Source organism: Kitasatospora sp. NEAU-69 (assembly GCF_057158765.1).
On record NZ_JBWXUE010000021.1, the window covers coordinates 1 to 57,109 of the forward strand.

Consider the following 57,109-nt stretch of genomic DNA (forward strand, 5'->3'; position numbering starts at 1 on the left):
CGGTGCGGCGGGTCTCACTTCGAGACGACGACCACCGAGCTGACGATCTTGTCAGCGAAGGTCTGGCGCTTCTTGTCCCAGATCGGCCAGAGGTAGCCGAGCATGCAGCAGATGGCGTCGACGACGTGCAGGAACTTGCGCAGCACGCCCATCGGGGCGCCGAGCAGCGAGCCGTCCGATATCTTCGCCAGGCGCAGGCCGACGACCTTCTTGCCGGGGGTCTGGCCGGTCGCGCCCTCCATGCCGCCGAAGCCGAGGCCGATCACGGCGCCGACGATGTCACCGGTGACGCTGCCGACGGCCAGCGAGACGATCACGCCGACCACCAGGCCGATCAGGTAGTCGATCACGTAAGCGCCGAGGCGCTGGCCCCAGTTGGCCAGCACCGGAGCCTGCGGCTGCGGCGTGAAGGCGTAGTTGGGGTCCAGGTTGGGCTGGTAGCCGCCCTGCTGGAAGCCGGCCTGCGGGTAGCCCGGCTGCGGCTGCTGCTGGCCCGGCTGCTGCTCGTACGGGTTGTAAGGGTTGCTCATGGTGTTTCCCCCTATGGGCGGTTGGGTCGGCCCGGCCGGTGTCGGTGAGGTGACCGGGTCGGTCTGTCGAGTGGTCGAAGTCTTGGCTACCCGGCGACGACTGCCGTACGCGGCCGGTGGCCACCGGGTGGTTGTGGGGTGGCTACTGGGCGCGGATCACCAGGGTGTTGCAGACCTTGTCGGCGAAGGTCTGGCCCTTGTCGTCCCAGAGCGGCCACAGGTAGCCGATGCTGCAGAACAGGCTGTCCAGGATGTGGGCGATGCGGCGGCCCAGGGCCAGGCCGAAGCCGACCGGCCGGCCGTCGGCCTCGCGGACGAGCCTGATGCCGACGGCCTTCTTGCCGACGGTCTGGCCGGTGCTGCCCTCCCGGACCAACTGCCAGATCAGCAGGATCAGGCCGAGCAGGAAGCCGAGGCCGATCAGCACGAGGCCGCCGGTAGCGGCTCCTCCGGAGGTGGTGGCGTGCGTGCAGGTGATCTCGCCGGTGTCCGGGTCGGTCAGGCAGTTGGCGGGCTTGATCTGGCTGGCCATCAGCACGGAGCCGATCAGGGTGAGGGCTCCGGGGATCAGGCCGAGCAGCGCGTCGATGATGGTGGCACCGACCCGGGCGCCCCAGCTCGCGATCACCGGTGCGACCGGCATCGGGTAGCCGGGCGGGTAGCCGGGGACGCCGTAGCCGGCCTGCTGCGGGTAGCCGTAGCCAGGGGCCGGCGCCTGCTGCTGGGGGTATCCGTACCCGGCCTGGCCGTACGGGTTCTGCTGCTGCGGCGCGCCGTAGGGCACCTGCTGCGGCTGACCGTACGGATTGTTGGGGTCGGTCGGGTAGGACACGCGGGGCCTCCGGGGCGGGTACTGCTCTGGGGACGGGCTGGGGACAGGTCTGACAGCTTGGGGTGACCAGGGCACGTGTGACAACCGAGATAGCTGTGACAAGTGCGATGGGTGTGGCAGACCGGGAAGACTAGTGGAGCGTCACGACAGTGCGACACCCAGTCGGTTGAGCTGCCAGACCCAGGCGACGGCCAGGGCGGCCCCGATCACGCCGTTGCGCTGACGGTCCGACAGCGCCCACCAGCGGGCGCCGCCGCCCAGAGGTGCGGTGAGCAGCGCGAGCGCCGCGACGACCGTGACCGGATTGGCCGTCAGGGCGGCCAGCCAGTGTCCATGGCCTGCTTCGATGAAGACCGTGGTGCTGCCGCAGAGCGGGCAGGGGACGCCGGTGAGGCGCCGCAGCGGGCACAGCACCCCTGGGTCGTGCACGTCGTGCAGGAAGGCCACTGCGAGGGCGGCCCCGGCGGCGAGTGCGCAGCGCAGTGCGGTGCGGGCCAGACGGGTGGTGAGCGGGCCGGGCGGCTGCCGGTCGGCCCGGACGGGCGTGATCACGGCCGGACGGCGACCTGGCGGTCGGCCCGGTGACGGTGTCTCGGCTGATGGTCCCTCGGACGGCAACGGCTCGGGACCCGCGATGCCGGCTGCCGGCCGGCGCTCGATCGGTGTGGCGTGCTCACGACGTTCTTCCCCCGGTTTCTGGTGCTCGCCGCCTATGGTCGGGCCAGCGCGGCACACTGTCCAGCCACCGCGTGCCAGGTGGACGAAAACGTGGCGCAACTGCAATCGGATCCACACGTTCCGTTAGCTTGCCGGTCCTGGCACCGGCCGCCGGCCGGACCTGTTCCGGGGCTGCCGGCTCGACTCGTTCGGGGTTCGTCGGCGGGCCCCGGGGAGCGGCGTGGAGAGCAGTGCCGCCGATCCGGGAGGATAGGGGGTATGACTGCCCAGATTCTCGATGGCAAGGCCACCGCGGCCGCGATCAAGTCCGAACTCGCCGTCCGCGTGGCGGCTCTCAAGGAGCAGGGCATCACGCCCGGCCTCGGCACCGTGCTGGTCGGCGACGACCCCGGGAGCCACAGCTACGTGCGCGGCAAGCACCGCGACTGCGCACAGGTCGGCATCGCCTCGATCCAGCGCGAGCTGCCCGCCACCGCCACCCAGGCCGACGTCGAGGCCGTGGTCCGCGAGCTGAACGAGGACCCGGCCTGCACCGGCTACATCGTCCAGCTGCCGCTGCCCAAGGGCCTGGACGCCAACCCGGTGCTGGAGCTGATGGACCCGGACAAGGACGCCGACGGCCTGCACCCCACCTCGCTCGGCCGGCTCGCGCTCGGCATCGACGGCCCGCTGCCGTGCACGCCGTACGGCATCGTCGAGCTGCTGCGCCGCCACGACGTGGAGATCAACGGCGCGAACGTCGTGGTGGTCGGCCGCGGCGTCACCGTCGGCCGCTCGATCGGCCTGCTGCTCACCCGCAAGAGCGAGAACGCGACCGTGACGCTCTGCCACACCGGCACCCGCAACCTCTCCGAGCACCTGCGCCGGGCCGACATCATCGTCGCGGCCGCCGGCGTGCCGTACCTGGTCAAGGCGGAGGACGTCCGTCCGGGCGCGACCGTGCTGGACGTCGGCGTCAGCCGCACCGAGGCCGGCCTGGTCGGCGACGTGCACCCGGCGGTCGCCGAGGTGGCCGGCTGGCTCTCGCCGAACCCGGGTGGTGTCGGCCCGATGACCCGCGCCATGCTGCTCAACAACATCGTCGAAGCGGCCGAGCGCCAGGCTGCCGCCCGCTAGCTCCGGCCCCAGGGAAACAGGAAGGTCGCATGAACGTGGCACGTACGGGCCGGGCCTCGCGGCGCAGGCCGGCCAGGACCACCGGCACGCTGCCCCCGGAGGGCTCCGGAGCGGCCATGGACCGCGGCCATGCGCTGCCGATACGGCAGTGGCCGATAACGCTGGTGCTGGCCGTGGTGGCGATCGGGCTCTGCGTCACCTGGTCCACCGACTTCCGGTACGGGCTGCTGACGATCAGCGGCGCGCTGCTGCTCGGTGCGCTGCTGCGGCTGGTGGTGCCGGAGGTCGGCCTGCTCGCGGTGCGCAGCCGGTTCACCGACGTGCTGGTGCTGCTCTTCCTCGGCGGCGTGATCGCGATGCTCGCGCTGCTCGCCCAGCCCGACCCCTGGCTGCACCTGCACGTGCTGGAGGACGTCGGCAAGCTGATCGGCCGCCGGCACTGAGCCAGGCCCCAGCGACTGCGGCGCCCGTCCCTGCCGTCCCGGGGGCGGGCGCCGCGGCTGTGACGCACCAGCCATGCCCGCAACCGCGCCGTCGGCGCGGCCTTGCGATAACCTGACGCCGGTTCTCTCGATGTCGAGAGAAAACATCCTCGGCTCCAGTGCGCCGATGTGCCCTGGAGCACGCTGGCGATCGCTGGAGAAGGAAACATGACTCGCACCCCCGTCAACGTCACCGTCACCGGAGCGGCCGGCCAGATCGGCTACGCGCTGCTCTTCCGCATCGCCTCGGGCCACCTGCTCGGCGCTGACGTGCCGGTGAACCTGCGTCTGCTGGAGATCCCGCAGGGCCTCAAGGCCGCCGAGGGCGTCGCGATGGAGCTCGACGACTGCGCCTTCCCGCTGCTGCGCGACATCACCATCACCGACCAGCTGAACACCGCGTTCGACGGCACCAACGTCGCGCTGCTGGTCGGCGCCCGTCCGCGCACCGCGGGCATGGAGCGCGGCGACCTGCTGCAGGCCAACGGTGGCATCTTCGGCCCGCAGGGCAAGGCCATCAACGACAACGCCGCGGACGACATCAAGGTCCTGGTGGTCGGCAACCCGGCCAACACCAACGCCCTGATCGCCCAGCGCAACGCCCCCGACGTGCCGGCCGAGCGGTTCACCGCGATGACCCGCCTGGACCACAACCGCGCGGTCGCCCAGCTCGCCAAGAAGGCCGGCGTCACCGTCGAGGACGTCAAGAAGGTCACCATCTGGGGCAACCACTCCGCCACCCAGTACCCGGACCTGTTCCACGCCGAGATCTCCGGCAAGAGCGCGTTCGAGGCCGTCGGCGGCGACCAGGCCTGGGTCGAGGACTTCTTCATCCCGAAGGTGGCCAAGCGCGGCGCCGAGATCATCGAGGTCCGTGGCGCCTCCTCGGCCGCCTCGGCCGCCAACGCCGCCATCGACCACGTCCACACCTGGGTCAACGGCACCCCGGCCGGCGACTGGACCTCGATGGGCATCGTCTCCGACGGCTCGTACGGCGTGCCGGCCGGCCTGATCTCGTCCTTCCCGGTCACCACCAAGGACGGCAAGTTCGAGATCGTCCAGGGCCTGGAGATCTCCGCCTTCGACCGCGCCCGGATCGACGCCTCCGTCGGCGAGCTGGCCGAGGAGCGCGACGCGGTCACGGAGCTCGGCCTGATCGGCTGACCCTCGCGACGAGCACCCCGACGGCCGGTCGCCTCCTGCGGGAGGCGGCCGGCCGTCGCCGTGTGCCAAGGGTCGTGCGCCAGGGGTCGTGCGCCCGAGGCCGTCGATTCCTCGCCGTAGACTCAGCCAACGTGAACGAAACCCTCGGGGACGCCGCTCTCGTCCTGCTCTTCATCGTCCTCGGTGGGCTCTTCAACATCGCCGAGATCTCGCTGATCTCGCTCCGCGAGGGGCAGATCCGTACGCTCGCCGAGCGCGGCACCAAGCGCGCCTCCCGGGCCGCGCACCTGGCCGCCGACCCGAACCGGTTCCTGGCGGCCGTGCAGGTCGGCGTGACCTGCATGGGCTTCCTCTCCGCGGCCTTCGGCGCCGACACGCTGGCGGGCAAGCTCTCGCCGGTCTTCGTCCGGCTCGGCCTCTCCGAGGGCGTCTCGGACGCGGTCGCGCTGGTCGGGCTGACGCTGCTGATCTCGTACATCTCGCTGGTGCTCGGCGAGCTGACCCCCAAGCGGATCGGCCTGCAGCGGGCCGAGTCGATCGCGCTGCTCGCGGCGCCGGTGGTCGATGTGATGTCGGTGGCGCTGCGCCCGGTCATCTGGCTGCTCGGCCGCTCCACCAATCTGATGGTCCGGCTGCTCGGCGGCGACCCGAAGGCCGGGCGCGGCAGCATGAGCTCGGAGGAGCTGCGCGGGCTGGTCGCGGCCAACACCGAGCTCGGCAGCGACGAGCGGGCGCTGATCGCGGACGTCTTCGCGGCCGGTGAGCGGCAGCTGCGCGAGGTGATGGTGCCGCGCACCGAGGTCACCTTCCTGGACGCCGACCAGCCGCTCGGCGAGGTGCGCGAGGAGACCAGCACCTCGCCGCACTCGCGCTACCCGGTGGTCGAGGGCTCGTACGACGCGGTGGTCGGCTTCGTGCACGTGCGCGACCTGTACCGCGCGCACGGCGAGCGGGCGCTGCGGGTGCGCGAGATCGCCCGGCCGGTGAAGCTGCTGCCGGCCACCAAGAAGGTGCTGGAGGCGATGAGCGAGATGCGCCGCGAGGGCCACCACCTGGCGATGGTGGTGGACGAGTACGGCGGCACCGCCGGCATCGTCACGCTGGAGGACCTGGTCGAGGAGGTGATCGGCGAGATCCGGGACGAGTACGACGGGCAGGAGACCACCGCGACCCGGCGCCTGGCCGGCGGCGGGGTGGAGGTGAACGGGCTGCTCAACCTGCCGGACTTCGTCGAGGAGACCGGCGTCGTGCTGCCCGAGGGCCCGTACGAGACGGTGGCGGGGTACGTGGTCGCCGAGCTGGGCGAACTGCCGGCGGTCGGCGACCAGGTGGTGACCGAGGACGGCGTGCTGCTGACCGTCGCGGTGCTGGACGGGCGGCGGATCGACCGGATCCGGGTGAGCGCCGAGCGGCTGTCCGCCCCGCCGTTGGCAGAACCTCCAACCGAAGCCGGGTCCTGACAGTCGGCGGGAGCTGGAAGAATGGCGGGCATGGTCAACGCAGTGGTCAACTCTTCGGCGAACGATCGCCCCCGGGTGCTCTCCGGGATCCAGCCCACGTCGGGCTCGTTCCACCTCGGCAACTACCTGGGCGCGGTGCGCCAGTGGGTGGATCTGCAGGAGTCCTACGACGCCTTCTACATGGTGGTCGACCTGCACGCGATCACCGTGCCGCAGGACCCCGCGGTGCTGCGTGAGAACACCAGGGTCTCGGTCGCGCAGCTGCTCGGCGCCGGTCTCGACCCGGAGCACTGCACGCTCTTCGTACAGTCACACGTGCCGGAGCACGCGCAGCTCGGCTGGGTGATGAACTGCCTCACCGGCTTCGGCGAGGCCGCGCGGATGACCCAGTTCAAGGACAAGTCCGCCAAGCAGGGCAGCGACAGCACCACGGTGGGCCTGTTCACCTACCCCGTCCTGATGGTCGCCGACGTCCTGCTCTACCAGGCCGACATGGTGCCGGTCGGCGAGGACCAGCGCCAGCACCTGGAGCTGACCCGCGACCTCGCGGAGCGCTTCAACAGCCGCTATCAGCCGACCTTCACGCTGCCCAAGCCGTACATCCCCAAGGCGACGGCGAAGATCATGGACCTGCAGGACCCGACGGCCAAGATGAGCAAGTCGGCCGCCACCCCCAAGGGCCTGATCAACCTGCTGGACGAGGCGAAGGTCAGCGCGAAGAAGTTCAAGAGCGCGGTGACCGACACCGACACGGTGGTCACCTACGACGAGGAGCACAAGCCCGGCGTCTCGAACCTGCTGCGGATCCACTCGGCGCTCAGCGGCCAGAGCGTCGAGCAGCTGGTCGCGCACTTCGAGGGCAAGATGTACGGCGCGCTCAAGACCGAGCTGGCCGAGCTCTTCAGCGAGTGGGTGACGCCGTTCCAGGAGCGGACCAGGACGTACCTGGACGACCCGGCGGAGCTCGACCGGGTGCTCGCGGTCGGCGCCGAGAAGGCCCGCGCGGTGGCCGGCGAGACGCTCGCGACGGTCTTCGACCGCATTGGCTTCATTCCGGCCGCGAAGCACTGAAGCCCGGGATGCCGGAGCACCCGCCGACCGCCGGTGGCACCCTCCCGGAGGGTGCCACCGGCAGTGCGTCGCTGACCATCGGGGTGGCCGTCACCGTGCCGGATCCGTTCGGCGCGGCGATCCAGGACGCCCGGGCCGCGCTCGGGGATCCGGCGGCCCGCGCGATACCCACCCACGTCACGCTGTTGCCGCCGACCGAGGTGCCGGTCGAACGGCTGCCCGCGGTGCGTGCGCACCTGGCGGCGGTGGCGGCCGGGCACCGGGCCTTCCGGATGCTGCTGCACGGCAGCGGGTCGTTCCGTCCGGTCTCCCCGGTGGTGTTCGTCCGGGTCGAGGAGGGCGCCCAGGAGTGCCGGGTGCTGGAGGCGGCGATCCGCTCCGGGCCGTTGGCGCGTGAGCTGGCCTTTCCCTATCATCCGCATGTGACGGTGGCTCACGGACTCGACGAGCGGGTGCTCGACCGGGCTTTCACCGAAGCGCGGGCCTTTCACGCGGCCTTCGTGGTGCCGGGCTTCACCCTCTCCCGGTTCGATGCCGACGCCGTATGGCGCCCGTGGCAGGCCTATGCATTTGGTGACGGGAATTCCGCACAATATTCACTTAAGCAAATGGGCAAGTAATCTCTTATTACTTTCTCATTCATCTCTAGGTGTGCTTACCGCTACACTGGGCTGGTAATGGCTGCGGGGGGCCCGTTACGGTCAGAGTGCTCACCGTCTGGAGAGATGATGCGCTGTCCCCGCTGGGCCCGGCGAGTGATCCGAGGTGTGGTCCGCCGAGTCGGCGGTACCGGTACGGCAGTCCAAGCTCAGCACCCGGCGAGTGATCCGAACGCGTTCGGTGAACACGGGCCCGGCGACGCGCCGGACTCCCCGGACTTCCCCGAGCACGCCGGATCGGCGCAGCTCGCGGAGGCGGAGACCGCCGAGGATCCCACCGAAGCTGCCGAACCCGCCGAGCCCGCCGAACCGCCCGCGCCCAGTGAGGCCGAGATCCGCGCGGAGGTCGAGCAGCGACTGCTCGACTCCTCGGCCGGGCTGCGCCGGCACGACGGCCTGGTCGCACGGGTGCGTGACGACCTGCTCTCCGGTGACGCGTTCCTGGGCAACTTCACCGAGATCGCCGCCGTCCTGCAGAAGGCCGGCCTCGAGTTCGCCCCGATGCCGCCGCAGGACTCCCGCCAGTGCCTCGCGATCGTGCCCGGCCAGCGGGCCGAGGTGCTCGCCGCATGCGCCGAGGCGTTCGCGGGGGAGCCGGTCTACGCCGATCTGCTGGGCCACGACGTCACCCATGCCACTGTGCTCGCCGAGCGACTGCCGCAGGCGGTCGAGGAGTTGGAGAGCACCGCCAGGGAGGACGGCAGCGAGCCGCCGCGGGTCAAGGGCCTGCGCTTCTACCGCCCGGTGGTGACCAGCGGCGGGACCCTCTCCTACGGCCCCGAGCACGGTTGCGACCTGGACTTCTGGGACTCCGCCGCCCCCTCGGCGGGCGCCATCGCGGCGATCCACGAGCCGCCGTTCGGCTGGTGGGTGCCCTCGCTGGAGCAGGACGCCGTGGTGCGGATCGGCGACCGTGACTACCCGGCGCCGTCGGCCTTCGCGCAGCCGCTGCTGGAGGACGTCGTCTTCCCGATCGACGCGGTGATCACCTGGGTCGACGACACCGACCCCGGCTGGCAGCAGCGGCGCGACCAGGTGCTGGCCGAGCTCGACGAGCCGCCCGCCACCGGCGCCGAGCCGGAGCGGTTCCGCAACCGTGACGAGCTGCGCTACTGCCTGCGCTCGATCGCCATGTACGCCCCGTGGATCCGGCACGTCTACCTGGTCACCGACGGCCAGCGGCCGTCCTGGCTGCGGGCGGACCACCCCGGAATCACGCTGGTGAGCCACCGGGAGTTCTTTGCCGACCCCTCGGTGCTGCCGGTCTTCAACTCGCACGCCATCGAGACGTACCTGCACCGGATTCCGGGTATCGCCGAGCATTTCCTGTATTTCAATGATGATATGTTTCTCGGCCGCCCGGTTCGCCCGGAACAGTTCTTCCAGGGAAACGGGTCGCCGCTCATCAACCTCGATTCCCGGGTCATCCCGCCGGGGCCGGTCAGCGACGGTGACGACGAGTACGTCGCGGGGCAGAAGAACACCCGGGCACTGGTCCAGCGCGAGTACGGCCGGCACACCAGCAACACGCTCAGCCACGCGCCCTACCCGCTGACCCGGACCCTGCTGGCCGAGACCGCCGAGGCCTTCCCCGCCGAGTTCGCCGCGACCGCCGCCTCGGTCTTCCGTTCGCGCGGCGACATCGCACCGATCACGCTCGCGGTCAGCCGGGGCTATCTCACCAGTCGGGTCGCCTGGGGCCGGATCGGCCACCGCTACGTGGACGTGGACCGGCACGCCGCGCTGGAGCAGCTGCCGGGTCTGCTCCGGGAGCGCTGGGCGGACACCTTCTGCCTCAACGACGGCGATCTGGAGCAGGTGCCGCGGGCCGAGCAGGACCGCGCGGTGACGGCCTTCCTGCAGGACTACTTCCCGGTCGCCGGCCCCTTCGAGCAGACCGCACCCGTGCCGGTGCAGCGCCTGGCCGCCGAGTCGGACTCCGAGTCCGTGGAGTCGCAGCCCGTCGAGTCGCAGTCCGTCGAGTCCGAGCCCGCCGAGCCGGCCGAGGAGTCCGCGCAGGAGAGCGACGAGCGCGTCCCGGTCGGCCACGGCGCCGAGCAGTAGGAGAAGGCACCACCGGAGAACCCCGAAGGGCCCCCGCGCGATTCGCGCGGGGGCCCTTCGTTCGGTCTCGCTCTCGGCCGGCCGGTCAGCCCAGCAGGCTGTCGGCGACCCGGGCGGCGGCGTGGCCGTCGTCCAGGTCGCAGTACGTCGCCCGGAACGCGGCGTACGCCTCGCGGTGGTCGGCCGCGACCTCGTCCAGCTCACCCAGCGCGGCGACCAGCTCCGGGGAGGTGCGCAGCAGCGGGCCGGGCGCGTCCTTCTCGAAGTCGAAGGTGAAGCCGCACAGGTTGTCGCGGTAGTGCTCCAGGTCGTACGTGAAGAACAGCATCGGCCGACCGGTCGCCGCGAAGTCGAACATCGAGGCCGAGTAGTCGGTGATCAGCACATCGGCGACCAGCAGCAGCTCGGTCATGTCCGGGTAGTTCGCGACGTCCCAGACGTAGCCGTTGCCCGCGCCCGGGATCCGGCCGTGGCAGTTGATGTGCGGGCGGACCAGCATGACCTGGTCCTCGCCGAGTGCCTCCCGAGCGGCCTCCAGGTCGATCCGCAGGTCGATCTGGTAGCCGCCGTGCGGGCGCTTGCGGTCCTCGCGGTAGGTGGGTGCGTAGAGCACCACCTTCTTGTCCTCGGGCAGGCCCAGCTTGCGGCGCACCTCGGCGGCCCGCTTCTCCCGGTCGGGGGAGAAGAAGACGTCGTTGTGCGGGTAGCCCGTCTCCAGCATCTCGTTCGGGAACTGGAACGCCCGGCGCAGCACCGGGGTGGCGAAGCTGCTGCCCGAGACCAGCTTGGACCAGGTCGGCACCTCGCGGTCCAGGCTCTTCAGGTAGTTGCTGTCGATGAACCAGATCTTCTCGAAGTCGTGCGCGATCCGCTTGAGCGGGGTGCCCAGCCAGAACTGCACGATCTGCTGGCCGTGGCGCGGGGTCACGAAGTCCGGCAGCGAGGTGTTGGTGACGACGTACTTCGCGGTGGCCAGCGCCTCGAACCACTCCGGGCTCCACTGGCGCAGCGCGCGGGCGCTCTCCGGCAGCTCGGCCTGCTGGTCGTCGACCGTCCACAGGTGCTCCAGCGGCAGGCCGCGGCGCACCAGCTCCTCGTGCAGGGCACGCGGCGAGCCGGCGTACTGGCCGCCGTTGGAGACGTTGTAGAGCACCGCGTCGCGCAGCGGCTTGTGCTGGGCGGCCGGGAAGGCCTCCTTGCGCAGCTGGCGCTGGCGGTAGCCGCTGCGCTCGTGCGGGCCGAGGTCGGAGTGCGACTCCAGCGACAGCGTGTCGAAGTAGCGGCGCTCCAGCACCACCTGCTTGCCGCGCGAACGGATCTCGGACGGCAGCGAGTGGTGCGCCTCCAGCGCGACCTGGACCTTGGGCCAGGTCCGCTCGGGGTCGCCGCCGACCGGGCGGAAGAAGACGTCCCAGGTGCCCTTGTGCAGCGGCACCCGGCCGGTGTACGAGTCGATCGGCACGGCCGGCAGTCGCACCTCGAAGCGGCCGTCGCGGACCACCACCGGGTGGTGGTAGTCCTCCTCGCGCCAGGAGTGCTGGATGACCAGGTCGTACTGGTGCTCGCCGGGCAGCGGGAACCGGCCGGAGAGCGTGAAGCCCTCCTCGTCGGCACCGGTGATCCGGTCGACCACCGGCTGGGCCAGCTGGTCGGCGAACTGCAGGTGGCCGGTGTCGGTCGGCTTGGACGTGAGGGTGCGCGCGACACCGACCGGCGACTGCGGGTCGAGCGGCAGGTCCAGGTGGGTCAGCGGCACCCGGTCGTCGACGATTATCTGCAGCGTGGTCTTGTCGGCCAGCAGCAGCTTCGCGTACCAGTGGTCGGAGGTGCGGTGCTCCGCGCCCGGGTCGAGCGCGTTCCACCTGTCCCGCACCGCGATCATCTCGTCGATCGGGATCCGCGCGGTGAACGGCACCGGCCGGCCGGCCGGGGTGCCGAACTCGATCGGGAAGTCGAGCTTGTTGCCGGACTCGGAGTGGTGCATCTGCAGCCGCATGCCGGTCAGGTCGCTGCCGGTGGCCCGCACGGTGCCGCTGAGCTCGACGAAGCCGTCCACGGCCTTGAGCTCGGTGAGCCCGGCGCGCAGCTTCTCGACCGTCAGGTGCAGGAAGCTGTCGCGCAGTATCGGCACGATCCGGGTGGTCGCGTCCACCCACTGGATCGGGTAGCTCTGCGCGGTGTCGGCCCAGCCGCCGGACATCCGGCCCTTGTAGACGCCGGACTTGCCGACGCCCGCGACCAGCACGCGCCAGGTGCCGTCCACCCACTCGCCGCGGCGCTTCAGCTTGGCCGGGTCGATCAGCGTGCTGAAGCCGGCCCAGTCGCAGCTGTAGATGTCGTGCGGGGAGCTGGCGGTCGCCTCGGGCGCGTACTCGGTCTTCATCGGGAAGGTGATGACCTTCTTGCTGCGGCCCTGGCGCAGCACGAGCTTGCGGACCAGGTCGTGCCTGTTCTCCACGCCCACGTGCTCGGGGAAGGCGTGCCCGGTCAGCTTGAGCTTGCCGTCCTCCCAGGCCGACTCGTAGACCCGGGTGCGCATGACCAGCGCGTTGTCCAGGCGCAGTACGTCGGCGGGCACGCTCTTGCGGCCGCCGACCAGGAACGGGTAGTCGGCGTACGGGCGCACCAGGCCCTTGGCGGGGGCGGCGCCGTTGTGCTCGGCCTCGAAGCGCATCTGCTCGACGAGCTCGTCGATCCGGCCCTGCAGGGTCAGGTGGTACTTCAGGCGCAGCGGCGCGCGCAGCTTGCGGACCTGCTCGGGGCCGATCGCGCGCAGCAGCCGGCCGACGCACTCCTGGTAGGCGTCGCGGTAGTCCCGCTCACCGTCGACCACCGACCAGAAGAACATCGGGATCTCCTCGACGAGGTTGTTCTCGTCGTAGGACTTCAGGTACTCGCGGTACTTCGGGTCGACCTGCTTGATCAGCCAGGAGCGGACCAGTTCCATCGAGGTGACCCGGTCGATCAGGCCCTTGGGGTTGGTGCGCATCTGGGTGATCGACATCTCGCCGACCTCGCGCTCACGCCAGTGGTAGATCGGCTCGGAGAGCACGTCCACGCTCTTGGCCATGTAGTGGTGCGGCACGCTGACCGGGGCGTCCTCGTACAGGATGCCCTCGGGGTACAGGATGCCGGCGGAGTCCCAGAAGGTGCGGCGGTAGACCTTGTTCCAGGCGGTGCGGTCGGTGACCAGCGCCGGGATCTCGGTGATGTGGGTCTTCAGCCGGGTGTGCCGGAACGGCTTGGAGTGGCCACCGGACTGGTAGACGCCGATCGCGCGCAGGCGCAGCACGTTGCCGGTCGCGAAGTCCGAGCCGGTCTTGTCGAGCGTGCTGATCATCAGCTCGTACGCGCTCGGCGGCAGGGTGTCGTCGCTGTCCACGAACGCGATGAACTCGGTGCCGTCGGTCAGGTGCTCGAGACCGGTGTTGCGCGCGGCACCGAGGCCGGCGTTCTTCTTCTGGACCAGGCGGAACCGGGAATCCTTGGCGGCGAACGCCTTGGCAATCGCCGCGCTCCCGTCCTTCGAGCCGTCATCGACCATGATGCATTCGAGGTCGCTCATGGTCTGGGCGGCGATGGATTCCAGGCACTCCTCCAGGTACCGCTCGACGTTGTAGATCGGAACGACGACGGAGAGACGGGGGGCCATCAGCTGCGCGGGCCTTTCATACGGGACGGGAGACCGCCTGGAATGAAGACCCGCGACTCTTGGGGTCTCGGCACAGGCAGTACGCCCGCGATCCTACCTGCCATGGCAACCCGCCCAGCTGCTGTCCGTTTTCGCCCCGGTTCGTCCGGGCGGCGGTCGAACACCCGTCTGCCGGTCGCAGGCGGAGCCGGACACGCCCGGTGAACGGCACCATGGGCCGGGCCGCCGCGGGAGCCATCCGGGGCAACCGTGGTTGACAGGAGGTCAGCCGGACGGGTCGCCGACGAGCGCGACGCGGGCTGACGCGGGCTGACGCGGGTTGGCGCGCACAGCCGCACTTGGGCTTTCCGGGGCGAGTCGGATCATGAAGGACTTTTCACTGGGCCACCCGGGTAGGCGTCGGCCATGGGATTCCTCACCAGGCTGCCGGTCATCGGCCCGCTCGTCACCGCGCTGCTGCGCACCCGCGCGTACCGCACCTACGAGCACTTCACCGAGGCCAAGGGCAACCGGCTGGCCGGCGCGGTCACCTTCTTCGGCTTCCTGGCGCTCTTCCCGCTGCTCACCGTCGCGCTGGCGATCGCGGTGGCCTTCCTCACCCCGACCCGGGTGACCGAGATCGAGAACAAGCTCGCCGACCAGGTCCCGGGCCTGGCCCACTCGCTCGGCCTCGACTCGCTGGTCGCCAACGCGGGCACCGTCGGGCTGATCAGCGGGGTGCTGCTGCTGGTCTCCGGGCTCGGCTGGGTGGACACCATGCGCGGTTCGATCCGCGACATCTGGCAGCTGCCCGCCCCGGACGGCAACGTGCTGCTGCGCAAGGGCTGGGACTGCGTGGTGCTGCTCGGGCTCGGCCTGGTCTCGGTGATCTCGCTCGGCGCCTCGACGATCACCACCCAGCTCGCCGGGAAGGCGGCCACCGGCCTGGGCTTGGCCGACCGCGGCCCCGGGCACTACCTGCTCGCGGCCGCCGGTTTCGTCATCGCGGTCGGCGCGGACCTGCTGCTCTTCCTCTACCTGCTGGCGCCGTTCCCGGGGATCGTCGGCCAGCAGCGCCGGGACCTGCTCGGCGCGGCGCTGCTCGGCGCGGTCGGCTTCGAGGTGCTCAAGCTCGCCCTCGCCTCGTACCTCGCCCACGTGGCCGGCCGCAGCCTGTACGGCGCGTTCGGCACCCCGGTGGCCCTGCTGCTCTGGATGAACTTCGTCACCCGGCTGCTGATGTACTGCGTCTCCTGGACGGCGCTGGCGGACCCCGAGGCCGCCCGGGCACGCGCCCGGACGGCTGCCGAGGCCGCCTACCGCGCGGCCGGCGAGCTCGGGGCGCCGGCGGTGCGGTAGGCGGCCGGTGCGGTAGGCGGCCGGTCCGGTCGCGGGTGTCAGTGATCCGCCGTCGAGCGGCCGATCGCGGTCGCACCGCCGGATCCGGCCCCACCCGACTCACCCGCGTCCCCGGGGGCCGGCCCCGGCTCGGCCGCCATGACCGGCGCCATGCTCACCGCGGTGGCACCGCCGGGGGCCGGCGCGCCGATCGGAGCCCCCGCCGGCCTCGGCACCCGCCGTCGCCGCCGGGTCAGCAGCCAGGCGGCCGCCGCGCCGAGAAGGGCGAGCGAGCCGACGGTCGTCCAGCCGGCCCTGGTCCACCCGGCCGCGCTCAGCAGCCGGGTGTCGTGCTGCACCGCGCCGGCCGGTGGCGCCTGCTTCGCGCCGTTGCCGGCCGCCGGTGCCCGGGGCGGCTTCGCCGGCGTCTTCGCGGGTGCCTGTGCGGGTGCCTTGGCCGCCGGCGGGGTGGCCGGCTTCGGCGTGACCAGCGTGCCGACCGGTGCGACCTTGCCGGCCGCCGCGAAGCCCCAGTCGAGCAGCTCGGCGGTCTCGTCGTACACCTTCATATAGGTGTCCGGGTGCATCACGGCCACCAGCAGCGTGCGCCCGTCCCGCTCGGCGGCGCCGACGAAGGTGCTGCCCGCGTTCGTGGTGTAGCCGTTCTTCACGCCGATCAGCCCCGGGTACTTGCCGAGCAGCCGGTCGGTGTTCTGGATCCCGAACGTGCCGCGCTGGCCCGTGTGGCTGTCCACCGCACCGGGGAACTGGGCGTCCTTGGTGGCGCAGTAGGACCGGAAGTCCGGGTTGCGCAGCCCCTCGCGGGCGAACAGCGTCAGGTCGTAGGCCGAGGTGAGCTGCCCGTCCTCGTCGTAGCCGTCCGGCGAGACCACGTGCGTGTCGGCGGCGCCCAACTCGGCCGCCTTGTCCTGCATCTGCCGGACCGTCTGGTCGACGCCGCCGTTCATGTGCGCGAGCACGTGCACGGCGTCGTTGCCCGAACTCAGGAAGACCCCGCGCCACAGGTCCTCGACCTTGTAGTCCAGGTCCTCCTTGATCCCGACCAGGCTGCTGCCGGCGCCGAGCCCGGCCAGCTCGTCGGCCGCCACCTTGTGCACGGCGGACCGGTCGAACTTGGGCATCACCGTGTCCGCGAACAACATCTTCAGCGTGCTGGCCGGCGGCAGCCGCAGATGCGGGTTGAACGCCGCCAGCACCTCGCCCGAGTCGGCGTCGGCCACCAGCCAGGACTGGCCGGTCAGCCCGTCCGGCAGCTTCGGCGCCCCGGGCGGGAGCGAGGCCTGCACGCCGGGCAGCCCGAGCCGCTCGCCGCCGACCACCGCCGTGGGCGGCGGCTCGGCATCGGTGCGCACCGCGGCGGCGGCGCTCGGGGCGGCGGCCAGCACGAGCGCGACCGCGGCGTTCAGCGCGGCGGCTCGCAGGCCGGTACGACACGTCAGATCAGCGTCCAAATGCACCTGGACTCCGTACCCGCAACGACCTCCACCGCTCCCGGCCCGCCCACCGCTCTCCCCCGAAGGGGGGACCGCCCCCTGCGCCGATCGGCCCCGCGCCCATACTGGGAGACCAGCCGCTCCGCCCGTTCCGCCGGTTCCGCCCGTCCCGTTAAGGACCACCCGCCATGAAGCTCAGCCGTCGCACCTCCTGGTTCCTCGCCGCGTTCGGCGTCTGGTCGGTCATCATCTGGACGACCTTCGTGAAGAACCTCTGGCAGGACTCCGCCCACCAGGCCTTCACCAACGGCGACCACGCGCACCCGACGGCGTTCTTCTGGATCCACCTGGCGCTGGCCATCACCTCCTTCGTGCTGGGGGTTCTGGTGGGCCTGGTCGGGGTCAGAGGGCTGCGCGGCGGGGCTGCGGCGAGCGCTGCCGCAAAGTCGTTGACCTGACAGGTCAGCGGCTGCCAGAGTCTCCCTGCTTCGCACGCCGTGCGAACGAATATTCGAGGGGGGACCTCTCTTCGTGCTGCCCACGACCCGACTCCTGGCCGCCGGCGGTGTGCTCACGCTGGCCGTCGGCCTGGCCACCGCCCCGAGCGCCTCGGCGGCCACCGGTCTGAGCTACAGCAACCCGCGGGCGACTCCGACGCCGTCGAACTACCTCGGCGTCCAGACCGACGCCTGTGACAGCACCACCACGCCGCAGTGGATCCGCAACACCGGCGAGACCCCGACGCTCAGCGTGAACGTCAACGTCCCGGCCGGCGTCACCACCGTGCCGACCATCTCGGTGACCGACGAGACCACCGCGCCGTTCAGCAGCGCGTTCCAGGCCGCCGCACCCGTGGTCAACGGCATCGCGAGCGTCCAGGTGCCGAACCTGAAGGACGGCCACTCGTATTCCTGGCGCGCCTGGTCGGTGACCGGCGGGATGCCGTCGGCGTCGGCGAAGTGCCACTTCCGGGTGGACACCACGCTGCCGACGGTCAGCGTCAGCTCCACCGACTTCCCGGCCGAGGGCTCGGGGCTTACCGCCACGAAGTACGCGGGCCAGCCGGGGACGTTCGTCCTCAAGGGCGGCGACGCGGCCTCGGGGATCGCGTGCTACTACGTCAGCCTGCAGGCCACGCCCGGCTTCGGCGGCGGCTGCTCGGGGCCCGACGCCGTGAAGCCGGGGCCGGACGGGACCGCGACGATCCAGCTGACGCCTAAGGACTGGGGGAGCGACACCCTCCAGGTCGAGGCGGACGACGTGGCGGGGAACGCCACGCGGTACCAGTACAACTTCTACGCACCGTGGAACCCGCACCCGCCGCAGGCGCTGGGCGATGTGGACAACGACGGCAAGCCGGACATCCTGCTGCCGGACGCGGCGGGCAACCTGCAGGTGATCGACGGGACCGCGGGGAACACCACCCCGACGGCGGTCGTCCCCGCTGCCTATGCCCCCACTGGTGCAGGGTGGACCCACTTCGAGCTCAGCCACCGTGGTTGGGACGGCGGCGGCGCACCGGCCGACACCGTGTTTGCTCGTGATCTCAGCTCCACCGCCGAGCGCGCCAATCTGTACGTCTATGGGAACCAGGGCAGCCCGGCGCTGGAGGCCAACCAGTCGCCGATGCTGGCGAACAAGCCGAGCACCTGCGTGGACGCCACGGGTGCGGCTCTCACCTGCCCGGCCGATGTCAGCTGGGCCGGCGCGGATCAGTTGGTCGCACTGGGTCCGGTCGACCCGAAGGTGGCGAACGCCCCCTCGCTGCTCGCCGTCGAGCACGGTGATCTCTGGCTGTTCGCGTACGGGCAGATCGGCTTCGGCTCCGAATCCGCCACCAAGCTCACCACCACCGCCAACTGGACCAACTACGACCTGATCGCCCCCGGTCCCGATGCCAACGGCAACCTGGCGCTCTGGGCCCGTGACCGCGCCACTGGGGAGCTGCACGCGTATCCGCTGCCCAAGAAGGCGGACGGGACGATCGACTTCTCCGCGCTCGCCGATCCGACCGCGCACGTGGTGGCGGGCGGGTTCACCACTGCCGCGTACCCGACGCTCGGGAGCTCGGGGGATCTCAACGGGGACGGGGTGCCGGACCTGTACGGGGTCACGGCGGACCGGCACTTGGTGACGTTCAGCGGGTGGAGCAACCCGAAGGACCTCGGTGCGCTGAAGTAGCTGAAGCAACCGAGGTGTGGAACGGCTGAGGGCCCGTCCGGTCGAAACCGGACGGGCCCTCAGCACGCAGGCGCGGGGTGGATCAGAAGCGGCGGGTCACCAGGGCCCGCTTGACTTCCTGGATCGCCTTGGTGACCTCGATGCCACGCGGGCAGGCCTCGGAGCAGTTGAAGGTGGTGCGGCAGCGCCACACGCCCTCGCGGTCGTTGAGGATCTCCAGGCGCTGCTCGGCACCCTCGTCACGCGAGTCGAAGATGAAGCGGTGCGCGTTGACGATGGCGGCCGGGCCGAAGTACTGGCCGTCGTTCCAGAAGACCGGGCAGGACGAGGTGCACGCGGCGCACAGGATGCACTTCGTGGTGTCGTCGAAGCGCTCGCGGTCCTCGGCGGACTGCAGGCGCTCGCGGGTCGGCTCGTTCCCCTTGGTGATGAGGAACGGCATGACGTCCTTGTACGCCTGGAAGAACGGGTCCATGTCGACCACCAGGTCCTTGAGGACCGCGAGGCCCTTGATGGCCTCGATGGTGATCGGCTTCTCCGGGTTGACGTCCTTGAGGAGCGTCTTGCAGGCGAGCCGGTTGCGGCCGTTGATCCGCATGGCGTCGGAGCCGCAGATGCCGTGCGCGCAGGAACGGCGGTACGTCAGGGTGCCGTCCTGCTCCCACTTGACCTTGTTGAGGGCGTCCAGGACGCGCTCCTTCGGGTCCATGGTGAGCTGGTAGTCCACCCACACCGGCTCCGGGTGCTCCTCCGGGTTGAACCGGCGGATCCGCAGGGTGAAGGTGATCATCTGCACGCCGCCGGCCTCGGCCGCGTCCAGCGCCGCGGAGTGCGGTGCGTCGATCGTGGGGGCGCTCATCAGTACTTACGCTCCATCGGCTGGTAGCGGGTCGTCACGACCGGCTTGTAGTCGAGGCGGATCGAGGTGGTGCCGTCCTCGGACACCTCCTGGTACGCCATGGTGTGCTGCATGAACTTCACGTCGTCACGGGTCGGGAAGTCCTCGCGGAAGTGACCGCCGCGCGACTCCTCGCGGGCCAGCGCGGAGACGACCAGCACCTCGGCCAGGTCGAGCAGGTTGCCCAGCTCCACGGCCTCCAGCAGGTCGGTGTTGTAGCGGAAGCCCTTGTCCTGGATCGCCACGTTCTTGTAGCGCTCGCGCAGCGCGGCGATGTCCTCGCTGGCCTGCTTCAGGGTGGCGCCGGTGCGGTAGACCATGGCGTTGACGTCCATGGTCTCCTGCAGCTCCTTGCGGATCTGCGCGACGGACTCGGTGCCGGTGGACTCACGCAGGCCGTCGACCAGGGCCTGGACCTTCTCGGCCGGGTTCGCGGGCAGCGCGACGTAGTCGTTCTTGCTCGCGTAGTCGGCGGCGGCGATGCCGGCCCGCTTGCCGAAGACGTTGATGTCCAGCAGCGAGTTGGTGCCCAGGCGGTTGGCGCCGTGCACCGAGACGCACGCGACCTCGCCGGCCGCGTACAGGCCCGGGACGACGTCGGTGTTGTTGCGCAGCACCTCACCCTCGACGTTGGTCGGGATGCCACCCATCGCGTAGTGCGCGGTGGGCTGGATCGGGATCGGGTCCGTGTAGGGCTCGATGCCGAGGTAGGTGCGGGCGAACTCGGTGATGTCCGGGAGCTTGGCGTCCAGCTGCTCCGGCGGCAGGTGGGTCAGGTCCAGGTACACGTGGTCGCCCTCGGGACCGCAGCCGCGGCCCTCACGGATCTCGGTGTAGATCGCGCGCGAGCAGACGTCACGGGACGCGAGGTCCTTCATGACGGGGGCGTAGCGCTCCATGAAGCGCTCGCCGTCCTTGTTGCGCAGGATGCCGCCCTCGCCGCGGGCGCCCTCGGTGAGCAGGATGCCCATGCGCCAGATGCCCGTCGGGTGGAACTGGAAGAACTCCATGTCCTCCAGCGGCAGGCCGCGGCGGTAGACCAGGGCCTGGCCGTCACCGGTGAGGGTGTGGGCGTTCGAGGTGACCTTGTAGAACTTGCCGGTGCCGCCGGAGGCGAAGACCACGGCCTTCGCCTGGAAGACGTGGATCTCGCCGGTGGCCAGCTCGTAGGCCACGACGCCGGACGTCTTGCCGTCGTTGATCAGCAGGTCCAGGACGTAGAACTCGTTGAAGAACTCGACGCCGTGCTTGACGCAGTTCTGGAACAGCGTCTGGAGGATCATGTGACCGGTGCGGTCCGCGGCGTAGCAGGAGCGGCGGACCGCCGCCTCGCCGTGGTTGCGGGTGTGACCGCCGAAGCGGCGCTGGTCGATCCGGCCGGCCTCGGTACGGGAGAAGGGCAGGCCCATCTTCTCCAGGTCGAGGACCGCGTCGATGGCCTCCTTGCACATGATCTCGGCGGCGTCCTGGTCGACCAGGTAGTCACCACCCTTGACCGTGTCGAAGGTGTGCCACTCCCAGTTGTCCTCCTCGACGTTGGCCAGGGCGGCGCACATGCCGCCCTGGGCCGCGCCGGTGTGGGACCGGGTCGGGTAGAGCTTGGTCAGCACCGCGGTGCGGCTGCGCTGGGTCGACTCGATGGCCGCGCGCATGCCGGCGCCACCGGCGCCGACGATGACGGTGTCGTACTGGTGAATCTGCATGGTGTGGTAACTCGCCTCTGGCCAGCGCCGATTAGATGTTCGGGTCGAAGGTGAAGATGACCAGGGTGCCGAGCAGCACGGTGAAAACCGTGGCGGCGCCCATCAGGCCCTTCAGCCAGAGCCGAGTGGAGTCCTTCTCGGCGTAGTCGTTGATCACCGTGCGCATGCCGTTGGCGCCGTGCAGCATGGCCAGCCAGAGCATCAGCAGGTCCCAGCCCTGCCAGAACGGCGAGGCCCAGCGGCCGGCGACGAACGCGAAGTTGATCTTCGAGACACCGCCGTCCAGGGTCAGCATGATGATCAGGTGGCCCAGGATCAGCACCACCAGGACGATGCCGGACAGGCGCATGAAGAGCCAGGCCAGCATCTCGAAGTTGGTGCGGGTGCGGCGCGGGGTCTTCACGGTCCGGGTGCGCGGCGGCTCGACCACGAACGCGTCCGCGGGGTTGCCGGTGCCCAGGCCCTTGCCGGTGTGCGCCTGCGAGGAGGCGACCAGCTCGATGTCGGAGGTCTCAGTTGACATGCCGGATCACTTCCCGAACCAGGAGGTCAGTGTGTGCTGCAGGATCGGGTAGAAGGCGCCCGCCATCAGGACGACCCAGACACCCACGACGCTCCAGAGCATCTGCACCTGGTACTTCGGGCCCTTGGACCAGAAGTCCACGGCGATCACCCGCAGCCCGTTCAGTGCGTGGAACAGGATGGCGGCGGTGAGGCCGTACTCCATCAGGTTCACCAGAGGCGTCTTGTACGTCTGAATGACCGAGTCGTACGACTGCGGCGAGACCCGCACCAGTGCGGTGTCTAGGACGTGGACGAGAAGGAAGAAGAAGATGAGGACGCCAGTGACTCGATGAGCCACCCAGGACCACATGCCTTCGCGGCCGCGGTACAGCGTTCCAGCCGGCACGGAAAACCCTCCGGAAGCGGTTGAAGGGCTCGGCCGGCTTCGGTGTCGGTCAGCCCGGCCGGGTACGGTCCACCGGCCGCGAGCATCCTATCGACGCCGCGTCGGGAACCGCCTCCGGGGGGTTTGAGTGTGATCAATCAGGCACGTGCGGCGTAATCCGGACCGTTTTCGTGACACTGGGTCATCGCGGCCCTGCGATACGGTGACGAACTTCCCGTCGTCGACGACATGAGGCCTTTATGCGCCCGCTCTGCTGTCTGCTGATCCTCCCGCTGCTGGCCGGCTGCGCCACGGTCGGACCGGGTTCGGCCGCGGACCAGGCGCCGGCCGCGCGGGTGCTGACGGCGGCTGAGCTGCGCGCCGCCGCGGTCGGGGCCGGCGACCTCGGCAGCGGATACACCGTCACCGTGCTCGGCGCCGGGCAGGACGGGCCCGCCCCGGGCGCGGTCGAGCGGCAGCTCGCGGACGTGCCGGCCTGTCAGCCGGTGCTGGACGCGATCGGTCCGGGCGACCCGGCCGCGCAGCCGCAGGCCGAGACCGACCTGAGCGTCGGGCGCGGCGGTGACGCCCAGGCAGGTGTCTACACCGCGCTGCTCGGCTATCCGGTGGGTCGCTCGACCGCGCTGGAGGCGGCGCTGGACCAGGTGCTCGCGCGGTGCGGCAGCTTCACGTCCACGGGGGCCGCCAAGAGCGGCGTGCGGACCGAGCACCGGCTGGCCCGGGCCGACACGCCCACGCCCGAGGGGGCGGACGCGGCGACCGGGTTCACCCTGTCGAGTGATTCCGGGGCGCCGACCGGCCCGCTGGAGCAGCGGGCCGCGGTGGTCCGGGTCGGCACCGCGCTGGCGGTCTTCTCCACGGTGGGGACGGCGAAGCAGCCGGCCGCCGCGCCCGACCCCGCCGTGCTCCAGGCGCAGGCGCGCAAGCTGCGGGCCGCGCAGGGCTGATCGTGGCAGGGCTGACCACGGCAGGGGCTGATCGCGGTGCGGCACCTCAGTGCCGCACCGCGGCGCCGGCTCAGCTCGCGGCGCTGCTGGCGACCAGGTGCTCCAGCCGGTTCAGCGCGATCCGGCGCAGCTCCTCGGCGGCGACCAGTCGCTCCTCGTCCGGGTCGTTGGCCAGCCGGGTGCGGATCGAGCTGAGCACCGTGTCCAGCATCTCCTCCGGATCCACGCCGTCCAGGCAGACCACGAAGACGTGCCCGAACCGCGACTCGTAGGCCGCGTGCGCCGCCCGCAGCGCGGTGTGCGCGGCCTGGCTGCCCGGCGCGCGCATGCCGAGCAGTGGCTGCGGCATCCAGCTCTCGTCGGCCAGCGCCTCGGCGAGGTCGCTGGGCCGCAGGTCGTAGGAGGCCTCGCTGGCCGCGGCGAGCAGTGAGGCCAGGTCGGGGTACGGGCGGTGCGCGGTCAGCCGCAGCGCCCAGCGGTGGCTGCCGCAGCAGGCGAGCAGGGCCTCCTCGGCGGCGCCCGGGTCCGCCTCGTTGAAGCGGTGCAGTCCGATCGCGGGCAGCGCCGGACCGGTCGGATCGGTGGGCCGCTGGGCGGGGATCTCGGCCGGCGGCCGGCCGGCGCAGGTGTGCGGCGGGGTGCTGCGGTCGGTGCGGTCGGTGCGGTCGGACGAGCGGTCGGCGGTGCGGTCGGCCGGGCCTTCAAGCGGGTGGTCGGCCGGGATGTCGCTGGCCAGCGGGTCCTCCTCGGGAGGCTGGAACGGAGGCGGGCGGCGGACAGCCGGAAGAGCGCGCGCAGCACCGCGGCGGGGCGAACGAGTGGCGCCCGGGGCCGGAGTGGCGGCGGGCGTCGGACAGGAACCAGCATGGATCACGGAGCGGCGCGTGCGGGGTCACCCACGCGGTGCCGCGGTCCGCCCGGGCAGCGGCACCACGGTAGTTGAGCGCTCACCAGTTGGGGAGAGTCCCTGCAGAATTCACCCTGACGAGCTATCAAGTTGTGATGTGTGCAGCCTTGGGGCTATCTGTTCGGCGGTGACCAGCGCGTCACCGCCCCTCGGATCACTGCGCGCAGCTGGTCCCGGCGGCCGGCATCGTGCCGCTGACCAGGTACGCATCAAGCGCCTGGTTCACGCAGGCGTTGCCGCTGCCGAACGCGGCGTGGCCCTCGCCCTGCCGGGTCAGCAGCGTCGCGTTCGCGAAGCCCTGGGCGAGCTTCTGCGCCGCCGCGTACGGCGTCGCCGGGTCGCCGGTGGTGCCGATCACCAGGATCGGCGCGCTGCCCTCGGCCCGGATCGTGTGCGGCTGCTCGGGGCTCTGGTACGGCCAGAACTGGCAGCCGGGGCCCGAGACGTCCTCGGCGGTGGTGTCGCTGTTCAGCAGCGGGGCCTGCCGCTTGAGCTCGGTCAGCAGCTGCTGGACCCGCTGCGGTGAGGGCGCGGGGGCCGCGCCGTCGGCGCAGCTGATCGCGGTGTGCGCGTCGTCCTCGGCCGAGTAGTGGCCGTTCTTGTCCCGCTCGTTGTAGGCGTCGGCGGCCTCCAGCAGGATGTCGCCCTGCCCGTGCTGCATGGCCATCGTCAGTGCCGTGCGCAGCTCGCTCCAGGAGGTGGTCTGGTCGCCGTAGAGGAAGAAGATCGCGCCGGTCCAGCCCAGGTTGGAGTTGAGCTTGCGCCCGCTCGCGGTCGGCAGCGGCTTGTCCCGCAGCCCGTCCAGGAAGCTGCCGACCTTCTGGCCCGCGCTCTTCGGGTCGGTGCCGAGCGGGCAGTCGCCCGGGTGGTTGGTCGCGCAGTCGGCGGCGAACCGCTCCAGCGACTTCTCGAAGCCGATCTGCTGCTGCACGTCCGCGTCCAGCTTGTCGGCGGACGGGTCGACGGCGCCGTCCAGCACCAGCCGCCCGGTGTTGCCGGGGAACTCCTCGGCGTACAGCGCGCCGAGGTAGGTGCCGTACGAGACGCCCAGGTAGTCGAGCTTCGGGTCGCCGAGCGCCTGGCGCAGCACGTCCATGTCGCGGGCGGTGTCGCGGGTGCCGACGAACGGCAGCAGCTTGCCGGAGGCGGCCTCGCAGGCGGCCGCGTAGGACTTGCCGAGCTGCTCGCGCTGGGCCTCGCGGGCCTGCGGGTCGGCGGGTGCGTCCTGCTCCTCGCGGTCGTCGCGCTGCTGGTCGGTCAGGCAGTGGATCGGGTCGCTGCCACCAGTGCCGCGCGGGTCGAAGCCGACGATGTCGAAGCGGTCGTGCAGCGGGCCGTCGAAGTCGCTGCCGTCGTCCCGCACCATGTCGACGCCGGAGGCGCCGGGGCCGCCCGGGTTGACGATCAGCGAGCCGATCCTCCCCCCGCCTCCGGCCGGGGGTACCCCCACCCCCGCCTTGGCGGCGGGCTCGCGCATCAGGGCCAGGTCGAGCGCGTCGCCGCCCGGGTTGGCGTAGTCGAGCGGGACGTGCAGCTTGCCGCACTGCAGCTGGACGGCGCCGCCGCCCGGACACGGCGACCAGGCGATCTGCTGGCCGTAGAACGGGTGCAGCGCGGGGTCGGCGGCGCCCTTGGGCGAGGCGGCGGCACTCGCCGCGGCGCCCGCACTCGCCGGGGCCGACGCCGCGCTCGCGGCGGGGGCGCCGGCGGTGCCCGTCGCGCTGCCGCTCCCGGCGGCCGCGGGGTGCCCGGCGGCGCTGCTGCAGGCGGCCAGCAGCAGCGAGCCGAGCGTGACGGGTATCAGGAGGCGGGGAAGCCGGGGGAACATCACCGAACATGTGTAGCACTCGGTAGGGCCACCCCGCCTGCCGGTTACCGTCGCTGCCGGTAACCGCCGGGGTCAGGCCCGGTGCACCTTGTAGTTCGAGGCCTGGGCGCGCGGGCGGACCACCAGCAGGTCGATGTTCACGTGCGACGGGCGGGTGACCGCCCAGGCCACCGTGTCGGCGATGTCGTCCTCGGTCAGCGGGTGCGAGACGCCCTGGTAGACGGCGGCCGCCTTCGCCTCGTCGCCGCGGAACCGGGTCACCGCGAAGCCCTCCGACTTGACCATGCCCGGCGCGATCTCGATCACCCGGATCGGCTCGCCGACCAGCTCCAGGCGGAGCGTTGCGGCGATGGTGTGCGCTGCGTGCTTGGCGGCCACATAACCTCCACCACCCTCGTACGCGGCCAGCGCGGCGGTGGAGGAGAGGATCAGTACCGTGCCGTCGCCGCTCTGCCGCAGCGCCGGCAGCAGCGCCTGCGTCATGTGCAGCACGCCCAGCACGTTCACCTGGTACATCGCGAGCCAGTCGGCCGGGTCGCCCTGCTCGACCGACTCGGCGCCGAACGCACCGCCGGCGTTGTTGACCAGCAGGTCGATCTGCTCCAGACCGGCCGCGAAGGCGTCCACCGCGGCCCGGTCGGTGACGTCCAGGGTGACCGCGCGGGCGGTGCCGCCCTGGCTCTCGATCTCCTTGGCGAGCTGCTCGATCCGCTCGGTCCTACGGGCGGTCAGCACCACCGAGAACCCCTCGGCCGCCAGCCGCCGCGCGGTCGCCGCGCCGATGCCGCTGCTCGCCCCGGTGACCACTGCGACCTTCTGCTGAGCGCTCGCCATCTGCCGTCTCCTCCGTATGCGTCCATCGTGCCTCGTGCGGCGTCATCATCGCAGGAGCGGGACTCGCCCCGGCAGTGAGGGACGGTTGACGGTGGCGCGCGGGAGCATGTGGTGGCACCGTCCAGCACCCGTCCCGCGGAGGAATCCATGGCAGCCGAGCCGCGACGCTCCGAATCTGCCCGTCTCAGTGAATCGGGCTTCCCGATCGAGCCCCTGTACGGCCCCGCGGAGCCGATCGAGCGGCTCGGCCGCCCCGGCGAGTACCCGTTCACCCGTGGCGTCTACCCGTCGATGTACACCGGCCGGCCGTGGACCATGCGGCAGTACGCCGGCTTCGGCACCGCAGCGGAGTCCAACGCGCGCTACCGGCAGCTGATCGCCAACGGGACGACGGGCCTGTCGGTCGCCTTCGACCTGCCGACCCAGATGGGCTACGACTCGGACGCGCCGATCGCGGCCGGTGAGGTCGGCAAGGTCGGCGTCGCGATCGACAGCGTCGAGGACATGGACGTGCTCTTCGGCGGGATCCCGCTGGGCGAGGTCTCCACCTCGATGACCATCAACGCGCCCGGCAGCCTCCTGCTGCTGCTCTACCAGCTGGTCGGCGAGTCCCAGGGGGTGCCGTCCGCCGGGCTCACCGGCACCATCCAGAACGACGTGCTCAAGGAGTACATCGCGCGGGGCACGTACATCTTCCCGCCCAAGCCGAGCCTGCGGCTGATCGCGGACGTCTTCCGCTACTGCCGGGCCGAGATCCCGAAGTGGAACACCATCTCGATCTCCGGCTACCACATGGCCGAGGCCGGCGCCGATCCCGCGCAGGAGATCGCCTTCACGCTGGCGAACGGCATCGAGTACGTGCGCACCGCCGTCGCGGCCGGGATGGCGGTGGACGACTTCGCGCCGCGCCTCTCCTTCTTCTTCGTCTCCCGCACCACGCTGCTCGAAGAGGTCGCCAAGTTCCGTGCGGCGCGCCGGATCTGGGCCCGGGTGATGCGCGAGGAGTTCGGCGCGCGCAACCCGCGCTCGCAGATGCTGCGGTTCCACACCCAGACCGCCGGCGTGCAGCTGACCGCGCAGCAGCCCGAGGTCAACCTGGTCCGGGTCTCGGTGCAGGCGCTGGCCGCGGTGCTCGGCGGCACCCAGTCGCTGCACACCAACAGCTTCGACGAGGCGATCGCGCTGCCGACCGAGAAGTCCGCCCGGCTCGCGCTGCGCACCCAGCAGGTGCTGGCGTACGAGACCGACGTCACCGCGACCGTCGACCCGTTCGCCGGCTCCTACGCGGTCGAGGCGATGACCGACGAGGTGGAGGGCCGCGCGCTCGAACTGATGGCGCGGATCGAGGAGATGGGCGGCGCGGTGGCGGCGATCGAGAACGGCTACCAGAAGTCGGAGATCGAGCGCACCGCCTACCGGGTCCAGCAGGAGACGGACGGCGGTGAACGCACGGTGGTCGGCGTCAACCGGTTCCGGCTGGACGCCGAGGAGCCGTACGAGCCGCTGCGGGTGGACCCGGCGATCGAGGCCCGGCAGGCCGAGCGGCTGGCCCGGCTGCGCGCCGACCGGGACCGCTCGGCGGTGGACCGCACGCTCGGCGCGCTGCGCCGGGCCGCCGAGGGCACCGACAACGTGCTCTACCCGATGAAGCAGGCGCTGGCCGCGCGGGCCACCGTCGGCGAGGTGAGCGACGCGCTGCGCGAGGTCTGGGGCACGTACACGCCGGTCGACCGCTTCTGACGGGGCTGGGCGGGGGAAGCGGACAGGGCCCGGAGGCGTCGCCTCCGGGCCCTGTCCTGTGGTTCGACCGCGCTGTCAGTCCTGGCTGTCGTCGTCGCCCGGGTTGGCGAGGGCGTTCCAGCCGTTGTCGTCGGCGCTGGCGTGCTTGGTCGGGTGCTTGATCGTGAAGGACTTGAGGAAGTCCGTGCCCGGCGAGCCGACGCCGGTCGCGGTGTCGTAGCCCTTGCCGGCCTTCAGGCCGAAGTCCGAACCGACCTTGTACAGGCGGACCTTGAGCACACCGTTGATGGTGCCGAGGTCGACCACGTTGCCGAACTTGGTGTGCACGGCGGAGTCGTTCACGTCGTGGAACGCGCGGGTGCCGGCCCGGTCGTACAGCGCCGGGTTGGCGAAGCCGAGCGGACGGCCGCCGCGGGCCTGGATCGCGTTGGCCTCCATGGCCGCCATCTCGGGCGAGGCGACCGAGGTGCCGCCGTAGCCGCCCTCGGAGTAGGCGCCGCCGGCCGGGGTGTAGCCGACCATGGTGGCCGCCACCAGGTCACCGCTCATCGCGACGTCCGGGGTGGCGCGCAGCGGGGTGGCCGACTTGGTGCCGTCCGCCGCGACGGTGGAGATGCTGTCCGGGACGACGCCCTTCTGGTACCACGGCTGCTGGACGTCCTTGGAGACGCCGCCGCCACCGCCGAAGTAGAAGAAGCCGGGCATCGGGGTCCAGGACTTGCCGTCGGGCGACAGCACCGAGCGCTGGTCGCCCATGCTGACCTCGTGGCCGTACGTGCCGGACTTGTCCTTCAGCTCCAGCGCGGTCGCGCCGACGCCGGTGATCCACGGCGAGGCGGACGGCCACTGGGTCTGCGCCTGGTTGGTGTCGGCCTGGCAGTTGGTGCCGGTGGCCGCCGCGCCCGGCGAGTTGTCGCCGCAGTCGCCGGAGGAGGCGTTGAAGCTGATGCCCTCGGCCGCGCCGAGCTGGAAGATCTGGTTGTCGGCCGCGATCGTGGCCGGGTCCAGGTCGCCGCTCTTGCCGTGCATGATCTCGCCCCAGGAGTTGGAGACGATGTCGGCGAGGTGGTTGTCGACGATGTTCTGCAGGGCCGCGGTCAGGTCGGGGTCCTCGCAGGAGTTGGCGCCCACGTAGACGACGTTGGCGTCCGGCGCGAGGCCGTGCACCATCTCGACGTCCAGCGCCTCCTCACCGGACCAGTCGCCACAGTCGGCCTGGTGGACCCACTGGTCCTTGGTGACGACCTCCTTGTACTGCCCCGGCGCGAACGGCTGGTCGCCGTGGGCAGTGGAGAACTTGTTCGCGTCCGCCTGCATGGTGTCGAAGCCGTAGGCGTCGACGATCGCGACGGTGGCGCCCTTGCCGGTCATGCCGGACTTGGTGACGCCGTACGCCTTGCGGATCTGCGAGGGAACGTAACTGCAGGGCGCGAAGGGGTCGTTCTTCTCGTAGCCCTGCGGCGCGCCCTTGGCGATCTTCGAGCCGTAGCCGTCGTCCGAGCAGGTCGGGACGGTCGGCAGGGTCGGCGGGGTCTTGGCCGCGGCGGTGTTCGGGCCGGCGGCGTTCGACGTCGCGGCGGCCAGCTTGGCCTCGGCGGCGGCCTGCGAGACGGCGTCCGAGGAGGCCTTGTGGACCGTGCTGGTCAGCCCGCCGACGGCCATCACGTCGTTGGCGACCGCGGCCGGCACGATCGCGTCGCTGGCCGGGGCGGTCTGGGTGCCGGCGGCCGTGGTGTAGGCGTGGATCTGGGTGCTGAAGGCCTTCGCCAGGCCGGCCGTGTTGCCGGAGACGTCGACGTAGTGGTTGGTGGCCGCGTCGACCTTCAGGCCCGCGCTGGTCAGCCAGTCCGTGACGGCCTTGACCTGCTCGGGGGTGGTGCCGAAGCGGGCCTTGGCCTCGTCGGTGGAGAGGAACTTGCCGTAGTCGGGCGAGTCCACCGAGGAGACGGCCTGCGCGTAGGCGGCGAGGCCCGCCGGGTCCTGGCCCTGGAGGTAGACACGCGCGGTGCCGGGGGTGGCGGCGGGCACCGCACCGGTGTCGGCCTGGGGGGTCGCCCAGGCGGGGCTGGTCCCCGGGAGCTCCTTGGCGGTGCTCGGCGCGGCGGCGGTGGTGTCGGCGAAGGCCGGGTTGGCGACCGCGAGCGCACCCAGGACGAGGGCTGCGGCCGGAGCCGCCACCGCTATCCGGGAGAGCCGGCTGCGAACAGCTGCTGGCACGTGGGTTCCCCACTCTCATGAACGGGCCGACCGCCTGCGGGGGCAGGCAGTTGACGGCGTCTCAGCTCATGCCTTGTGGGCAGGGCCGGACGCGGGCATGGCGGATCGCCCAACCTGACCGGGCTCCTGAGGGAGGGTCGGCTGGTGCGAGGGTTTGACTGTGCGCTCGTTGTCTATTCGCTCAGACGGTCGATGTTCAAGACTTCGCCTGAATTTTTTACCAGTACATGACCTGACCGTCCGGATCCTGACATGCGGTGGTCATCCGGGTGTGCACGGCGGGTCCGAAGGGGGTTTGAAATCACGTTCGCCGTGCTGGCACGGGGTGTGCGGCCGGTGGCGAGACGTTACTCCTGGCGGTTCCGGTCGTTGCACAGGTTCATCGCCCAGGCGGCGTCTGCAGCGGGAAGGCGGCTAAAACGTGATGTCATACCCACCCTCTGGCCGTGTATGCGCCAATCCGGGTACTTATTCGGCCGAAGTCAGGCCAAACTCCGGCCACGGGCATACTCTTGTTGGGGTGACGCATCCTCAGTCCGCTCAGCAGACGACGCAGCCTGCGAGCCCGTCGGCGACCACCCCGGTGGCGTCCTCGGTGAGCTCGCCGCCGCGTTCCGCGGTCGAGCGCCGGTCGGCACCGAAGCCGGGGCCGTCGGCCGCGCCCAAGCCGGGGCCGAAGCCCGGGCCGAAGCCCGGGCCGCGTCCGGGGGCGAAGGCGGCCGTGCGCCGCCCCGCCGACCCGTCGCCGCAGGCCACGCAGGCACAGCAGCCCCAGGCGCAGCAGCCGAAGCCGCTGTCGTCGCAGTCGCAGTCGCTGCAGGCGCAGTCGCTGCAGGCGCAGCCGCTCCGCGCGCGCGTGCGCGCGTATCAAGCGGAGCTGATCGCGGTCCGCCGCGACCTGCACCGGCACCCCGAGCTGGGCCGCCAGGAGTTCCGCACCACCGGCCTGCTGGTGGACCGGCTGCGCAAGGCCGGCCTGTCGCCGCGCGTGCTGCCCGGCGGCACCGGGCTGATCGTCGACCTGGTCCCGCCCGGGACGCCCTCCGGCACCCCGATGCTGGCCTTCCGCGCCGACATCGACGCGCTGCCGATCCAGGACGCCAAGACCGAGGCTCCCTACCGCTCCACGGTGCCCGGCCAGGCGCACGCCTGCGGCCACGACGTGCACACCTCGATCGTGCTCGGCACCGCGCTGGTGCTGGCCGACGCGCTTCGCGAGGGCCGACTGACCCGCCCGGTGCGGCTGATCTTCCAGCCCGCCGAGGAGATGATGCCGGGCGGCGCGCTGGACGTGATCGCGGCCGACGCGATGGCCGGTGTCGGCCGGATCTTCGCGGTGCACTGCGACCCGAAGGTGCTGGTCGGGCGGGTCGGCCTGCGCACCGGCGCGATCACCTCGGCCTGCGACGCGATGCTGCTGAGCCTGTCGGGGCCGGGCGGCCACACCGCCCGTCCGCACCTGACCACGGACCTGGTCACGGCGATCGGCCGGCTCGCCGCCGACCTGCCCGGCGCACTGGCCCGCCGGATGGACCCGCGCTGGGGCGTCAGCCTGGTCTGGGGCCGGATCGCCGCCGGCTCCGCCCCGAACGTGATCCCGCAGCACGCCGAGCTGGAGGGCACCGTCCGCTGCCTGGAGCTGGACGGCTGGCGCGAGGCGCCGGACGCGCTGCACGAGCTCATCACGAAGATGGCCGAAATTCATCGGGCGAAGTGGTCGCTGGACTACCGCCGGGGCGTCCCGCCGGTGGTCAACGAGGCCCAGTCGATCGCGCAGCTGGAGACCGCGATGATGCGGCAGTTCGGTGCGGAAGGTGACGTAGTCGTGGAGGAGACGGAGCAGAGCCTGGGAGGAGAGGACTTTTCCTGGTATCTGGAGCACGCGCCGGGGGCGCTCGCCCGGCTCGGCGTGCGCGCTCCGCACGAGACCGCGGCCCGCGACCTGCACCAGGGCCGCTTCGACGTGGACGAGCGGGCGATCGCGATCGGTGTCGAGCTCTTCTGTTCGCTCGCGCTGGAACACGCCCGGATCTGAGCGGGCGGATCGGGCGTTCGGAGCGGGCTGACAGCAAGGGTGACAGCAGGGGTGACAGCAGGGGTGACAGCAGGGGTGACGGCGGGGGTGACGGCGGGGGTGACGAGGTGTGGGGGCGGGCGCCGGCCGTAGTGATCACTATGGGAGGCTGACCTTCAGGGAGGGTGGCGCGCAGGCGTGTGATACTGGGGAACTCGTACCCAAATGTCTGGTTTGGCTGGTTCGAGTGCCACGGTTTGATAACAACCCGAATGTCCCGGCAGCTTGTAATACAACCGTGTTCTACGCGCGTTACGGTGGCGTCCGACCACGCCAAACGGGTGTGTGAGAAGGAGATATTCCCTTGCGCCGTTCAGTAAAGCTCGCCGCGGTTGTGCTCACGGGTTCCCTGGGCATGGCCTCGCTCGCCGCTTGCGGCGCAAAGAGCACCGACACCACCTCCGCTGGCGCGTCCGGTGGCTCCGGCCTCAAGGTCGGTATGGCCTACGACGTCGGCGGCCGTGGCGACCAGGGCTTCAACGACTCGGCTGCGGCCGGTCTCGACAAGGCGAAGGCCGACTTCGGCATCTCCGCCACCGAGGCCGAGGCCAAGACCGGTGAGGCCGACTCGGACAAGCAGACCCGTCTGGAGACCCTGGTCTCGGCCGGCTACAACCCGATCATCGCGGTCGGCTTCGTGTACCAGGCGACCGTCGAGAAGGTCGCCAAGGAGCACCCGAACGTCAAGTTCGCGATCATCGACTCCGACTCCTCGACCCAGCCGAGCAACGTCACCTCGCTGGAGTTCACCGAGCAGCAGAGCTCCTACCTGGCCGGCATCGCCGCCGCCAGCAAGACCAAGACCAACCAGGTCGGCTTCATCGGTGGTGTCCAGTCCGAGCTGATCAAGAAGTTCGAGGCCGGCTACCGCGCCGGTGTCGCTTCGGTCAACAAGGACATCAAGGTCGACGTGACCTACCTGACCACCCCGCCGGACTTCAGCGGCTTCAACGACCCGGGCAAGGGCAAGTCGGCCGCGCAGGGCCAGCTCGACCAGGGTGCGGATGTCATCTACGCCGCGGCCGGCGCCTCCGGCACCGGTGCCATCCAGGCCATCGCCGCCAAGGGTGCCTGGGCGATCGGTGTCGACACCGACCAGGCCAAGCAGAGCAGCCTGGCGCAGTACAAGGACCACATCCTCACCTCGGCGCTGAAGAACGTGAACACCGCCGTGTACAACTACATCCAGAGCGTCAAGAACGGTGCCCCGCTGACCGGCGTGCAGCGCTTCGACCTGAAGTCGGGCGGTGTCGGCCTGGCCACCACCGGCGGCTTCATCGACGACCTGCAGGCCAAGCTCGCCGCGGCCACGCAGCAGATCACCTCGGGCGCCACCGTGATCCCGACCGCTCCGCCGGCCGGCTGATCCAGTCCGCTCGTAACCAGCTCACAGCTGGGCAGTACGTCTGAGCAGGGGAGGGGCCCGGTGGGTCGCGCGCGAGCGCATCCCGCCGGGCCCCTTCCTTCCCTCTCCCGGGCCGTGTGACGACGAACCACCGCCCACCCCCCCGATCTTGCGGCGCCCCACCGCGCCGTTCGCAGTACTCCGGCCTCCCCAGCGCACTGTCGCGCCTGCTCACCCCCAGGAGATCGCCATCACCGCTTCCGAAACCTCCCTCAGCAAGGGGGGTAACCCCACCGCGGGGACGGCGACCGTGGCCGTCGAACTGCGCGGCATCACCAAGCGCTTTCCCGGCGTCGTCGCCAACCACGACATCAACCTCACCGTCCGCACCGGCACCGTCCACGCCCTGATGGGTGAGAACGGCGCCGGCAAGTCGACGCTGATGAAGATCCTGTACGGCATGCAGCGCCCGGACGAGGGGACCATCGCCGTCAACGGCGAGCTGGTCGAGCTCGCCACCCCCGGCGACGCCATCGCGCGCGGCATCGGCATGGTCCACCAGCACTTCATGCTGGCCGACAACCTCACCGTGCTGGAGAACGTCGTCCTCGGCGGCGAGAAGCTCCATGGCATCGGCGCGAAGGCCAAGGCGAAGATCCAGGAGATCTCCGACCAGTACGGCCTGAACGTGCGCCCCGACGTGCTGGTCGAGGACCTCGGCGTGGCCGACCGTCAGCGGGTCGAGATCCTCAAGGTGCTGTACCGCGGCGCCCGGATCCTGATCCTCGACGAGCCGACCGCCGTGCTCGTCCCGCAGGAGGTCGACGCGCTCTTCGACAACCTGCGCGAGCTCAAGGCCGAGGGCGTCACGGTCATCTTCATCTCGCACAAGCTGCACGAGGTGCTCTCGGTGGCCGACGCGATCAGCGTGATCCGCCGCGGCACCACGGTCGGCGACGCCGACCCGAAGCAGGTCACCGCCCGTCAGCTCGCCGAGCTGATGGTCGGCAGCGAGCTGCCCTCGCCGGAGAGCCGCGAGTCCACCGTCACCGACGTGGAGATGCTCAAGCTCGACGGCCTGCGGATCGCCAAGGCGGACGCCGAGGGCATCGAGCGCGTGGTGCTCGACGACGTCTCGCTGACCATCCGCAAGGGCGAGATCCTGGGCCTGGCGGGCGTCGAGGGCAACGGCCAGGCCGAGCTCGTCGAGGCCATCATGGGCATGCTCCCGCTGGACGCCGGCGCCGTGGTGCTGGACGGCAAGGACCTCACCGCCCAGCAGACCCGCGAGCGCCGCGAGTCCGGCATCGGCTACATCCCCGAGGACCGGCACCGCCACGGCCTGCTGCTGGAGGCCCCGCTCTGGGAGAACCGGATCCTGGGCCACGTCACCGAGTCGCCCAACTCCAAGGGCTTCCGCCTCGACCCGGCCGCGGCCAAGCGCGACACCCAGCGCATCGTCGAGCAGTACGACGTCCGTACCCCTGGCATCGACGTCACGGCGGCCTCGCTCTCCGGCGGCAACCAGCAGAAGCTGATCGTCGGCCGCGAGATGAGCCACGCCCCGAAGCTGCTGATCGCCGCCCACCCGACCCGCGGTGTGGACGTCGGCGCGCAGGCGCAGATCTGGGAGCACATCCGGGTCGCCCAGCGCGAGGGCCTGGCGGTGCTGCTGATCTCGGCCGACCTGGACGAGCTGATCGGCCTCTCCGACACCATCAAGGTGATCTACCGCGGCCGCCTGGTCGCCGACGCCGACCCGGCCACCGTCACCTCCGAGGACCTCGGTACCGCGATGACCGGTGCCAGCTCCGGCCACATCGAGTCGGACGAGAGCGCCCTGGCCGCGGCCGCGGTGCTCGCCGCCGAGGAGCTCGGCCGCAGCGACGCCCCGGGCGGCGAGGCGGTCACCACCGCCGACGCGACCTCGGACAGCCTGTCCGACGACGCCACCACCGACACCGCTGCCGATGACGCGCAGGCGGGGGAGTGACCCACATGAGCACGACCGAAACCGCCCAGCGCGGATTCCTCGCGCGGATCGACCGCGAGAAGCTGATCCTGGCCATCGCGGCCCCCGTCCTGGCCGTCGTGATCGCCGTCGCGATCTGCTCGCTGCTGCTGGCGGTCGCCGGCTACGACCCGTTCCAGGCCTTCCACATCATGTGGAACTACGGCACGGCCTCGGACGGCCAGGTGGCGATCCTCAACAAGGCGACCACTTACTACATCGCCGCAGTGGCGGTGGCCTTCGGCTTCCGGATGAACCTGTTCAACATCGGCGCGGGCGGCCAGTACCAGCTCGCGGCGCTGTTCGCCGCGTACATCGGCGGCGCGGTCAACCTGCCTTCGGTCATCGAGATCCCGCTGCTGCTGATCGTGGCCATGCTGGTCGGTGCCGTCTGGGCCTCGATCGCGGGTGTCCTCAAGATCACCCGCGGGGTCAGCGAGGTCATCTCGACCATCATGCTGAACGCGATCGCGACCGCCGTGATCGGCGTGCTGCTGGTGCCGGGCATCTTCGCGCCGGGCAACGGCGGCGGCGTCAGCAACAGCATCCAGACCAAGACGATGGCCGCCTCGAGCAACTTCTTCACGCTGAACAGCGCGGGTGGCACGCTCTACGGCTTCATCTTCATCGCGATCCTGGTCGGCGTCGGCTTCCAGCTGATGCTCACCCGCACCCGCTTCGGCTTCGACCTGCGCGCCACCGGCCGCTCGGAGTCGGCCGCCGCCGCGAGCGGTGTCAACGTCAAGCGCATGGTGCTGACCAGCATCTGCGTCTCCGGTGCGCTGGCCGGTCTGGCCGCGATGCCCGACCTGCTGACCTACTCGCACTACTTCGGCCAGAACTTCGGCCAGACGGTCGGCTTCACCGGCATCTCGATCGCGCTGCTCGGCCGCAACACCCCGCTGGGCGTGGCCTTCGCGGCGCTGCTCTGGGCGTTCCTGGACGCGACCTCGCCGCAGCTGTCGGTCTTCAACTTCCCGCCGGAGATCATCCAGGTCATGCAGGGCACGATCGTGATCTGCGTGGTCATCGCCTACGAGCTGGTGCGCCGCTTCGGCCTCAAGCGCCAGCAGCAGAAGGTCGGCGCCCAGCTCGCAGCTGCTGCCGCCGCGGCCGCTGCGTCCGAGAAGAAGGAGGTGGCGGCATGAGCACCGCGACCGCATCCCGTCCCAAGCCGGCCGCCAAGGCGCCGGGCAAGGGCGCTCCCAAGCTCTCCCTCCCGGTGATCCTGCTGCTGGTCGCGGGCGCGATCCTGCTCTTCGCGGTGGTCGGCGCCTGGACCGGCAACCACCAGCTGACCTCCTCGGGTCAGATCACCGCCGCGCTCGGCGCCGCGGTGCCGATCGGCATGGCCGGTCTGGGCGGTCTGTGGTCCGAGCGGGCCGGCGTGGTCAACATCGGCCTCGAAGGCATGATGGTGGCCGGCACCTTCGCCGGCGCCTGGACCGGCTACCTGGTCAACCCGTGGGTCGGCCTGCTGGCCGGTATCGCGGCCGGCGCCCTCGGCGGCCTGCTGCACGCGGTGATCACGGTCGGCTTCGGCGTCGACCACATCGTCTCCGGTGTCGGTATCAACCTGCTGATCCCGGGCATCTGCCTGTACATCAACAAGATCTACTTCCCGGCCTACCGCAGCGCGGGTGCCGGTGCCGGTCAGTCCCCGCAGACCCCGGGCCTGCCGAGCATCACCATCCCGGGCCTGTCGCCGTGGCTGGACCACATCGAGAAGCACCACTGGTTCTTCATCTCGGACATCGCCGGTGTGATCGGTGGCCTGATCACCAACCTCTCGGTCGTCACGCTGCTGGCCGCGGTGCTGCTGGTGGTCAGCTACTTCGTGCTCTGGCGCACCACCTTCGGTCTGCGGCTGCGCTCCTGCGGTGAGAACCCGACCGCGGCGGAGACGCTGGGCGTCAACGTCTACAAGTACAAGTACATCGCGGTCATCGCCTCCGGCGGCTTCGCCGGCCTGGGCGGCGCCTACCTGTCGATGGTCGCCGCCAGCGTCTACCGCGACGGTCAGACCGGCGGCCGCGGCTACATCGGCCTCGCCGCGATGATCTTCGGCAACTGGCTGCCGGGCGGCCTGGCCACCGGTGCGGGCCTGTTCGGCTTCACCGACAGCCTCCAGCTGCGCGACCCGGACTCGGTGCACGTGCTGCTGCTGGCGATCGCGCTGATGCTCGGCATCCTCGCGCTCTGGCAGGGCTACCGGCGCAAGTTCGTCCCCGCGGCGATCACCGCGGCGGCGGCCGTCGGCCTGGGCGTCTGGTACGCGACCACCAAGACCGTGCAGCCTCCGCTGATCGTGGCCACGCCGTACGTGATCACCCTGGTCGTGCTCGCGCTCTCCGCGCAGCGCCTGCGCCCGCCGAAGGCGGACGGCCAGATCTACCGCAAGGGCCAGGGCAAGTGACGGGCTCTCCGGTGGCCTCGGTGGAGGTGGACTGGGAGGCGCTGCGCGCAGCGGCCCGGGACGCGATGGCGCACGCGTACGCCCCGTACAGCAAGTACCCGGTCGGTGCGGCCGCGCTGGTCGATGACGGCCGGGTGGTCACCGGCTGCAACGTGGAGAACGCCTCGTACGGGCTCGCCCTCTGCGCCGAGTGCGGCCTGGTCTCCGCGCTGCACGCGAGCGGCGGCGGCCGGCTGGTCGCCTTCGCCTGCGTGGACGGCGCCGGCGAGCCGCTGATGCCGTGCGGCCGTTGCCGCCAGCTGCTCTACGAGCACGGCGGCCCGGACCTGCTGGTGGACCTGCCCTCGGGCATCAAGCCGATGACCGAGGTGCTGCCGGACGCCTTCGGGCCGGAACGGCTGTAACACGGGCATTTGGTACTGGCGGGACGCGTGTTGACGCGCGTAGAGTGGCGCAGGGGCGGCCGAGCAGTGGCCGCCCCTGCGCCGTTCCGTTTTCCGGCCGCCCCGATTGCCGTTTTCCGCTTCCGTTCCTGCCTGTTCTGTTGGAGAACCTCATGGACGTCATCTCCGTCATCACCGCAAAGCGCGACCGCCGTGAACTGACCGACGCTCAGATCGACTGGGTGATCGACGCCTACACCCGCGGCGAGGTGGCCGACGAGCAGATGTCCGCGCTGGCGATGGCGATCCTGCTGAACGGCATGAACCTGCGCGAGATCAGCCGCTGGACCGACGCCATGATCCGCTCCGGCGTCCGGATGGACTTCGCCGCGCTCGGCATGCCGACCTCCGACAAGCACTCCACCGGCGGCGTCGGCGACAAGATCACCCTGCCGCTGGCCCCGCTGGTCGCCGCGTGCGGCGCCGCCGTCCCGCAGCTCTCCGGCCGCGGCCTGGGCCACACGGGCGGCACGCTGGACAAGCTGGAGTCGATCCCCGGCTGGCGCGCGCTGCTCTCCAACGACGAGATGATGGACGTGCTGCGCTCCAGCGGCGCCGTCATCTGCGCGGCCGGCGACGGCCTGGCCCCCGCCGACAAGAAGCTCTACGCGCTGCGCGACGTCACCGGCACGGTCGAGGCGATCCCGCTGATCGCCTCCTCGATCATGTCCAAGAAGATCGCCGAGGGCACCGGCGCGCTCGTGCTGGACGTCAAGGTCGGCTCCGGCGCCTTCATGAAGAACCTGGCCGACGCCCAGGAGCTCGCCCGCACCATGGTCGGCCTCGGCCGCGGCGCCGGTGTCAACACCGTCGCGCTGCTCACCGACATGTCCACCCCGCTCGGCCTGACCGCCGGCAACGCCCTCGAGGTCCGCGAGTCGGTGGAGGTGCTGGCCGGTGGCGGCCCGGCCGACGTCGTCGAGCTGACCATCGCACTGGCCCGCGAGATGCTCGCCGCGGCCGGCGTCCAGGGCAAGGACCCGGCCGACGCGCTGCGCGACGGCTCCGCCATGGACCACTGGCGCCGCCTGATCAGCGCCCAGGGCGGCGACGTGGACGCCCCCCTCCCGGTCGCCCGCGAGCAGCACGTGATCAACGCCCCCGCCTCGGGCGTCCTCACCGCCCTCGACGCCTACGCGGTGGGCGTCTGCGCCTGGCGCCTGGGCGCCGGCCGCGCCCGCAAGGAGGACCCGGTGCAGGCCGGCGCCGGCGTCGAGATGCACGCCAAGCCGGGCGACACCGTCACCGCGGGCCAGCCGCTGCTGACCCTGCACACCGACACCCCGGAGCGCTTCGACTACGCGATCGAGGCGCTGGCGGGCGGCATCGACGTCTCGCCGGCGGGCACCGAGTACACCCGCACGCCGCTGATCCTGGACCGGATCGCGTGAGCTGACGGGCCGTAGGCAGTAGACAGCGGCGTGCCCCGCCGGTCGCGGCTCATCGGGCTGTGCGGTCGGGGGTGGTGCTGAGTTCGCGGACCGCGTGGGCGACGGTGGTGGAGTCGTTGCGCAGGATCTTGGAGTGGTTGCTGGGCACCTTCCGGCTGACCTGGATGCTCGGGTTGTCGGCGATCATGGTGGTGAGGTCGGTGCGGAGCTTCTCGATGACCTGCTCGCTGGCGCCGAGGTTGCCGCCGGTGCCGAGGATGTAGCGGGTCGGGGTGCTGATGCGCTCGAGCACCGGGGCGAGGGCGGCGGGTGCGCAGAGGTCGATGAGTTCGAGGTTGATCTCGGCGTGCTGGGTGGCGCTCATCCGGGCGGCCAGGCCGAGCGGGCGGGCGATGGGGAAGATCGGGCTGAGGTTGCGGAACAGCTTGCGGACCTGGGCGCGGGTGGCGTCGTCGAGCGGGTCGGTGGGCAGGGCGCCGTCCACGGAGACGACGCCGGCGACGCGCTCGGGGTGGCGGGCGGCCCAGTGCACGGCGATCATCGCGCCGTAGGACCAGCCCACCAGGATCGGGCGCTCGACGCCGCGGGCGGTGAGGACGGCGTCGAGGTCGCGGACGCAGGCCTCGAAGGAGTAGTCGGTGGCGCGCTTCGACTTGCCGCGGGCGCGCTCGTCGTAGGTGATGTGCCGGTAGTCGCCGCCGAGCTCGGCGGTGACGCGCTGCCAGTTCTTCTGTGAGGCGTAGGAGCCGTTGAGGTAGACCACGGTGGGGCCGGCGCCGCCGGTGTCGGTCACGGCCAGCTCGGTGTCATCGATCGAGACGGTGCCGGTCCAGGCGGGGGCTGCGAAGTTCTGCATCGTGCTCTCCTTGTGCGGTGCTCGTTTCTGACATCGCAAACGCTACGTTGCGTTCATGGCTCTGGCAACAGGCTATTCGCGCAGAATCTGTACTAGTGCAGGTGGTAGCGGTGTAATCGTTGCAATGACCTCGCGCCCAATGCAATGGCGAGCGCCCTCTTTGTTGCATTGACTTGCAGGCGAACGCTACTGGAGCGCTCGGGTGGATGCACGGTGCGACGTCGCTTGCACGGATCGTGAGAATCCGAGGATCGTGCTCGCCTCCACGGCGGTTGGGGAGTAGCTTTGTGTGCATGGGTGTATCTGGCAGATATAGCGATAGCGATGGCGACGGCTCCGAGGTGGAGCTGCCGCAGCTGACGCCGACCGGCTGGACGGTGCTCGGGTTCCTGGCGGGGCTGCCGCGCAACGGGTACCAGCTGCGGCAGGCGGTGCAGCGCTCGGTCGGGCACTTCTGGGGGGTGAGCTTCGGGCAGCTCTATCCGCAGTTGAAGGTGCTGGAGGAGGCCGGGCTGATCGCGCCGAGCGAGACCGGGGCGCCGGAGGCCGAGCAGGGGCGGCAGACGGTGTGGCGGCTGACCGAGCGCGGGGCGACCGCGCTGGCCGGGTGGGTGCGTGAGCCCGCGCAGCCCGTACAGCGGCGGGACGAGGGGATGGTCAAGCTGCTGTTCGGCGATCACGCCGGTACCGGCGCCATGCTGCGGTTGATCGACCAGCGGCGGGCCGAGGCGCGGCAGCGGCTGGAGCAGGCCGAGGCGACGATCCCCGGCGCGAACTGGCCGGAGGGCACCCGGCCGCCGGCCGAGCAGGCGCCGGCCGCCTGGCTGGTCCGGGCGCACTCGCTGCGGATGGCGCAGGCGGAGCTGGCGTGGTGCGACGAGGCCGAGGCGATGCTGAAGGGGGCCGGGGATGAACCGAGTTGATGGTGTCGGCGCCGGGCGGCCGCGTGAAGTGACCGTCGTGCGGGTGCTGTTGCTGCTCACCGGCTTCGGCGGGCTGGTCAACGGGCTGCTGGAGCAGAACCCGACGTATGCGACCGCCACCCGGGTCTTCGGCTACCTGCTGATGGCGTTCGGCCTCGCCTGCTGGTGGCTGACCGTGCGGCTGCGTCGGCCCCGGCCCCGGTTGTTCGGCGAAGTGCTGGCGCTGCTCGGGTTGTTGGTGGCGATCCGGATCTACCAGATCGTCCACACCGGCAGCGCAGCTCCGGCGACCGGCCTGGTGCTGCCGGTGCTGGTGTACTGGCGGCTGCGCCGTCCGGCCGTCCGGGAGTGGCTGGCGGGGAGTGGCGTCCAGAGCTCCGCAGCGCGTTCAGGTGGTGGCGTGCGGCGGGCGGTCGCCGGGCTGGGGGCGGTCGGGATCACGGCCGGGGCGCTGGTGGCGGTGACCGGCGCGGGGGCGGCCGTCGCGGCGCTGCCGTGCTCGTTCCCGCCGGCGGCCGCCCCCGGGCTGAACCAGGACCAGAGCGGTCCCGACGACCCGACCGCCCGGCCGAGCGGGCAGCTCACCGCGACCGACGGCGTCCCGCTCGCGTACTACGCGTACCTCCCCGCGCACCCGCGCGCGACGCTGGTCTTCTACCACGGCTCCGGCGCCAACAGCGCGGCCGGCTACCTGCCGATGGGCCGCGAACTCGCCGACCAGTACGGGATCGCGACGTACCTGGTGGACATCCGGGGCCACGGCGCCTCGGGCGGCCCGCGCGGCGACGCGCCGACGCCGGAGCAGGTCTGGCAGGACACCCGGACGGCCGTGGACTACGTGCACCGGCAGTACCCGGCGCTGCCCACCTTCGTCGGCGGCCACTCGGCGGGTGCGGGGCTGGTGCTCAACAGCCTCGGGCTGATCGACCCGCAGGTGGCCGGCTACGTGCTGCTCTCGCCCGACTTCGGCCTCCAGGCGGACACGACGGACCAGAGCGGCGCGTCGAACTTCGCGACCGTCTGCAAGCGCCCGTTCATCGTCAACGCGGTCAGCAACCACGTGCTGGACGGGCACGCCCAGGCGCTCGGCTTCGCCTACACCGCCGACCAGATCCGCTCCGCGCACCTGGTCGCCCGGTACACCGTCAACATGGCGTTGGCCCAGAACCCGGGCAGCAGCGCCGCCGTGCTGAAGGGCCTGACCAAGCCGCTTGGCGTCTGGATCGGCGCCCAGGACGAGGTCTTCGACCCGGCGAAGACCCTCGCGTACGCGGCCAGGGCGGGCGGCGCCGCGCACGACACGTTCCGGATCGTGCCGAAGGACGACCACCTGGGGATCCTGAACGACGCCGCGTCGTACGTCGGACCGTGGATCACGCAGCAGGCGGGGGCGGGCCAGGGGGCAGGTCAGGGAGCGCCGTAGGCCACGCTTCGGCCCCGGATCGCCTGCCGGGTCGCGTACAGCGTCACGCCTGCCGCCAGGGCCATCGCGGCCAGGCCGACGGTGGCCGAGCCGGGCCAGCCGACCGAGTGGTAGGCGTCGGCGCCGAGGGTGCCGCCGAGGCTGTTGCCGAGGTAGTAGGCCATCAGGTAGAGCGCGCTGGCCTGGGCGCGGCCGTGGGTGGCGGTGCGGCCGACGGCGGCGGAGGCGGTGGCGTGGCCGGCGAAGAAGCCGGCGGTGATCAGCACCAGGCCGAGCAGCGCGCAGATCAGCGAGCCGGCGAGTGAGACCAGCAGCCCGGCCGTGGTCAGCCCGATCGCGAGGTAGAGCGTGCCGCGGCGGCCGAGCCGGGCGGTGACGCGGCCGGCGAAGGCGGAGGAGGCGGTGCCGACCAGGTAGACGACGAAGATCGAGGCGGCGATCGACTGCGGCAGGTGGAACGGCGCGGCGATCAGGCGGAAGCCGACCGTGTTGTAGACGGCGCCGAAGACCGCCATGAAGAGCATGCCGAGCGCGTAGAGCCGCAGCAGCAGCGGGTTGTGCAGATGGGCCGAGACGGTGCGGGAGAGCGCGCGGGCGTCCACCGGAGCGCGCCGGAAGTGCCGGGCGCGCGGGATCAGCAGGCGGAACGCGAGGACCGAGAGCAGCGCGAGCAGGGCGGAGGCGGTGAGTCCCCAGCGCCAGCCCCAGGCGGCGCCGGTCCAGCCGGCCACCAGGCGGCCACCCATCCCGCCGATGCTGTTGCCCGCCACGTACAGCCCCATCGCCGAGCCGAGCGCGCTCGGGTGGACCTCCTCGGCGAGGTAGGCCATCGCGGTCGCGGGCAGGCCGGCGAGCGCGATGCCCTGGACGGCGCGCAGCGCGACCAGCGTGCCGAGCCCGGGGGCGAACGGCAGGGCGAGCGCGATCAGCGAGGCGGTCAGCACCGAGGCGGTCATCACGGCGGTGCGGCCGAACCGGTCGGAGAGCGCGCTGGCCGGCAGCAGGCCCAGCGCCAGGCCGAGGGTGGCGGCAGAGGCGGTCCAACTGGCCTGCCCCGGCGTCAGATCGAGGTCGGCGGAGAGCTGCGGGAGCAGGCCCTGGGTCGCGTAGAGCAGGACGAACGTGGCGATGCCGGCCGCGAAGAGCGCGAGGTTGGAGCGCCGGAAGTCGCGCTGCCCGGGGCGGAGTCGGAGGTCGGGGGAGGTGGAGGAGGCGGCGGAGGAGAGGGCGGGAAGGGCTGGGACGGGCGGCATGACTTCGACGGTAGACCTCGCCTTTTCCATGCGTCCAATGCATGAATGGGAGATAATCCATACCGTGGTGCATGAGGAGGGATCCCCGCGGGTCGCCCAGCTCGGACCGGACGCCGCCGTCGCGCTGCTGGCGCCCCGGCTGGCCCAGTTCGCCGCCGTCGCCCGGCTGGAACACGTCACCCGGGCCGCCGAGTTGCTCGCGATGCCGCAGCCGACGCTGTCGCGGGCGGTGGCCCGGCTGGAACAGGAGCTCGGCGTCGAGCTGCTGGCCCGCCAGGGGCGGACGGTGCGGCTCACCCGGGCCGGGCGGCTGCTGCTCCAGTCGGTGGAGCGGGCGCTGGCCGAGCTGGAGCGCGGCGCGGACGCGGCGCGGGCCGAGGTGGACCCGGCGTTCGGCCGGGTCGCGTTCGGGTTCCTGCACACCATGGGGACGGACGCGGTGCCCGCGCTGCTGCGCGGGTTCCGGGCCGGCCACCCGCGGGTCCGCTTCCAGCTCGTGCAGGACTACGTCGCGGCGATGCTGGTGCGGCTGCACGCCGGTGAGCTGGACCTCTGCCTGGTCTCGCCGATCCCGGACGATCCGGAGCTGACGACCCGTCCGCTGGACGAGCAGGTGCTGTACCTCGCGGTGCCGGCCGACCACCGGCTCGCCGGCCGCAGGAGGATCCGGCTCGCCGAGGCGGCCGAGGAGCCGTTCGTCGCCGTCGAGCCCGGCTACGGGCTGCGCGCGATCACCGACGACTTCTGCGCGCAGGCCGGGTTCACGCCGCGGATCGCCTTCGAGGGCGAGGAGGCCGAGACCCTGCGCGGGCTGGTCGCCGCCGGGCTCGGGGTGGCGCTGCTGCCGCCCGGCCTGGTGCCGCGCCCGGGCGTGGTGGACCTCGCCGTGACCGCCCCGCGCACCCGGCGCGCGATCGGGCTGGCCTGGGTGACGGGCCGCCCACTGACGCCACCGGCGGCCGCGTTCCGGGACTTCGTGCTGTCGCGGCGCGGGCGGCTGCTGGACCACGACTGAGGGGCCCTAGGACCTGTCCTGGTCGAGCTGTTCGACCAGCGGGAACCGGCCCGAGCCGAGCAGCGCCAGCACCGCGCCCGTCCGGGCCTCGGGTGCGGCGTAGTCCGGGTGCGCGCGCAGCACGGCGGCCGCGTGGTGCAGGTGGCGCAGCTGGGACGCGGCGGCGGCCACGTCGCGCCCGCCCGCGACGACCGGGTGCCGGGCGAGGGCCGGGCGGCGCGGGTCGATCCGGCCGGACTCGACCGCCTTGCCGACCCGGCGGGCGCACCGGCAGGCGGCCTGCGGGTTGACGATTCCGCAGGCCGAGCCCATGAACGCGCGGATCCGCCGGCGGGCCCGCTCCAGCCGCTTGCGGTACGCGGCGGGCGTGGTGTCGAGGATCCAGGCGGCCTCGGCGCCCGCGAGTTCGAAGATCTCGCCGATCACGTAGGCCACCCGTTCCTCCCGTTCCAGGCACTGCAGCACGGCCTGCGAGCAGCTGAGCCGGACCTCCTCGGCGAGCAGCCGTGCCTCGGGCCCCTCGTACTCCTCGGCCGCCAGGCCGGCCAGCAGGTTCTCGCCGAACACGTCGAACGTCAGACCGGCCGACTCCTGGGGAGACTTGCGGCGCAGGTCGAGCAGGTAGTTGACGCCGACCCGGTAGGCCCAGGTGAGCAGCCGGGCCTCGGCGCGCCAGGTGGCGAGCCGGGTGATCACCCGGATCAGGATCTCCTGGGTGGCGTCCTCGGCGTCGGCGGGGCGGGCGGTCATCCGCAGCGACAGGCGGTAGAGCGGGTCCTGGAGCAGGTGGACCACCTGCTCCAGCGCCGCCTTGTCGCCGTCGACCGCCCGTGCGACGAGCTCGGTCTCGCTGTCAGTGGGTTCGGTCACGGCTACCGACTCTGGCACGATCAGGCCGCCTCGGTGGTCATTTTGCCGCGCCGCAGCCAGCGGGCGACCGCCGAGCCGATCGCCTCCGGCTGGTCCTCCGGCGCGTGGTGGCCGGCGGGTCCGATCGACTCGACCTCCAGGCCCGGGAAAGCCTGCTGCGCCCAGGCGGCCGTCTCGGCCGAGCCCATGCCGACGCCGTCCTCGACGGTCATCAGCAGCTTGGGCACCTCGGGGGTGTCCGCGAGCCAGCGGCCGTAGCGGAGCATCCGCTCGTGCACGTCGGCGGGCGAGCCGTCGAACGGGATCTCGTTCGGCCAGGCCAGCAGCGGGCGCCGGTCGGCCGGGTCGAGGAACGGCGCGCGGTAGACGTCGTGGTCGGCGGGCGCGAGGCCGGTGCGGACGCCGAACGGCAGGTTGAACTCGATGAACGTGTTCTCTGCCAGCAGCTTCGCCGCGCCCTCGGGGGTGCGGTACGAGCGGAACAACTCCGCGCCCTGCGGCGGCATTTCGGACCAGCTCAGCGGCCGCAGGAAGGTCTCGACCAGCGCGACGCCGCGCACCCGCCCCGGGTGCCGGGCCGCCCAGTCCAGCCCGAGCGCGCCGCCCCAGTCCTGGCCGACGATCACCAGCTCGGGCAGGTCGAGCGCCTCGAACCAGGCGTCCAGGTAGCGGGCGTGGTCGGCGAACCGGTAGGCGCTGTCCGGCTTTCCGGAGGCGCCCATCCCGATCAGGTCGGGCGCCAGGCAGCGGGCACCGGGCGAGACGAGCGGGATCACGTTGCGCCACAGGTGCGAGGAGGTGGGGTTGCCGTGCAGGAAGACCACGGGGACGCCGGCGGCGCCGCCCGTGACGTCGGCCGTGACGTCGGCCGTGGCGTCGCCCGTGACGTCGGCCTGCCGGACGTCCTGGTAGGCGATGAACGAGTCGAGTGCGGTGATCGTCTTCATGCTGGGTTGGACGCACCCGCCGGTGCCGTTGTGACCGCTTCGGCGAAGAAATTTCGACGGGGAAGCGGGGCCGGGGTGGCGAGTAGGAATCTACGCGCGTAGGCCTTACACTCCCGCAATGGAGAAGCAGATCCCCGTCCCCGCGGGCACCACGGCCCCGCGTATCCCCACCGCCGACCAGATCCGCCGCGCGCCCAAGGTGCTGCTGCACGATCACCTCGATGGCGGCCTGCGCCCCGAGACGATCGTCGAGCTCGCCGCCGCCTGCGGCTACGAGGGCCTCCCCAGCACCGACCCGGCCAAGCTCGGCATCTGGTTCCGCGAGGCGGCCGACTCCGGTTCGCTGGTCCGCTACCTGGAGACCTTCGCGCACACCTGCGCGGTCATGCAGACCCGCGAGGCGCTGATCAAGGTCGCCGCCGACTGCGCCGAGGACCTGGCGGCCGACGGCGTCGTCTACGCCGAGGTCCGCTACGCCCCGGAGCAGCACCTGGAGGCCGGCCTGTCGCTCGACGAGGTCGTCGAGGCCGTCAACGAGGGCTTCCGCCAGGGCGAGGCCACCGCGCGCGCGAACGGCCACCGGATCAAGGTCGGCACGCTGCTCACCGCGATGCGGCACGCCGCCCGCTCGCAGGAGATCGCCGAGCTCGCCAACCGCTACCGCGACGCCGGCGTGGTCGGCTTCGACATCGCGGGCGCCGAGGCGGGCCACCCGCCGACCCGCCACCAGGGCGCCTTCGACTACCTCAAGGGCGAGAACAACCACTTCACGATCCACGCCGGCGAGGCCTTCGGCCTGCCCTCGATCTGGGAGGCGCTGCAGTGCTGCGGCGCCGACCGGCTCGGCCACGGCGTGCGGATCATCGACGACATCACGGTCAACGAGGACGGCACCGTCGAGCTCGGCCGGCTCGCCGCGTACGTGCGCGACAAGCGGATCCCGCTGGAGATGTGCCCGACCTCCAACCTGCAGACGGCGGCGGCGGCTTCGTACGCCGAGCACCCGATCGGGCTGCTCAGCCGGCTGAAGTTCCGGGTCACCGTGAACACCGACAACCGGCTCATGGGCGGCACCACCATGAGCCAGGAGTTCGGCCACCTGATCGAGGCCTTTGGTTACGGGCTGGACGACATGCAGTGGTTCACCGTCAACGCGATGAAGTCGTCGTTCCTGCCGTTCGACGAGCGGCTCGCGATGATCAACGAGGTGATCAAGCCCGGTTACGCCGAGCTCAAGGCGGAGTGGCTCTTCGCGGCCAACGCGTCCTGAGTCGTCGGGCCGCGGTGGTGTCGAACTGGCGTCAGTCTTCGTTGACACATCGTCAAGTCTGACTGTCTGACGAGTAATTCGAGTGAGTTAAGCGCCTTTGGTCCTGGTCCGGGTCACTGTCTACGGTGTGCCAGTCACTGCTGACACGGACCAGGATCAGCGGCGTACGCCTGGGCGACTGCCCGGCGCGGCCGCACTCCGGTCCGACGAGGACACGAGGACGCACTCATGAAGCAGGCCACTCTCAAGATTGCCGGCACGGCGGCGCTCGGCGTCGCCCTCGCGGCGGTCGCGGGCTCCGCCTCTGCGGCGACGGGCGGGCTCGTCCCGAGCACCGGCGGGCTGACCGACACCGGCAACCTGACCAGCTCGCTGGGCAAGAGCTCGCCGGTCAGCGGCCCGGTCTCGCAGGCCACCGGCGTGCTCAACCCGAACGCCGCGCAGCAGGCTCCGGCTGCTGCCCCGGCCGCCGCTCCGGCTGCGGTCGAGGCGCCCGCCGCGGAGGCCACCCGTGGCCTGCCGGCTCCGGTCGGCGCGCTCCAGGGCGCGGTCTCCAAGGCGCCGCTGGGCGGCGCAGTGGGCAGCCTGGCTCCGGTCAACGCGGGCCTGCCGGGCCTCGGCGGCTGAGCACGGCCGCGGCGCGGTTGCGCGGTTGCGCGCAAAAGGGCCGTCCCTCCGGTGAGCAGCACCGGAGGGACGGCCCTTTTGCGTGGGCGAGGTGGGCGGCGTCGGGGTGGGTTCCCGGGCAGCGGGCGGCGGGCGGGGTCACGGCTCCTGGGGGAGCAGCAGCCACAGGCCCAGGTAGATCAGGAACTGCGGGCCGGGCAGCAGGCAGGAGGCCAGGAAGATCAACCGGACCGTCCACGGCGTCAGGCCGAAGCGCTCGGCGATCCCGGCGCAGACGCCGGCGATGACGCGGTTGTGGCGGGGGCGGGCGAGCGTGCGCATGACGGTCTCCGAGCGTTGGGTCGTGATCAGGACGGTGTCGGTGGGCCTGCTCGGCGGTTCCGGGCGGCTTGTGACTCCATCCTCCGGCCGGCGCGGGGTTCTGACGTCAGCCCGTACGGCGATCTGCGGACCGGAGCTTTTACCGGGCTGGGGGACCGCGTTCTCGGGGTTCGCCTCAGGGTTCGGCCCTGAGGAGAGGGGGCGCGGGGGCTCAGCCGCGGCCGGGCTTGACCAGGGAGAGCGGGCGCGGCTTCGGGGCGACCGGGTGCGGTGTGGTGACGGTGCGGTCCGGAGCGGGGTGCGAGGCGGCAGCGGTGACCAGGGCAGCCGGGGCGGCTGGAGTGACTCGGGTGGCCGGAGTGGCCGGCGAGGGCTGGGCCGGGGGGCTTGCGGGCGGTTCGGTGGCCGCCGGTCGGTCGGTCGGCGCCGGGCTCAGCCGGCGGCGGAGCGCACGGCACCCGGCCGGGACGGCGGCCACGTGCGCCAGCGCGGCACCGACCACCGCGAGCAGCACGTCGTCCACGTTCAGGATGTGCCCGCCGAGCCAGGTCTCGGTGAACTCCACCGCGGTGGCGATCACCGCCGCACCGCCGGTGGTCTGCAGGAAGCAGGGCAGCCAGGCCCGGTGCAGTCGCCCGCCGGCCAGCGGCAGCAGGATCCCCAGCGGCGCGCCGGCCAGCACGGTGCTCGCGAGGGCGCGCAGTCCGGCGGCGCCGCCGGTCGCCAGGTCGCGGTGGACGGTCGCGAACGGCGTCAGATTGGTGTCGTACGCCCAGGTCGCGGTCGGTGTCGGGCGCAGCGCGAGCCAGCCGGCGAGCAGGAAGTACAGCATCAGCAGGGTCAGTCCGAGCCCGCGCAGCCGGACCGATACCTCGTCCGTCGGGGGTGGGCCGGTCGCTTCCGGCGTGTCGGCCGCGGCCGACACGCCGTCCGGGGGGCCCGCCGTGGGGCTCCGGTGCTCGTCGGTTCGCGTACTGCCCAGCGAGTCGTGCGCGCTGGTGGCATCTCCCTGCACGCCCCCAAGGACGCGCTCGGCACGGTCGACGGTTCCACCGGCGGGTTCGCCCGCGGCTGCGTCCGAGCTGTGCGGGTTCACTCGCAGTGTGCGGCCGCGCCGGTGCCGGCGGCGGGGGAGGGCAGCGCGCTGAACAGGCTGCCGCTGGACGGGACCGGGCTCGGGGTGGCCGTCGGCAGCACGCTCGGCGCGGCGGCGCCCGGGTAGCCGGCGCCGCGTGTCGTGCTCGGCGTCGCGCTGGGCGGCACGGCCGGCGGGTGCACCGGGCTCGGGCAGGCGGTCCGGCTGGCGGGCGCGCCGGCGTCCACCGGGACGGCGGTCGGCCGGATCCCGCAGCCGGTGGCGAGCGCGGCGGTCGCGGCGGCGGTGGCCAGGGCCGCCGCCCAGCGCCGTGCCGGGCGTCCGGTCGTCGAACAGGTCGAAGTCGGGGAAGGGGAACTCGTCGAACTCACTGTGCGGACCTCCGGTCGGTTGCGTCCCCCGGGTGTCCGTCCGCCGCCGGGCCGCCCCGGCCCTCGCGGTTCGGCGGGACCAGCGGCAGGCGCAGCGTGAAGACCGCGCCGCCGCCCGAACCCGCCGGGGCGTTCGCGGCACTGATCGTGCCGCCGTGGATCTGGGCGTTGGCCATCGCGATCGACAGGCCCAGGCCGCTGCCCTCGGAGCGGGCGCGGCCCTTGTCGGCCTTGTAGAAGCGGTCGAAGACGTGCGGCAGCACGTCCTGCGGGATCCCCGGGCCGCTGTCCGAGACCTCGACCACCACCTCGCCGGCCCCGGTCGGGCCGAGGCCCTGGCTGACCTTGACCCGCACCGGCGAACCGCCGTGCTTGAGCGCGTTGCCGATCAGGTTGGCGAAGACCACGTCGAGCCGGCGCGGGTCGACCACGGCCAGCACGCCCCGCGGCGCGTCGAGCTCGACCGCGTCGTACCAGGCCCGGCCGTCGATGCAGGACATGATCAGGTCGGCGATGTCCATCTCGTCGGCGACCAGCTTGGCGGTGCCCGCGTCGAACCGGGTCACCTCCATCAGGTTCTCCACCAGGTCGGAGAGCCGGCGGGTCTCGCTGACCACCAGCCGTACCGCCGGTTCGATCATCGGGTCCAGCGACTCGGCCTCGTCCTCCAGGATGTCGGTGACCGCGGTCATCGCGGTGAGCGGCGTGCGCAGTTCGTGCGACATGTCGGCGACGAACCGCCGGCTCTGTGCCTCGCGGGCGCTCAGCTCTTCGACCTGCTTGGCGAGTTGCTCGGCGGTCCGGTTGAACGTCCGGCTCAGGTCGGCGAGTTCGTCGGCGCCGGTCACTTCGAGCCGGGTGTCCAACTTGCCTTCGCCCAGTCGCCTTGCGGCGTCGCCGAGTTGGCGGATCGGGCGGAGCACGGTGGCGGACGCGGCCTGCGCCAGCAGGGTGGCCGCGATCAGCGCGACCAGCGTGGCCACCACCAGCATCCAGCCCAGCGTGTTGAGATCGGTCCGCTCGTTGTCCAGCGACTTGAACATGTAGGCGGTCGGCCCGGTCGGCACCACCTTGGTGCCGCCGACCACGAACGGCTCGCCGTTGATGTTCACCCGCTGCCAGTACAGGTGGTACTCGTACGGGTTGCCCGGGCCGACCGGGCGCGGCTTGGCGACGGCGGTCCGCAGCGCGGCCGGCACCTGCGCCAGGGTGTACTTGGGGTCCGAACCGGCCGTGCAGTCGGGCAGGCTGTCGTCCACCACCACGACGTTGTAGTTCAGCCCGGAGCTGCCCACGTCATTGGCCAGCTGCACGAGATCCGGGCAGCTGGCACCCTGCGGCAGGCTGGAGACGTTGCGGGTGAGCGAGTTCCGGAAGTCGATCAGCGCGTTGTTCTGGGCGCGCTTGAGCACCGCGTCGCGGTTGAGCCAGTAGGCGATCCCGGAGGCGGAGACGGCGGCGGTCAGGGCCACGACGGCGAAGACCGCGGCCAGCCGTACCCGCAGCGAGCTGAAGCGCAGCGGTCGCAGCAGGCCGGACGCGAGCCGGCGGCGCTTCTGGTGGTCGATCACGAGTCGGGGTAGCCATTCGGTGTCGGCAGGACGGTGGACGGGCGCCGGAGCGAGCCCTGGCGAGCCCTTCGGCCTGACCGGCGCCAAGGTGGCTCGGCCAGGTGGCTCAGGCGGGCGGGTCCAGACGATAGCCCACGCCGCGGACCGTGCGGATCAGGGTCGGCGCCGACGGGACGTCCTCCACCTTCGCCCGCAGCCGCTGCACGCACGCGTCCACCAGCCGGGAGTCGCCCAGGTAGTCGTGCTCCCAGACCAGCCGCAGCAGCTGCTGGCGGGAGAGCGCCTGACCGGGGCGCCGGCTCAGTTCGAGCAGCAGCCGCAGCTCGGTGGGCGTCAGCTGGAGATCCTGGCCGTCCTTGGTCACGGTCATCGCGGAACGGTCGATGACCACCGGCCCGTAGGCCGAGGAGTCCGAGTTCTCCCGCTCGCCGCGGCGCAGGACGGCCCGGATCCGGGCGTCCAGCACCCGCGGCTGGACCGGCTTGACCACGTAGTCGTCGGCCCCGGACTCCAGCCCCACCACCACGTCGATGTCGTCCGAGCGCGCGGTGAGCAGGATGATCGGCAGCTGGTCGGTGCGCCGGATCCGGCGGCAGACCTCGAAGCCGTCGATTCCGGGCAGCATCACGTCGAGCACGATCAGGTCCGGCCGCTGCTCCTTGAAGAGCTTGAGGCCGTCCTCGCCCGAGGCAGCGGCGGCCACACGGTGGCCCTGGCGGGTGAGAGCGAGTTCGAGGCCGGTCCGGATGGCGTCGTCATCCTCGATCAGAAGCAGGAAAGGCACTCACTCATTCTGGCTCACTGGGCACCCGCCGGGAACCGCCGAAGGTCGGGGAAGATCGGAGACGGTCACGGAAGGTCGGGGAATGTCAGGTGAGGCCGAAGCCGGTCGATGAAGGTCTGCTGAGAATCGGCGGAGCTCAGGACGCACGGGAACCGTCGGGCGACCGGGTGGCGTCATCGGTGTCGGTCGGCGCGCGTGACGAAAGTCCCGTCCCTTGTGACACCGCTGTGACAGTCGCCGGACACCGCCATGACGGGCGGCGGGCAGGATTTTCCATGTCACCACGGCAGTCCCGCTCCAACGGGCCGCCGCGGAGGCGGAGGAAGAGACCCGCTCGTACCGAACATGGGGGCGCCACTATGAACGCAACGCTTGAGACCCGGGGCATCTCGGATGCGCACAGCCCGGCCGTCCGCGGCGTTCGTCCGCAGTCGCTCGCTTTTCACGGTCACGGTCGAACGGTGGAGACCTGCACGGGGGCGCGCCGGGTGACCGGTGCGGTGCGGGGGATCGGTCGGCACGGCAACGGCTCGGGGGAGCCGGACGTCCGTACCACCACGGGCGCCACCCTGTACCGGCTCACGCCGGTCGAGGTGCCCGCCCAGCAGGGTGTGAACCCTGCACAGCGCGTACAGGAAGGCGTGCAGGGGGAGCCCTCGCCCGCCGCGGATGAGCACCTGGCGGAGTTCACCGCGTATGTGCGCGAGCGCCGCGCCTCCCTGTACGCCACTGCCTACCACCTGACCGGTGACCGCTTCGAGGCCGAGGACCTGCTGCAGAGCGCGCTCTTCAGCACCTACCGCGCCTGGGGCCGGATCACCGACAAGGCGGCGGTCGGCGGCTACCTGCGCCGCACCATGACGAACCTGCACATCTCGGCCTGGCGCCGTCGCAAGCTCAACGAGTACCCGACCGAGGAGCTGCCGGAGACGGTCGGCGACACGGACGCGATGGGCGGCACCGAGCTGCGCGCCGTGCTCTGGCAGGCGCTGGCCAAGCTGCCGGAGAACCAGCGGACGATGCTCGTGCTGCGCTACTACGAGGGCCGCACCGACCCGGAGATCGCCGACATCCTGGACATCAGCGTCGGCACCGTGAAGAGCAGCATCTGGCGCGCGCTGCGCCGGCTGCGCGACGACGAGCAGCTCAACCGCACCGGGGACACCGCGCACGCCTTCGGCGAGCTGGTGGCCTGACGGTCGCGGGGACATTCGGTCACGAGGCCGGTCGGCCGCGAGGGCCGTTCGGTCGCGAGGCCACTCAGGACTCCCGTCGGGGGACGGGTCAGGATTGCGGTGCCAGGGACGGCTCGGGGGAGTCGCTACCGGCAGGGAAGCCGTGATCCCGCATGGAAGCAGCCGGACCCGGCGTCTCGGGAGAGGACGCCGGGTCCGGCTGTCGGCGTTCCGGGGTGCTGCTCAGGAATCCGGCGCGGGCATGGACGTGGGCGTGGGTGCAGACGTTTCCGCGAGCTCGGGCTCGGGATCGGGATCCGGGTGCGCTGCCGGGCGGTGCTCGGCGCGGTAGCGGCCCGGGGGCAGCGCGTACTCCCGCTTGAACGCCTTCGCGAACGCGAACTCGCTCAGATAGCCCGCCTGTTGGGCCACCGTGCGGAGCGGCGCCGAGGACTCGCGGAGCAGCCGGCCGGCGGTCGTCATCCGCCACCAGGTGAGGTAGCTCAGCGGGGGCTGGCCGACCAGGGCGGTGAAGCGGCGGGCGAAGGCCGCCCTGGACAGCCCGGCCGTGGCCCCCAACTCCTCGACCGTCCACGGGTGGGCGGGGGCGCGGTGGATCGCGCTGAGCGCGGCGGCGATGGCCGGGTCGCTGAGCGCGGTGGCCCAGCCGCCCTTGGCGCGGCTGCACTGCTCGTCGAACCAGGCGCGCAGCAGGTAGAGCAGCATGGTGTCGAGCAGCGCCGGCACGGCGGCGTCGCTGCCCGGCCGCTGGGCAGTCAGTTCGCCGCCGAGCAGGTTGATCACGGCGCGCAGTTCGGGGTGGCGGCCGCCGTCCGCCGACAGGTGGACGACCGGCGGGAGGTCGGCGAGCAGCGGGTGCGGGCGGACCCGGTCGAGGAGGTAGGCGCCGCAGAGCATCAGGGTGCTGCCGTCCGGTGTGCCCGCTGCGCCCGGTGCGGGTGGGATGGGATCGGTGGTGGACGGCTGGCGGGGCAGCATGCCGTCCTCGTCCAGCTCCACCTCGTGCAGTGGGCTCTGCGGCGAGTCCGCCAGACCGTAGCCGAGGCTGTGCGGCAGCAGCACCACGTCACCGGTGCCGAGGCGCAGCGGCTCGGCGTCCCCGGGCGGGCGCAGCCACGCGGCGCCCTGCAGCACCACGTGGAACCCGATCCCGCCGCCGGCCGGGAAGCGCAGGCCCCACGGCGCGGCCTTGTGGCTGCGCCCGGAGTGGGGGCGGCCGGTGCGCATCACGGTGATCGCGTCGCTGAGTACGTCCATCTGGTCAGCGTACTGACGGACCGTCGGGCTCGTCAGGTGCCTTCAGGTGCCCTCAGATGCTTCAGGTGCGTCGGAACCCGTCGGGCTGTCAGGCCGTCAGATCGTCTGTGCGGCCGTGGACTCCGGGCGCGGCCGGGCGAATCGGGGTGGGAGACGATCGGATATCGGGTCGAGACGTTCCGGCATGGGCAGCATCTCCGGTGCTGCCTACGGTGGAGTGCAGCACGAGCCGATCGGACGGCCCGTCGGATTGATGACTGCTTCACTGCTGCTTTCTGAGGAGATCACCCATGGCCAGGACCGTGCTGTTCGACGAGATCGGCGAACCCGAGGTGCTGCGGATCGTTGACGTTGAGCTCGCCGAGCCGGGGCCGGAGGACGTGCTGGTCCGGGTCGAGGCGATCGGCCTGAACCGCGCCGAGGCGCTCTTCCGAGCCGGGACGTACTACTACCAGCCCGAGTTGCCCGGCTCCCGGCTCGGCTACGAGGCCACCGGTGTGGTCGAGGCGGTCGGCATGGACGTGGCCGGCAGCTTCGCGATCGGCGAGGCGGTCAGCACCGCCGCGCTGGGGCACCTCAGTACGCACGGCGTGTACGCGGACCGGGTGGTGGTGCCGGCGGCGAACCTGATCCGCCGTCCGGGCGGGACCGACCCGGTGACCGGTGTGGCCGTCTGGCTCTCGTACAGCACGGCGTACGGAGCGCTGGTCGAGCAGGGCCGGATGCGGCCGGGGGACACGGTGGTGATCACGGCGGCGTCCAGCAGCGTCGGCGTGGCTGCGATCCAGGTCGCCAACCACCTGGGTGCGATCCCGGTGGCGGTGACCCGCACGGCCGAGAAGCGCAAGCAGCTGCTCGCGCTCGGCGCGGCGCACGTGATCGTGCTGGAGGAGGACGACCTGCTGGCCCGGGTCACCGAGATCACCGACGGGCGTGGCGCGGAGATCGTCTTCGACTCGGTCGCCGGACCGGGCCTGAGCACGGTGGCGCAGGCGGTCGCGCCCG

49 protein-coding genes (1 of these 49 cut by a window edge) are annotated in these 57,109 nt (G+C 71.6%); 26 read left to right on the forward strand and 23 right to left on the reverse strand.

Translation table 11 applies throughout. The features are described from left to right. Positions 1–14: 14 nt before the first annotated feature. The 3 genes from AC060L_RS23230 to AC060L_RS23240 form a co-directional block, all read right to left on the reverse strand. Complete coding sequence (locus tag AC060L_RS23230; protein WP_483800802.1) at positions 15–530, reverse strand: RDD family protein; 516 nt, start codon at positions 528–530, stop codon at positions 15–17. Positions 531–672: 142 nt separating this feature from the next. Continuing rightward, positions 673–1,362, reverse strand: a complete 690-nt coding sequence (locus tag AC060L_RS23235; protein WP_483800803.1) for an RDD family protein — start codon at positions 1,360–1,362, stop codon at positions 673–675. Between the two features lie 141 nt (positions 1,363–1,503). After that, a complete protein-coding gene (locus tag AC060L_RS23240) occupies positions 1,504–1,914 on the reverse strand; it encodes a DUF2752 domain-containing protein (RefSeq protein WP_483800804.1) in 411 nt (136 codons plus the stop codon). Positions 1,915–2,298: 384 nt separating this feature from the next. Here AC060L_RS23240 and AC060L_RS23245 point away from each other — a divergent pair, with 384 nt between their 5' ends. The 7 genes from AC060L_RS23245 to AC060L_RS23275 all read left to right on the forward strand — a co-directional run bounded on the left by AC060L_RS23245 (position 2,299) and on the right by AC060L_RS23275 (position 10,056). Continuing rightward, complete coding sequence (locus tag AC060L_RS23245) at positions 2,299–3,156, forward strand: bifunctional methylenetetrahydrofolate dehydrogenase/methenyltetrahydrofolate cyclohydrolase (RefSeq protein WP_483800805.1); 858 nt, start codon at positions 2,299–2,301, stop codon at positions 3,154–3,156. 29 nt (positions 3,157–3,185) lie between these two features. After that, a complete protein-coding gene (locus AC060L_RS23250; RefSeq protein ID WP_483800806.1) occupies positions 3,186–3,599 on the forward strand; it encodes a DUF3017 domain-containing protein in 414 nt (137 codons plus the stop codon). 207 nt (positions 3,600–3,806) lie between these two features. After that, on the forward strand, positions 3,807–4,802 hold the full coding sequence (locus AC060L_RS23255) for a malate dehydrogenase (RefSeq protein ID WP_483800807.1): 996 nt from the start codon (positions 3,807–3,809) through the stop codon (positions 4,800–4,802). A 131-nt stretch (positions 4,803–4,933) separates the two neighbouring features. After that, positions 4,934–6,262, forward strand: coding sequence for a hemolysin family protein (locus AC060L_RS23260; RefSeq protein WP_483800808.1), 1,329 nt, complete (start codon positions 4,934–4,936; stop codon positions 6,260–6,262). Positions 6,263–6,292: 30 nt separating this feature from the next. Then, on the forward strand, positions 6,293–7,333 hold the full coding sequence (gene trpS, locus AC060L_RS23265) for a tryptophan--tRNA ligase (RefSeq protein WP_483800809.1): 1,041 nt from the start codon (positions 6,293–6,295) through the stop codon (positions 7,331–7,333). A gap of 8 nt (positions 7,334–7,341) precedes the next feature. Beyond that, a complete protein-coding gene (locus AC060L_RS23270; protein WP_483800810.1) occupies positions 7,342–7,953 on the forward strand; it encodes a 2'-5' RNA ligase family protein in 612 nt (203 codons plus the stop codon). A gap of 147 nt (positions 7,954–8,100) precedes the next feature. After that, positions 8,101–10,056 (forward strand): Stealth CR1 domain-containing protein, encoded by a 1,956-nt coding sequence (locus AC060L_RS23275; protein ID WP_483800811.1) that lies wholly within the window; start codon positions 8,101–8,103, stop codon positions 10,054–10,056. Positions 10,057–10,141: 85 nt separating this feature from the next. Here the strand turns inward: AC060L_RS23275 and AC060L_RS23280 are convergent, their stop codons facing one another. Then, a complete protein-coding gene (locus AC060L_RS23280) occupies positions 10,142–13,708 on the reverse strand; it encodes a bifunctional glycosyltransferase/CDP-glycerol:glycerophosphate glycerophosphotransferase (protein WP_483800812.1) in 3,567 nt (1,188 codons plus the stop codon). A gap of 405 nt (positions 13,709–14,113) precedes the next feature. Between AC060L_RS23280 and AC060L_RS23285 the strand changes: the two genes are divergently transcribed. After that, positions 14,114–15,046 (forward strand): YihY/virulence factor BrkB family protein, encoded by a 933-nt coding sequence (locus tag AC060L_RS23285; protein ID WP_483800813.1) that lies wholly within the window; start codon positions 14,114–14,116, stop codon positions 15,044–15,046. Between the two features lie 38 nt (positions 15,047–15,084). On the opposite strand, the gene AC060L_RS23290 is transcribed toward AC060L_RS23285, so the two are convergent. Beyond that, positions 15,085–16,503: a D-alanyl-D-alanine carboxypeptidase family protein gene (locus AC060L_RS23290; RefSeq protein WP_483800814.1), complete on the reverse strand. Its 1,419-nt coding sequence runs from the start codon at positions 16,501–16,503 to the stop codon at positions 15,085–15,087. Between the two features lie 164 nt (positions 16,504–16,667). Here AC060L_RS23290 and AC060L_RS23295 point away from each other — a divergent pair, with 164 nt between their 5' ends. Continuing rightward, positions 16,668–16,937: an SCO4848 family membrane protein gene (locus tag AC060L_RS23295; RefSeq protein WP_483800815.1), complete on the forward strand. Its 270-nt coding sequence runs from the start codon at positions 16,668–16,670 to the stop codon at positions 16,935–16,937. A gap of 73 nt (positions 16,938–17,010) precedes the next feature. Next, a complete protein-coding gene (locus tag AC060L_RS23300; RefSeq protein WP_483800816.1) occupies positions 17,011–18,660 on the forward strand; it encodes a hypothetical protein in 1,650 nt (549 codons plus the stop codon). Between the two features lie 82 nt (positions 18,661–18,742). On the opposite strand, the gene AC060L_RS23305 is transcribed toward AC060L_RS23300, so the two are convergent. Genes AC060L_RS23305 through sdhC form a run of 4 tightly spaced genes read right to left on the reverse strand, consistent with a single transcriptional unit; the run spans position 18,743 to position 22,171 of the window. Continuing rightward, positions 18,743–19,519 carry a succinate dehydrogenase iron-sulfur subunit gene (locus AC060L_RS23305; protein ID WP_483800817.1) on the reverse strand — a complete coding sequence of 259 codons (777 nt, stop codon included), beginning with the start codon at positions 19,517–19,519 and terminating at the stop codon, positions 18,743–18,745. Beyond that, on the reverse strand, positions 19,519–21,261 hold the full coding sequence (sdhA, locus tag AC060L_RS23310) for a succinate dehydrogenase flavoprotein subunit (protein ID WP_483800818.1): 1,743 nt from the start codon (positions 21,259–21,261) through the stop codon (positions 19,519–19,521). Before sdhA ends, AC060L_RS23305 begins: the two co-directional genes overlap by 1 nt. 31 nt (positions 21,262–21,292) lie before the next feature. Further along, a complete protein-coding gene (gene sdhD / locus AC060L_RS23315) occupies positions 21,293–21,784 on the reverse strand; it encodes a succinate dehydrogenase, hydrophobic membrane anchor protein (protein ID WP_483800819.1) in 492 nt (163 codons plus the stop codon). A 6-nt stretch (positions 21,785–21,790) separates the two neighbouring features. Continuing rightward, complete coding sequence (gene sdhC / locus AC060L_RS23320; RefSeq protein WP_483800820.1) at positions 21,791–22,171, reverse strand: succinate dehydrogenase, cytochrome b556 subunit; 381 nt, start codon at positions 22,169–22,171, stop codon at positions 21,791–21,793. Positions 22,172–22,410: 239 nt separating this feature from the next. Between sdhC and AC060L_RS23325 the strand changes: the two genes are divergently transcribed. Continuing rightward, positions 22,411–23,118 (forward strand): hypothetical protein, encoded by a 708-nt coding sequence (locus AC060L_RS23325; RefSeq protein WP_483800821.1) that lies wholly within the window; start codon positions 22,411–22,413, stop codon positions 23,116–23,118. A 70-nt stretch (positions 23,119–23,188) separates the two neighbouring features. On the opposite strand, the gene AC060L_RS23330 is transcribed toward AC060L_RS23325, so the two are convergent. The 3 genes from AC060L_RS23330 to AC060L_RS23340 all read right to left on the reverse strand — a co-directional run bounded on the left by AC060L_RS23330 (position 23,189) and on the right by AC060L_RS23340 (position 26,687). Beyond that, on the reverse strand, positions 23,189–23,992 hold the full coding sequence (locus AC060L_RS23330) for a 2-oxo-4-hydroxy-4-carboxy-5-ureidoimidazoline decarboxylase (RefSeq protein ID WP_483800822.1): 804 nt from the start codon (positions 23,990–23,992) through the stop codon (positions 23,189–23,191). A 187-nt stretch (positions 23,993–24,179) separates the two neighbouring features. After that, on the reverse strand, positions 24,180–25,853 hold the full coding sequence (locus tag AC060L_RS23335) for an alpha/beta hydrolase (protein ID WP_483800945.1): 1,674 nt from the start codon (positions 25,851–25,853) through the stop codon (positions 24,180–24,182). A 72-nt stretch (positions 25,854–25,925) separates the two neighbouring features. Further along, positions 25,926–26,687, reverse strand: coding sequence for an SDR family NAD(P)-dependent oxidoreductase (locus tag AC060L_RS23340; RefSeq protein WP_483800823.1), 762 nt, complete (start codon positions 26,685–26,687; stop codon positions 25,926–25,928). 147 nt (positions 26,688–26,834) lie between these two features. Between AC060L_RS23340 and AC060L_RS23345 the strand changes: the two genes are divergently transcribed. Further along, positions 26,835–28,427, forward strand: a complete 1,593-nt coding sequence (locus tag AC060L_RS23345; RefSeq protein WP_483800824.1) for an acyl-CoA mutase large subunit family protein — start codon at positions 26,835–26,837, stop codon at positions 28,425–28,427. Positions 28,428–28,502: 75 nt separating this feature from the next. Here the strand turns inward: AC060L_RS23345 and AC060L_RS23350 are convergent, their stop codons facing one another. Beyond that, the gene (locus tag AC060L_RS23350) at positions 28,503–30,644 is read right to left on the reverse strand and encodes a S53 family peptidase (protein ID WP_483800825.1); all 2,142 of its coding nucleotides are present in this window, start codon (positions 30,642–30,644) and stop codon (positions 28,503–28,505) included. Positions 30,645–31,458: 814 nt separating this feature from the next. On the opposite strand from AC060L_RS23350, the gene AC060L_RS23355 reads away from it, so the two are divergent. The 7 genes from AC060L_RS23355 to AC060L_RS23385 all read left to right on the forward strand — a co-directional run bounded on the left by AC060L_RS23355 (position 31,459) and on the right by AC060L_RS23385 (position 40,324). Further along, entirely contained in the window at positions 31,459–32,679 is a 1,221-nt protein-coding gene (locus AC060L_RS23355; protein WP_483800946.1) for an amidohydrolase, read from the forward strand. A gap of 343 nt (positions 32,680–33,022) precedes the next feature. After that, a complete protein-coding gene (locus tag AC060L_RS23360; RefSeq protein ID WP_483800826.1) occupies positions 33,023–34,084 on the forward strand; it encodes a BMP family lipoprotein in 1,062 nt (353 codons plus the stop codon). Positions 34,085–34,472: 388 nt separating this feature from the next. After that, positions 34,473–36,056 carry an ABC transporter ATP-binding protein gene (locus tag AC060L_RS23365; RefSeq protein ID WP_483800947.1) on the forward strand — a complete coding sequence of 528 codons (1,584 nt, stop codon included), beginning with the start codon at positions 34,473–34,475 and terminating at the stop codon, positions 36,054–36,056. A 5-nt stretch (positions 36,057–36,061) separates the two neighbouring features. Then, complete coding sequence (locus AC060L_RS23370) at positions 36,062–37,222, forward strand: ABC transporter permease (RefSeq protein ID WP_483800827.1); 1,161 nt, start codon at positions 36,062–36,064, stop codon at positions 37,220–37,222. Then, positions 37,219–38,490, forward strand: a complete 1,272-nt coding sequence (locus tag AC060L_RS23375) for an ABC transporter permease (RefSeq protein ID WP_483800828.1) — start codon at positions 37,219–37,221, stop codon at positions 38,488–38,490. Before AC060L_RS23370 ends, AC060L_RS23375 begins: the two co-directional genes overlap by 4 nt. After that, positions 38,487–38,894 (forward strand): cytidine deaminase, encoded by a 408-nt coding sequence (locus tag AC060L_RS23380; protein WP_483800829.1) that lies wholly within the window; start codon positions 38,487–38,489, stop codon positions 38,892–38,894. Before AC060L_RS23375 ends, AC060L_RS23380 begins: the two co-directional genes overlap by 4 nt. A gap of 152 nt (positions 38,895–39,046) precedes the next feature. Continuing rightward, positions 39,047–40,324 (forward strand): thymidine phosphorylase, encoded by a 1,278-nt coding sequence (locus tag AC060L_RS23385; protein WP_483800830.1) that lies wholly within the window; start codon positions 39,047–39,049, stop codon positions 40,322–40,324. A 49-nt stretch (positions 40,325–40,373) separates the two neighbouring features. Here AC060L_RS23385 and AC060L_RS23390 read toward each other — a convergent pair whose 3' ends face one another. Continuing rightward, entirely contained in the window at positions 40,374–41,180 is an 807-nt protein-coding gene (locus AC060L_RS23390; protein WP_483800831.1) for an alpha/beta fold hydrolase, read from the reverse strand. A 341-nt stretch (positions 41,181–41,521) separates the two neighbouring features. Between AC060L_RS23390 and AC060L_RS23395 the strand changes: the two genes are divergently transcribed. After that, complete coding sequence (locus tag AC060L_RS23395; protein ID WP_483800832.1) at positions 41,522–42,103, forward strand: PadR family transcriptional regulator; 582 nt, start codon at positions 41,522–41,524, stop codon at positions 42,101–42,103. Continuing rightward, on the forward strand, positions 42,090–43,526 hold the full coding sequence (locus tag AC060L_RS23400; RefSeq protein WP_483800833.1) for an alpha/beta hydrolase: 1,437 nt from the start codon (positions 42,090–42,092) through the stop codon (positions 43,524–43,526). The genes AC060L_RS23395 and AC060L_RS23400 overlap by 14 nt, the downstream gene beginning before the upstream one ends. Here AC060L_RS23400 and AC060L_RS23405 read toward each other — a convergent pair. Next, positions 43,511–44,779, reverse strand: a complete 1,269-nt coding sequence (locus AC060L_RS23405; RefSeq protein ID WP_483800834.1) for an MFS transporter — start codon at positions 44,777–44,779, stop codon at positions 43,511–43,513. The two genes, AC060L_RS23400 and AC060L_RS23405, sit on opposite strands and share 16 nt — an antisense overlap. A gap of 37 nt (positions 44,780–44,816) precedes the next feature. Here AC060L_RS23405 and AC060L_RS23410 point away from each other — a divergent pair, with 37 nt between their 5' ends. Continuing rightward, positions 44,817–45,794, forward strand: a complete 978-nt coding sequence (locus tag AC060L_RS23410; protein ID WP_483800835.1) for a LysR family transcriptional regulator — start codon at positions 44,817–44,819, stop codon at positions 45,792–45,794. Between the two features lie 6 nt (positions 45,795–45,800). Here the strand turns inward: AC060L_RS23410 and AC060L_RS23415 are convergent, their stop codons facing one another. Further along, positions 45,801–46,664, reverse strand: a complete 864-nt coding sequence (locus AC060L_RS23415; protein ID WP_483800836.1) for an RNA polymerase sigma factor — start codon at positions 46,662–46,664, stop codon at positions 45,801–45,803. Between the two features lie 20 nt (positions 46,665–46,684). Continuing rightward, entirely contained in the window at positions 46,685–47,611 is a 927-nt protein-coding gene (locus AC060L_RS23420; RefSeq protein WP_483800837.1) for a haloalkane dehalogenase, read from the reverse strand. Positions 47,612–47,729: 118 nt separating this feature from the next. Here AC060L_RS23420 and AC060L_RS23425 point away from each other — a divergent pair, with 118 nt between their 5' ends. Then, entirely contained in the window at positions 47,730–48,881 is a 1,152-nt protein-coding gene (locus tag AC060L_RS23425; protein WP_483800838.1) for an adenosine deaminase, read from the forward strand. Positions 48,882–49,109: 228 nt separating this feature from the next. Next, positions 49,110–49,508 carry a hypothetical protein gene (locus AC060L_RS23430; protein ID WP_483800839.1) on the forward strand — a complete coding sequence of 133 codons (399 nt, stop codon included), beginning with the start codon at positions 49,110–49,112 and terminating at the stop codon, positions 49,506–49,508. A 138-nt stretch (positions 49,509–49,646) separates the two neighbouring features. Here the strand turns inward: AC060L_RS23430 and AC060L_RS23435 are convergent, their stop codons facing one another. From AC060L_RS23435 to AC060L_RS23455, 5 genes are all read right to left on the reverse strand, one after another. Next, positions 49,647–49,829 (reverse strand): PspC domain-containing protein, encoded by a 183-nt coding sequence (locus AC060L_RS23435; RefSeq protein WP_483800840.1) that lies wholly within the window; start codon positions 49,827–49,829, stop codon positions 49,647–49,649. Between the two features lie 211 nt (positions 49,830–50,040). Further along, on the reverse strand, positions 50,041–50,844 hold the full coding sequence (locus tag AC060L_RS23440) for a VanZ family protein (RefSeq protein ID WP_483800841.1): 804 nt from the start codon (positions 50,842–50,844) through the stop codon (positions 50,041–50,043). 77 nt (positions 50,845–50,921) lie between these two features. After that, positions 50,922–51,296 carry a hypothetical protein gene (locus AC060L_RS23445; RefSeq protein WP_483800842.1) on the reverse strand — a complete coding sequence of 125 codons (375 nt, stop codon included), beginning with the start codon at positions 51,294–51,296 and terminating at the stop codon, positions 50,922–50,924. Next, on the reverse strand, positions 51,293–52,867 hold the full coding sequence (locus tag AC060L_RS23450; RefSeq protein WP_483800843.1) for an ATP-binding protein: 1,575 nt from the start codon (positions 52,865–52,867) through the stop codon (positions 51,293–51,295). Before AC060L_RS23450 ends, AC060L_RS23445 begins: the two co-directional genes overlap by 4 nt. Positions 52,868–52,973: 106 nt before the next feature. Continuing rightward, positions 52,974–53,651: a response regulator gene (locus tag AC060L_RS23455; protein ID WP_483800844.1), complete on the reverse strand. Its 678-nt coding sequence runs from the start codon at positions 53,649–53,651 to the stop codon at positions 52,974–52,976. A 461-nt stretch (positions 53,652–54,112) separates the two neighbouring features. On the opposite strand from AC060L_RS23455, the gene AC060L_RS23460 reads away from it, so the two are divergent. Further along, the gene (locus AC060L_RS23460; RefSeq protein WP_483800845.1) at positions 54,113–54,847 is read left to right on the forward strand and encodes a SigE family RNA polymerase sigma factor; all 735 of its coding nucleotides are present in this window, start codon (positions 54,113–54,115) and stop codon (positions 54,845–54,847) included. Positions 54,848–55,069: 222 nt separating this feature from the next. Here AC060L_RS23460 and AC060L_RS23465 read toward each other — a convergent pair whose 3' ends face one another. After that, positions 55,070–56,104, reverse strand: coding sequence for an AraC family transcriptional regulator (locus AC060L_RS23465; protein WP_483800846.1), 1,035 nt, complete (start codon positions 56,102–56,104; stop codon positions 55,070–55,072). A gap of 290 nt (positions 56,105–56,394) precedes the next feature. Between AC060L_RS23465 and AC060L_RS23470 the strand changes: the two genes are divergently transcribed. After that, a protein-coding gene (locus tag AC060L_RS23470) for a zinc-dependent alcohol dehydrogenase family protein (protein WP_483800847.1) crosses the window boundary here: on the forward strand, positions 56,395–57,109 show its 5' portion. It continues 275 nt past the right edge of the window; the window shows 715 of its 990 coding nt (coding positions 1–715); it begins with the start codon at positions 56,395–56,397; its stop codon lies off the right edge, out of view.

What these genes read in the sequence shown, in the direction of transcription:
- AC060L_RS23230 (WP_483800802.1), bottom strand. Translation starts at nt 530, where the DNA reads ATGAGCAACCCTTACAACCCGTACGAGCAGCAGCCGGGCCAGCAGCAG.
- AC060L_RS23245 (WP_483800805.1), top strand. Translation starts at nt 2,299, where the DNA reads ATGACTGCCCAGATTCTCGATGGCAAGGCCACCGCGGCCGCGATCAAG.
- AC060L_RS23250 (WP_483800806.1), top strand. Translation starts at nt 3,186, where the DNA reads ATGAACGTGGCACGTACGGGCCGGGCCTCGCGGCGCAGGCCGGCCAGG.
- AC060L_RS23255 (WP_483800807.1), top strand. Translation starts at nt 3,807, where the DNA reads ATGACTCGCACCCCCGTCAACGTCACCGTCACCGGAGCGGCCGGCCAG.
- trpS (WP_483800809.1), top strand. Translation starts at nt 6,293, where the DNA reads ATGGTCAACGCAGTGGTCAACTCTTCGGCGAACGATCGCCCCCGGGTG.
- AC060L_RS23270 (WP_483800810.1), top strand. Translation starts at nt 7,342, where the DNA reads ATGCCGGAGCACCCGCCGACCGCCGGTGGCACCCTCCCGGAGGGTGCC.
- AC060L_RS23280 (WP_483800812.1), bottom strand. Translation starts at nt 13,708, where the DNA reads ATGGCCCCCCGTCTCTCCGTCGTCGTTCCGATCTACAACGTCGAGCGG.
- AC060L_RS23285 (WP_483800813.1), top strand. Translation starts at nt 14,114, where the DNA reads ATGGGATTCCTCACCAGGCTGCCGGTCATCGGCCCGCTCGTCACCGCG.
- AC060L_RS23295 (WP_483800815.1), top strand. Translation starts at nt 16,668, where the DNA reads ATGAAGCTCAGCCGTCGCACCTCCTGGTTCCTCGCCGCGTTCGGCGTC.
- AC060L_RS23305 (WP_483800817.1), bottom strand. Translation starts at nt 19,519, where the DNA reads ATGAGCGCCCCCACGATCGACGCACCGCACTCCGCGGCGCTGGACGCG.
- sdhA (WP_483800818.1), bottom strand. Translation starts at nt 21,261, where the DNA reads ATGCAGATTCACCAGTACGACACCGTCATCGTCGGCGCCGGTGGCGCC.
- sdhD (WP_483800819.1), bottom strand. Translation starts at nt 21,784, where the DNA reads ATGTCAACTGAGACCTCCGACATCGAGCTGGTCGCCTCCTCGCAGGCG.
- AC060L_RS23325 (WP_483800821.1), top strand. Translation starts at nt 22,411, where the DNA reads ATGCGCCCGCTCTGCTGTCTGCTGATCCTCCCGCTGCTGGCCGGCTGC.
- AC060L_RS23335 (WP_483800945.1), bottom strand. Translation starts at nt 25,853, where the DNA reads ATGTTCCCCCGGCTTCCCCGCCTCCTGATACCCGTCACGCTCGGCTCG.
- AC060L_RS23340 (WP_483800823.1), bottom strand. Translation starts at nt 26,687, where the DNA reads ATGGCGAGCGCTCAGCAGAAGGTCGCAGTGGTCACCGGGGCGAGCAGC.
- AC060L_RS23345 (WP_483800824.1), top strand. Translation starts at nt 26,835, where the DNA reads ATGGCAGCCGAGCCGCGACGCTCCGAATCTGCCCGTCTCAGTGAATCG.
- AC060L_RS23365 (WP_483800947.1), top strand. Translation starts at nt 34,473, where the DNA reads ATGGGTGAGAACGGCGCCGGCAAGTCGACGCTGATGAAGATCCTGTAC.
- AC060L_RS23370 (WP_483800827.1), top strand. Translation starts at nt 36,062, where the DNA reads ATGAGCACGACCGAAACCGCCCAGCGCGGATTCCTCGCGCGGATCGAC.
- AC060L_RS23375 (WP_483800828.1), top strand. Translation starts at nt 37,219, where the DNA reads ATGAGCACCGCGACCGCATCCCGTCCCAAGCCGGCCGCCAAGGCGCCG.
- AC060L_RS23385 (WP_483800830.1), top strand. Translation starts at nt 39,047, where the DNA reads ATGGACGTCATCTCCGTCATCACCGCAAAGCGCGACCGCCGTGAACTG.
- AC060L_RS23390 (WP_483800831.1), bottom strand. Translation starts at nt 41,180, where the DNA reads ATGCAGAACTTCGCAGCCCCCGCCTGGACCGGCACCGTCTCGATCGAT.
- AC060L_RS23400 (WP_483800833.1), top strand. Translation starts at nt 42,090, where the DNA reads ATGAACCGAGTTGATGGTGTCGGCGCCGGGCGGCCGCGTGAAGTGACC.
- AC060L_RS23405 (WP_483800834.1), bottom strand. Translation starts at nt 44,779, where the DNA reads ATGCCGCCCGTCCCAGCCCTTCCCGCCCTCTCCTCCGCCGCCTCCTCC.
- AC060L_RS23410 (WP_483800835.1), top strand. Translation starts at nt 44,817, where the DNA reads ATGCATGAATGGGAGATAATCCATACCGTGGTGCATGAGGAGGGATCC.
- AC060L_RS23420 (WP_483800837.1), bottom strand. Translation starts at nt 47,611, where the DNA reads ATGAAGACGATCACCGCACTCGACTCGTTCATCGCCTACCAGGACGTC.
- AC060L_RS23425 (WP_483800838.1), top strand. Translation starts at nt 47,730, where the DNA reads ATGGAGAAGCAGATCCCCGTCCCCGCGGGCACCACGGCCCCGCGTATC.
- AC060L_RS23430 (WP_483800839.1), top strand. Translation starts at nt 49,110, where the DNA reads ATGAAGCAGGCCACTCTCAAGATTGCCGGCACGGCGGCGCTCGGCGTC.
- AC060L_RS23435 (WP_483800840.1), bottom strand. Translation starts at nt 49,829, where the DNA reads ATGCGCACGCTCGCCCGCCCCCGCCACAACCGCGTCATCGCCGGCGTC.
- AC060L_RS23465 (WP_483800846.1), bottom strand. Translation starts at nt 56,104, where the DNA reads ATGGACGTACTCAGCGACGCGATCACCGTGATGCGCACCGGCCGCCCC.